We start from the raw sequence: 54,724 nt of genomic DNA on the forward strand, positions 1-54,724 counted from the left end.
CTCTGACTGTTTTTGCCACCCTGCACCTCCAAGTTCCTCAATATTCAGACTGCGTTCGACGATAGGCAGTCTTTGCATATACTTGAATCCGCTCCATGACGACACATGTGACCAGCTTTTACTTTCGATTTAGCCCATCTAGCAAAATGTTTCTTCGAGCAACCAAGTGTTGTTCCCGATGAATACCATTTTCCTTCATCGGTTATAAATCCGATCTGATATTTCACACGTCTTTCGCCTTCAGGACCATCTAGGAAGCGAACAATCTTCCTCAATTGTCCCTTTCCGTTTGAATAGATCGAAAATATGAACATATCCAAGACTTTCAAGCCTTCCCCTCCCATGTCCCTTAATATTCAGACCTTCTCATAATGCAAAATTGCTCACTGCCTCGTCGATCATGTCTTGATTGATGCCAATGTATCGCATCGTAAGTGACGGGTAAGCGTGATTAAAAATGTTTTGGAGCATTGCGACATCTTTCGTCTTCTGGTAGAAATGATACCCGAACGTTTTACGCAATGTATGAGTGCCGATTTCCTCCAGTCCGCATTGATCGGCAGCCCAATTCAATATTCGGTACGCTTGAACCCGGCATATCCCCGTCTCGCCTCTCGTCCGGTATGATGGGAACAAAGTAGCGTCCGCCTTCATGCCCTTGGTGTAATCATCAATGACTCGCTTCAATTCGGAATTGATCGGTACCCACTTCTTCTTGCGCGTCTTTCCTTCAATCAGGCTAATGTGCGTCCGGTTCCGTACATCTTTCACCTTGAGTCGTAATATGTCTCCAATCCGTAGGCCGGTATTGATTCCAAATACAAAGATGAACCAGTCGCGCTTTGATCTCGACAGCAACAGCTGTTTCATCTGCTCAATCTTCTCTGGATCGCGTATCGGCTGTACAAATTGCATGTGCTTCACCTCATTTCGTGATGTTAAGATCTATTCATTCAGATACTTCGCGTCATCGTCGAACTGTGACACTAGCTACTGTTTAATTGTCTTGAAATTCTTACGGAAATAATTAATTGGGAACGTATCTAGTTCGCCATTGTCACTCCGTATAGCTTTGATGTTCCAACCGTCGCTCTCTACGAATTTCACTTTTAGTTTACCGCCAACTAACTGGTAGTCGTATTCCATTTTACACGTCTCCTTCTCTATATGGATCGTTTAGCCAGCTCGTCGAACTACGCATCATTGCATTCTGTGAATCTCTTTAATAGCGGCTATGATTGGGTATATCTGTGCCGGCATTACTGCATTTCCAAGTGCGTGGACTCTGTCACTACGGTCCAACTTTCCGGAAATCCCATCAGCCTTTCTACCAAATTCGGAGGCGGGTACGTTTGACCATGTATTTGTCGCATGTAATCTCGAAAATTGTTGTTCGATCCTCTTCCGCATCTCTCCGCTTCTTCTGGAGTTCTCCCCCCCCTGTAGTCGCTTGCGGTCGGAGTTGGCAACAATGAAAACCCTGTCTCGTCTGTGCATTGCTCCGATAGCTGCAGCTGGAATAATAAATGGTTGCGCGGTGTAGCCGATGTCGTCCAATTCAGATAGCACTTCGTCGAGACCCAGAGTGATGTGTCCAGCAACGTTCTCACCAACAAACCAATTTGGTCTGATCTCTTGTAATAATCGAGCAACTTGCGGCCAGAGGTGGCGGTCATCATTCGCGCCTTCTCTGTTCCCGGCAAGACTAAAAGGCTGGCAAGGGTATCCCCCGTGAATAAGCTCAATTGTTCTTCCTGGGCCAATGACTCCATCTGTCACCAACCTTTCCTTGGTCAATGTCCTTACATCTTCGTAAATCGGTGTATCTGGCCAATGTTTTCGCAAGACCTTCCTCGGAAACTCTGCCCATTCGCAGAATGCAGCCGTGTGTATGCCGGCCCATTCACAAGCGATGTCTATGCCCCCGATTCCACTGAATAGACTCAGCGCCCTCATATTCTGCCATTCAATTCGACGTAGTACGGTTCATCAGGGTATAGCGGATCAATATCCCCGCTAACGTAATCAACCCCAATATCGTCAAGCTTCTTGCATATTTTTTCATAGGTGTTTTGATCGTGGATTGTGACCTGTTCCCCGGACAAAACTTTATCGATCAGTTCAGCGCTCACGCCCTCACTCTCCTTCGCAATATGGATCAACTGTCTACTCCGGCAACTCACCAAACACCATTTTCAACCTTGTTTGTCCGTACTGGTTAGGACGTGTCATGCCATCTTCCCAATTTCGAAGTGTGAACTTGCTAACGCCTAATAGATCTGCTAACGTTTCCCTGCTCCAGTTCATTCTTTTGCGATTCTCTTTTAGCCATTTTGAGTAATCCATTTTAAACCACCTATCTGCCTTGTACAGCTATTTTAATTTCACTTTAGACATTTACTCTATCAAACTATTTAAATCGATCTACGATACGTTGTAGGCGCTCAGAATGGATTTATTTACGCCTAGTTGCTTCTCGATGTGCAGAATCCTATTTTCGATTCGCTCATACCCCGTTGATCTGACTCCTAACCAGTCGAGTCTAGCTTTTAGACGGGAGCGTTCTTCTAGCAGCTCTTCTTGGTTCATGCCACTTCCTCCATTTCGATGGTGATCCCTGCCACTTTCCGTCGCTCTCCCTCTGCGATCCGCAATTCTTTCACGTAGCGGAAGCTATCGTCGGAGAGGATGCCACTCTTCACTAGTCCGTCTTGGATTGCTTTAGCGCTGTATGCGTATCCGTCCGGGTCTCGTCTGCGTTCGTCCTTGAAATGGAATCGATAGGTAACGATGACCGGCTTATCTATCGGCTGAAGCTTCTGTACCTTGACCTCGATCCTGACCAGCTGCTCCCAACGTTTCTTTTCCTTCGCCTGGATCATGTAATGCATTCGTTTTACTTCGTTGAGCGTAGGTGGGATACCAACTATGTTTAGCTTCTGCATGTTATGCGCACCCATCCCCTCCACCGTTGTAGATGTTTTTGATGACCAGCGTATTGTTTTCACGGCGCCTCTCTTCAGGAGACTTGATCGGCTTACGTTTCTTCATATACTGCACCGTTGCCATTTTCTTTGCGGATTCTTTCATTGGGTATCTTCTCCTCTCAAATGGGCGATTAGGGCGGCTTTGCAGATGGCTTCAGGCGCTGTCTTCCCAGTTGCTTCGGTCGTAATCTCTTCCTCCGTTGGTGCGACAGATTCAATTATTTTGCATTGAACCGACTTATTGCCGACAAACCATTCAACAAATTCAATGTTCACGATGTTGAACTTCTCCACTACTTCCCATGCTGCGGATACGTCGGTGGAATACCTGGGAAGGCTACCACTGCTTGGATACGTCCACTTTTTTCCTTCAGGAGTCACCCAACATGCGAATGTTCCATCTTCCTTTTCTCGAAATTTCGTCCAACCTAGCATTAGACGTATAGCATCGTCCAACTCTCTCCCAGGCTCCATATCCCTTATCTGCTGCTCCGTTATCACGCTTATTCCTCCTTGGTATCGATTACTTGAACCCGTTTCCTTCGTATTCCGCAAAGTAGCTGCTTATTTTCTTTCCGCACTTATCGCAAATGAGATACCTTCGTTCACCGTTCAATGCTGCAAAAGTCGATGGTTTATCTTTATACCAACTCGTTTGTTTGTGTCTGCAGAACAGTTGCTTGTTTTTTTTAATCACTCCACCTCTACCTCCATTCCCTCGCGTGTATAGTCTCCGAAAACTCCACTTATTCAAACTTGGTTCGGCCCCCACTTCGTTGGGATTATTCGGTCGAACGTTCGCCTTCGGCCAATTCCGTTCCTTCTGGATCCCCCTCCGCCAAAATCTCGCAGCACTCCAGCACGCACTCGTTGCAAATATTAGCGCTTTTAGATGCAATCATTCTTTCTACGCTGGATTGACTCTTACCGCAAAATGAGCAACTCACTTCTTTGGTTTTATTCAAAAACGCCAATTCGTCGTATTTCATCGCTTTATCAACGATGACATATATCGCATTTACATCCATCACGCCGCTTCCTCCCTCTCCCCAGGATGGTCCATCATGCTACTTCGTCTTGTTCGATGATCTTGTGGAACTCGCTGGCCTTCATCTCGATAAATCCTTCTGGAGCCGTTTCAGGCGCCGGATCAAAAGAGCAATACAGTTTTCCGTTTTGGTCGAAAAGTCTGCTTCTGTATCTTCCACCACCTGCCCGAAAGTAGAAGATAGGAGCCGGCTTACCAGCAATCGTGAACTTTCTCTCTTTGAGGAACTTCTTCCACGCCCGATGGATTTTGCTGTTCCCCTTGAATTTCCACAACCCATCGCTAAAAATATTTTTCAACGAGTCTCCGAACTTTTCTGCATCTGCATCTGTCGGAACGATGTGCAAAGCATCGTTTTCTGCCGCGTAATCCCGAGCCGCAATCCCCTGCTCCTCAAAGAATGTTCGTACCAACTCCCAAGTCGCCTTTCTGTTCTCCAACCACTTGTAATAATCTGTGTGCATTTGGTGTGCTGATGTTACCTCGTAGTATTTTTCCATGTTCATTCCATCTCCCCTGGATGATTTGTGTCGAATCCGAAAGCTTCTTTACCGATCCTCAGCCATTCTTCAAAGTTTGTTTCGTATAATTCATAATCTTCTGAATCCTTCAACCTTGGTCAGCCCTTTCGCTATATGGTTCAACGTATAAGTAGTGATGTAACTCGTCCAGTGTTGACTCTAAATCAAATACCTTCTCTTCTAGAGCCTCTATTTTCCCTTCGATCTCCTTTTCCAGAACCTTTAAGCAAGACTCGCACATTCTGTCTAAAAAGATATGCCCTCCACACTTGCAATCTTCTGTCTCTTTCATGGCTTATGACCAACAATCACTTCGATATCGCTCGGCTCACCAATCGCCTTTGCAGTAAGTTGTAATCCCATGCCCATGGACTGAGTGAGTTCTATGATTAATCCTGATCGCTCTTCTTTGTCAAAGTGGCACACCATGCCGCCTAGAGTGTAGGCGATCTCATGCAGCATTGTGTACAGTTCTTCCATCGTTTTTGCGTCGTTCGTCATGTCTCCAATGCTTTGTGCGATTTTACCGGTCATTTTGCTCATGCACTCTCGTCCTCCCTCAGTCTGAAATTATTCTCCAGTATCCGATTCCCTATCGAAACATGGGATGCAAATCGTGTCGCCTTCCTCGTCAACCTCGTACTTGTCTCCCGGCCATAATGTGCATTCGCAAAATACACAGGTAATCATGAGTTCTCATCTCCTAATCGCCATTATCATAGTCACCGTGCGTATCGTAACCGCACCTCTCGCAGTATCCCGCTTGTTCAATATCGTAGCTGTAATAGCCCGTGCTGACTGTGTATGTCGTCCAATCGTGACCTCTGAACTTGCAGATTTGGAACTTAATCCAACGAATCAGCTTTTTCACACTAGGACCTCCTAGAATCGCTTATTGTTAATCCGGTAATCCACGCCCTCAAACTTGAATGGCTTGGTGTTCATCATCATTCGCGAGAAGTTCCGCTCCCCAACTTTTCTCTCTAAATCTTCTGACGCTAGATTCGTGGTGTAAATCGTGTTTCGCCCCGATCTGCCGTCGATGACCTCGAATAACTTCTCAGCAGCCCAACTTTCTCCATCCTCATCCCTCTTGGAACGTTCTGCGCCTATATCATCCAGCGCCAGAAAGTCCACTTTTGACAGGACGTCTAGCAGGTCTCCCTCTGTAACGTTGGAGGATTTGTTGTACGAGCTCCTGATGATAGTCAGCAGTTTTGGTACCGAGATGAATACGGCGACGAGTCCCTTCTCTCTCAGCGCCTTACAGATCGAATAGGATAGGTGTGACTTGCCCAGTCCGTATAAACCGGCGAAAAGTAGATTTTTAGGATTCGTCATGCTGAATTGCTGGACGTATTCCATCGACAGTTTCAACGCCTCCACCTGATTGCCCGTCGAAGGATCGTAGCTTTCAAACGTTGCGTTCTCTAAATCAGGGTTAACGGTGCTGTACTTCTCAACGTACTGCTTCACCTTCGCTTTCTGCTGCTCTTGCTTCGCCAAACGCGCCTGTTCGTTCTCCCAGCAGATACAACCTCGCTTACTGGAGATTATCTTTCCTTTGTCCGGTCCCCCAAGGATCGGCGTCTGAATCATAATGACTTCATTTCCGCATCCATCGCAGATTTGTTTTCCGGTTATCTCAGAAGCCAAGATCACGCCGGGGTTGAGCTCCCGTAGTATATCCCCCATTGACTGCATTCAGGTTCACTCCTCTCTTTAGTTCGAATACGCCTTGCCAACCGTTTAAAATAGATTGGTTTAAAATGGCGATCTTCTCTTCATCCGTTTTAGTTTTAGCCAGCTTGTCCAGACTCCCTGCAAGTAGATCCTTCGCCTTGTCAGTCAATGGCTTCTTAATCTTCTTCCGAAACTCTTCGAAAGATTTAAGGGTGGAGAGAAGCTCGGTATTCGACGTGTAAGCGGAGAAGGTATTAGGTTCTTTTCTTTCTTTCTTTTCATTCTCTAAATTCTTTACATTCTTGTTTGTGTTCACTTGTTGTTCAGTTGTTGTTCGCTTGTTGTTCACTAGCTGTTCGTCTTGTTGTTCACCGTCTTGATATTCAAGCCAGCCAAGTACCGTTATTAAGCGGTTTTTGTTTCCGTTTTGTTGTTCAATCTGCTGTTCATTTTCGAACGATTTTAGGATGCGTTGAACCTTACTTTCGGATATTTTGAATTTATCCGCAATTACCTTCCGACCGGTTATAAGTTGCCCAGGTTGGAGTGTAATTCTCTCACCGGAGAACATCGCCGGGTATTCTTTATGAGTAGCGCTAAGTAGTAAGTAATTCCATACCGCTAGATGATCGCTGTCTTTGCACACGACTGGATTGTCTAGCGTCTTACGATGGAGCTTGATCCAGCCGGACATAGGCTACACCGCCTTATAGGTCATAAAGGTGGCCTAGGCCAAGCTCTCCTGCTCGCCTTCTAACTGTCCGGTAGACACCTTTTCCCCGTTTTTTTATTTGCTTCTTGACGTTCTCTGAGCTGGTAATGGCTTGAAGGTTAACGGATCTCCTATTATCTAGAGAATTGTCGTTGATATGATCCACTACCAATTCTTCGGGAAATCCCATTAATAACCGTGCAAGCGTAAATTGCTTAGTGTGTCCTGGGATGTTTCCGTTTCTTCTGAAGAAGATTCCACCACCGATGTAATATTTACCTGGCCTTGTTGAGAATGCTCTCCAAGTGCCAATGAACGACTGAGCAACAGGCAAGTCTTTTGTGTCAATGATTGTTTCCAAAACTTGGTCCAAGTAAGGAATGTATATTGTTGCTATGTCTCCCTCGATCTTGAATCTATTTTTCATACTTACACCGCCGTTCGATCCTGGCGTATTTCATACCACCGATTCTGGCACGACTTAGCGGTTCGTTGTAGACGTTCTCCGGCTTCCTTGAATCGTTCCAGCACCTTTTTGCGATCCGGCGCTGTCATGATTTGAGTAAGTATCTGGTCGTCAGTAGACGTCCATTCGTGGTAATACATTTTTGCCATATCGCTCATTCCTTTCTGGTTATGTTTTCTTGTTTCTATTCTATCCTACTTTATCCTACTTTGTCTACTGTAGTAGGATAATAAATATTGTTATCGTATAACATGCTATAATGGCGCTGAGGTGAGATTAATGGTGAAGCAAGTTAACAAGGACAAACGGTCTGTCACACTGGACCCTGAGGTTATAGAGTACGTTGAGGATATGGCCGCTAAAGAAGATCGTAAATTCAGCCAGCAGCTCAACAAGATCGTGAAGGATTACCGCAAGCTGATTGAGGAGAAAGAGGGCTAACACTCAACGCCCTCTGCTCCTACTTCGGGTGTACAGTTGGAGAGTTGCTGGAATTTGTGCCGGATCAGGACTCGCGTACAAAGTGAGCGGTCACTGATCCGGTGCTAGTATCTGTCGGTTCTTCGATATCGAACTTCACCGAGTACCGCGGCGGGATTTCAATGTCCGGAACCTCGTCAAAATGAGGGGATACCGCCTGATATTCCAGTGTGTTCTTGTGATACATAAACTCGCATCTGACAACGATTACTTTGGACATAACCGCCAATACAGCATCTGGAGCATCTAGCACAAACTCCCTAGTAATCTCAAAAGTACCTATTCTTTTTCGTAATGATTCTTTCATTTGTCTGCCTCCTTCGTTATTTGAGGGGATGGGGGACTAGGGGTATTTGTGCTCCCACATATGTTCGTTGCTGATTGTCTGCGCCATTTCTCTTTGGTATTCCTCGTTCTCTTTCTCCAAACGATCATGGCATGTGCGATGGATTTTCACTGAAAAGTTGCCGAATTTCCCATTTTCGGTATAAGCGGTTCGTTGCTCCACGTAGGCTGTTCCGGGTTCTATGCCCTGCTCACAATCCACACAAATGTGTTTTTTTCTAGCTATTCGCTCATACCACCGAGTGACACCTAATGACATCGCCATGCCCTCCTTCGTCTTGGTTTTGCGCGTTAGCGCCCCCGATTCGACCGCAATCGCTTAGCCGTCAGGCGGAGGCCGAACCATAGGTTTGCTCTTAAATGTTTAGGGAAATATCTTATATAATCAGTCCAGTGGATCATGGGGTACTCCTAGTTCAGAGAGGACACGTTTAGCGCTACTACCAGTTGCATAAGGATCACGATCAGCGAACCTTTTCAGTTCTGCTATGGCTTTATCCCTCTCTACCTGGATGCGAGATACCTCCTGTTGCAAATGAGCGAAGTCAAACTCCGAATGACGATAACGAGAATCGAATTCCTCCATCATTTTTAGATGATGTTCTTTCGATTCTTTTTCAGTCAACATCGCTATAACCGTTTTATTGGCTTGATCCAATAGGCCCTGAATTCGGTCCATTTCCTCAAGTAGGAATTCGTTGTCTCTAACCAACTTCATAGTGCTGTCCATGTCTATCGAAATTCTCATTCCCGCCTGATATTGACTTCTCATTTCCTCTATCCGTTTATCCATCCCCTGTTGCTCCCTTGTCATCTAAACCCCTCCTACGGCCTCCGGCTTCGCCTGAGTATTGCTGTCGAGCGATCGCCTTCGGCCTGATTCGTCATATCGTCGTACTGTTCATCAAAAACTATTTTCGTCCATTTCCTCTTTGCTCAATGTACCAACGACCAACAAACCGCCTTCTTCATCCTCTTCGACCTTAACGATGTAATCAGTTGGCTCCAGCACATGGAAAGGAATATTGCGCCAGTTATAAAACAGCAACGCACTGCCAAGGTCATCAGAAAAACAATCTAACCCCTGTTGTTCGCACATATACTCTTCCCATCCGTTGGCTTTACTGGCAATTGCAAACCTCATTTCGCTCACTCCTTTCCTTCACAATATGGATCGAATCCGTTATCGTCGTACTGCGAAACTACTTACAATGCTTTATCGCTATCTAGCGTATTCTCATAGATTCTATCCATCTTATCTTTGAGCCATAGTAGCCCCTCTACTGACATGTACTGCACCATATCAGGGGCGTAGTCACAAAGAAACTGATTATATTCGTTATCGCTTGCAATTCCCCCATCGGAATAGCAATTTTTAAGCATATCTTTGCATTGTTTCGCTAATTTCTGCTTCTTTGTTGTCTTCATTCAGCCCTACTCCTTCCTGCATAGTTTGGATCTACTATCCCTCACCCTTGAGTAAGTGAGGATGGTCCCAACGATTGCCGATTACTTCACCGTGTAGATTCATATGCAAACTGCCATTCGATCCGAATTTAAAGCGAGAAACCCAATCGATGTAATACCTTCCTGGCTCATATTTGACAATTCCATAACCGTTATCTTCCGGTCGATAAAAGTCTCCCTCGAATATCTTTACTCCGTTGTCATCGTCCCGTCCGGTCTATTGCCCTACTGTATCGGGATCGACCGGAATCTTCACTCCGCATGGATCATCAATGTACGACCATGTAGTCACCTTATCTTCAAATGGTTTCGTGAATCTCAACTCAGAATACCAGCCCACTATCCATTGTTCGTTATCAATCCTCTTGCCTCTATACTCTCTCTGTGTCATCTTGGACATCCGTAGACACCTCCTTGCGAGCTAGAGCTTCGTCAACGACCGTTTCGGCACTCATGAATTGCTCCCGGCTCATATGACGTTGTGCCTGTTCTAGCGCCGTCCGTAACCGTTCTATCTCCCTCTGTTGTTGCTCCAAGGTATCGACTAGCAATTGAAGCTCAGGTGTAGGGATTACAAAGTAGCGGGCGTGATGGTGTTTTTCGGGATCAGCTTTCGATAGCTGTCCTTTTCTGTGCGCTATAATCTCCTGTATCTTTTGGTTATCCATGATTATTAGCTCCTCTCAAATATGGGTCGGCCCCCGCTGCGCTGGGTGATTCAGTCGAATTGGAGGCCGTCCGGCCTATGATTAACGTTAGATTTCTTTCACAAATACTTCTCCATTTGGAGCAGTGCGAAAAATGTCCTTTTTAGCAGTCAGTACATAGGCAACTCCAGGAACAACCAGCACGTTCATTTCAGTGATTATGGTGTTCAACTCAAACGTGGCGATTAATTTCCTGTTCGACTTGTGGAAAACAACTAAAACCTGCATTAAGCCGATTCCTCCAATGTCAGTTTAAATTGCTGGAGCCACTCTCTACCGGCTCTCGTATAATCCGCCCAATGATGGCATGTGCTAGAGTCGCTAGAAGGTCCACAGAGGTTCACTATGTCGTATGCGGTACATTTACTCTCTGAGCGCCACCGACGCGTAACATGAGCCTTCTCCAGCGTCCAAACAGCATTCTTATGCTTCCCGCATCTCTCACAGCACTCACCGGACCGTGCATCAACCTCTTTGCGTACCTTATCGGGGATTGCTCCCCGCTGCTTGGCTGTTGGCTTACCGCGCTTAAAGTTGGGCTTAGGGACGCTATAGGCTGGCTGCTTGGATAAGTCCATGGGTAGACCTCCTTAGAGGGCGATTAAGCCCTCTTAACGTGATGGTTGTTTCTGTTCATCCAAGAATCTAATAAGGTCATTGACCTTCGAGATTGGAAGCTCTGTTAGGCTGCTGATATCGAACCCGAGAAACCGTGAAATCTCTTCGTTCCCCTCGAATCCGGCATAATTACGCTTTGCTCTTAACATCTTTACTTGCGCTTCCGTCGCCTTCCGTTCATTCGACCCGCCAGACTGCTGAGATTGCGTTGTTCGCTCTTGCTGTGACTGTGACGATTGTTGGTTCGTCTGGTTCTGTTGGCGGTTGTACGAGCCTTGTGGAACGTGTGAGGACCCATTTCCGTCATCATCATCACCAAGCGATAAAGAGAGAGCCGCGGCATAACTGTAACGCCTTGCGTATGTGATGGCGGATCCGGCTCCCTGCGGGTCTGTCTTGACTGCTTGGAGCGTCAAAGGCTCAGTTTCAATCCACTCGCCTGACTCATGAATGACCATGGTTCGGATGGTAATTTTCTGACCATCTCCCCCAGGAAACTGCATGACCGTTAGCCCGTGCTTGGTGAGAATAGGCTTTGTTGAATCGATCATGTGGTCCAGCGTTGTATAAGCAGATCTAAAATGCGGATTGGTTCCATCCTTTTCGATGGGTCGCACTTCTTCGCTAAACTTCACCAGAGCCATTGCTATCTTTCCGATCGTATCCGATTTGTTGCACATCTTCCGTTACCTCCTCGTACGTTATTCGTATAGGCTGCATATAGAAATCATCAGGGTTATGGGGCTTGTAATATCCATTCATCATCGTTTTAAACAACTCTTCGTCGACTTTTTGGGCCTTACTTATCAGTTTGACCGGTTCGTAGTGCAGATTGACGAGAGTTCCGTCTTTCCGCTTTAAAACGTGTTTATACACCACTTCCATATTGACCACCACCTGTGGTAAACTTGCTTTATAACCTTTTCTCAGTTCCTTAAGGGCGCATCCTACTGCGCCTTTTTTCGTCCCTGCTCGACCCATTTCGAATGACACTTGGCATAAAGGATTTTCATTCGCCTACTGGTGGGTATGGACCCGAGTATCAGGAACGTCCTCTCGTATTTGATCCTCACAGCAGCACCTCTCCAGTCCGCAACATTCCGTCACTTGCACCGTATCCTCTACCTCTTTACCGCAACAGCCGCATACAGGAACTTGATAACGGATCGTATAACCATCGCCTAATGGCTGTTCTTCGCGTATACCTGGTTCGATGGATCGGAGACAACAAGCACTTACCGTGTACATTAGGCTTTCACCTCTCTGTAGAAGATGGTTGTCCACTCGTCTGAAGATTCTTGATGTCCATATACTGCAAAGTGTGTTGATATAATGTCCTCTGCATGAATCTTCGATAGGAATTCATTGACCACTTCGTCCGTCGCATTAACGAAAACTTTCCGTTTAACGATGATCACGCCGCCGCCCCCTCTACTGCTTTATCCAACTCGACTTTCAAATCATGACGGGCTTCTTCTTCATCGATCCGTATTAGCTCGTCCACTGTTTCAGCGATCTTGTAACGCATCGCTCCGGTAACGACCTCTGTATCAATCCCCATCCAGCCCCACATAGAGCGTATTTGCTGGAATGTGACCTCGACCAAACCTTGCTTGCCGCGTCCGAACCACCATTTTTGCGTTGCCATCGCCGGATGCTCGTACCACTTTTCCTCGGAGATGATTTCCTTGTACTCCTCTAAAGTGACTTGAGAGTCTAGCATCATACATTCCACTTGGCTCATTAGGTGACGCCAGTTCATACAATCCTCACCTCACCTTTGCGATTCCATGTGCCTCCTTGATCGGGATAGCGAATAATAGGCTTAGGACCACTTACAGGCTGTATCTTGTTATGCTGCATGTTCCTTCTCCTCCTCAATGGATAAATGGGTGATCATATCGGTGAATAGTGACATCAGGTCGTCATAATTCTCAGGTCCGTACTCCGCAAGCTCTCCATGACGCTTATGTTCGATAAGCTGTGATTTCTCCGACACCACTCGTTGCAACAATGATTGTCGTTTCATGCTCCAGAGCTCCTTTCATAGCTTTGTCGACTTCTTCTGCCATTTGATCAAAGTATGATCGGGCAAGCTTCGTTTTCTCCTCTTCGGTTCGGCAGTTACGGTAGCGTAATAACAGGTAATGATGTGCGAAATATGCTTTTTTCATGCGCCTATAGCATCTTTCCCAGCTCTCTTAACGCTCTGTTCATAGGCAAGCTGGTGTAGACGTTTCATCATGCCTGGAGTGGGCTGAGTCTTTACTTCGGGAAAGTTGATGTTCATGGGTGGAGCCTCCTTATAAGTTGTTATGCACCCTTCTGCTCCTTACTCTGCGGGATAAATACGTCTGCTAATGCGCGGATTTTATTATCAGATAAGAGCACGTTTACTTTCTCTCCTGCCTCTGGTACGGGCTGTATGCCCATATTGCGGAGCTTTTCTGGTAGGTTCATGGGTGGGCCTCCTTATGATATTTTGCCGCCCTCAGTCAGCAGCTTATGAATGTAGGCCATGCCTTTTGGTGTTACCAACGTTTGCGTCTTGTTCTCGATACCACTCGTCAGGTGAGTAATGCTGTATTGTCGAACGTCGAAGTATCCACGATCCAGGTACTCTTGATAAGGCATATTATTAGTACGAAGTACTTTCTTCTCCCGCAGGAAGTCGAATAGTTTGTTGCGACCATAGCCAATCGTTTTCGAAACACGCTCCATAGTGAAATTGTTTTTAGCATTCATCGCCGTGTCATAAAGTGCGACCTTCGGAGCTTGTAAATACAACTGCTCGTCCCTCTCGCGGTTAAGTGCCATTAGCGCCTGACGCTGGCGTTCTTCATCAATCCATTTCTGCGCCCGATCTATCGGATCGTCGATCATGTACGATGGTCGATCAATGCTGTACGTTCCTGTTTTTCGTATGGACGGGATAACTTCACTTGTAATCCACTTTCGAAACGCCCTAGCTTCAGGTTTGCGACTTTCAAGGATCACATCGTATAGTCCGTCTTCGCTGACGATTGTGGTGTCTTGCATGCGTCCTAATGAATCAGGTATGGGGTGATTTGAAATCACATCATCGGACAACCTCCGTTTAATTCCTGCTACTTGATCAATTTCCAACAACTCACAGACATCTTTCAGAATGAACCAAGGCTCTCCGTCCTTATCAATAACACGCAATGCGTTTTGACCAAAGTTGAACAATTGCATTTTTGTTCCACCTTTCAATAAATAATTTAATGAGGTAAACTACTCGCATTAAGCGACGTTTTTGTCATTGTGACGCGTTTTGCGTCCGTTTTGCACAAAAAAATGTGTCCAATCAAATCCTAATTCGTGACCAATTGCTTGAGCTGTAACGGCCTTTGGATTCCTTGTTCCTTGTTCAATATCCGCATAGTAACTTCTGGAAATTCCGCATTTCTCGGCAACTTGTTTTTGCGTTAGGTCTTTATTCTTACGGATGTTTACCAGCCATTCTCTCATAGCGATCTCCTTTCATGACGCGTTTTGCGTCGTTTTGTTATTTTGATTATATGACGCATATCGCGTCATGTCAACTATTATTTTTATTGAATTTACCTATTTTGCGTCAACTTGTTTAAGGATGCATTTCGCGTCGTTATAATAGTCTATTGAAGGAGGTGGAACGAAGTTGTTTAGCGAGAGATTGCGTCAATTGAGGAGTAAAACTGGTTTATCTCAAACAGAAATAGCCCGTCGCTTAGGAATTGCGAGGACCACTTACTCGGGATATGAAAATGGTTCCAGAGAACCTGATCTAAAAACATTAAACAAGCTGTCCGAACATTTTGATGTTGATTTGAATTGGCTAATTGCTGGGGAAAGTAAAGTTTCAAAAGACTTATATGAGGATGTTGAATTAGTTGAGATGTATGTAACTTTAAAAGAGTCCGATCAGAAGTACATATTAGAATTAATGGAGAGATTTAAAAAAGATAAATAACTCATGTATTTTTGTTTATGATTATTTTTATTTCTTTTTTTAAAAATTCTTTGTCTGATTTCGATATCACCATTAGTTTATCAATAAATTCATGCTTGTTCTTTTTTTTCACAGTAATATCCCCCTTGTACAAGTTTCTTGTACTTTCATGATAGCATGACAACTAGATAAAAGGAACATATGTTCTGTTTTTGGAGAATAAAAAAATAAGGTGGCACGGACATGGAACCTGTACCCGTCCGCTGCCGAGTCCCAACATTGCTCAAACGAATAGGTAAAGATCAGCAGTGGCTTGCTGATGTAACCGGTAAGAGCAAATCGCAAATATCGGATTACTGCACTCTGAGGAAGGTAATGAACATAAGAACAGCAGTCCTGATAGCCCATTATCTAACGTGTACACTTGACGATATTTATGTATGGGAATTTCGGCAGTAAATGAAGTAGCATCTGCTGCTTCACGGATCAGGTACAACATTTGTCGTACTGGTGTTTGCTGCAATAAAGCGATTACAACGCCATTGTACGCCATCGCCAACCTGTAGTAAATGAAACTTTATGTCTGTTTTTAAGTTAATTTCATTGTATATGAGAATTTATTCATTTGTCTGTCGAATGCTGTCGACCATTTTATACGTTTGTGTTACGTGAACGTCGTAAAATATCCATTAATCCCTTTTGACGGCGAGCTGCTACATAATAATGGACTCCATCAATGAATACTTCCCCCCTCTTGAAAGCTTTGACTTGCTTGACGTTGATTACATGGTTCTTATCGATCTGATAAAATCCGTACTTCCCCATGATCGCCTGGATCTGTTCGATTGTTGACGGAAAATAATAATTACCGCTTTCAGTTTGCACTACAATTCGACGTGTTTCGTCTTTAAATATACAGAAAATTTCATCCGTATCCATTTCAACCACCTCATTATTTTCGTCAAACACCGGCATTGGCATAACTATCCCTCCTTGCTGTAAATTATGTCCATCTATACGCCGATAACATACATATACCCATTTATAGGAGAGTGTGGCTATGAAAGGCCTTATTAATGAGCAAGTTAAGCCAACAAAAGATGATGAAAAATCAACCGATCCTAATGCCAAGCCAGGAATGTTAAAGGAAGCCTATGTTTTCTTGGGGTATCTATTCGTTTCCTACATTGTTTTTGTAGCATTATCCATCCCAATGGATTACCTGACTGGAAGCGGAACCGGATCCATAAATGTTCTTTATCCTATATTCCCAGCCATAATCGTAGCAGCAGTATTTACTAAGAAAAATTTATACAAAAGATCGAAGAAGTAAAGATCACATCCATTATTCCATAACAGGAGAGTGTCAAATGCGATTCGCATTAATTATCGTTATTTTATTAGTTATGTCTGCATGTTCTCAACCGGCAAATCCGTATGAAGAAAATATGCGTATGGGTAAGGATGCTTTGATTTCCGGTAATTATGAAGAAGCATACCGTTACTTTGAAATTTCTCTAATCGAGCGACCTCAAGATAGTGATGCAAAAATTTTAATTGAACAAGCTAAATCACATATCGACGAAAATGAAATGTTGAAGCACATTAAAGAGTATTGGGTTGATATAGATCCTTTGCTGCAAAAATATAAAGGGATGGCCGAAAAGTACAGGAAATACGATAAATTAGATCTAACCCATCAGAACAAAACAAACCTTGCTTATATAAACGGTATTAGTAATGACCTGAAGTCTGTAGAAGAAAAGTATGATGAAATATCCGGGATAATTAAACTCCACGAAAAACTAAAATCATCAATCTCTACTTTGATAAACTATTTAGAGAAAGATGGTGTATTAGTCAGAGAAGTTTTAAAAGATGCAGCAATTCAAGAATTGGATGATTACAATACTGAATTAATGAAGATGATTCGATAATTATAGCTCCCATCCATTGGGGTCTTTTATATTGCACGTCTAATCTCATCATGGTAAGCTTATAATAAATAAAGGAAGGTGCGACCAACACCTTCCCCTGCATATACATTTTGGGCGGTTAATTCCTCTGAATGTTACATCGGCAGAATAAACCCGCTGGTCGTCAACCTGGGCATGAAAAAAAGACTCTTCTAAACGAAGGGCCTTTTTTTGTGTAAAAAAAGCCCCTCCAGCTATTGGGGGGCTGGAGGGGCTTCGAGGTGCAATCATAAATCATCTCAATACAAGTATATACGTTCTGGTTTATGTTGTAAATAAGAAAAGAGAGGGTTTCCCCTCTCCCCCGCCTAAATCGAGGTTCTTCCTCGATAAGACTTCCCGCATTGGTCACAACGAAAAGTTGCTTTTCCTTTGCGAGTTTGGGATTGAATACGAGATGATGTATGATGGCACCTCATATGACACCTCCTTCTCAGCAGCTAGCTTCGCCATTGCTTCTGCCGCCCCAATCAGCATAACTCAAGCACCTGACTAGGCGAGATTTGGTGTCCCCTATGACATAATAATAGGTATTGGGTAATATTACAATAGTTTCATATAAGAGATAGGCTTTTACTTTTCCCCCACTCACTCCATAATAGAGGGTATCAACTATTCGGGAGGGACAACATGGTTGTGAAAGTAAAGTCAGATCTTCAGTTGCCGGCTGCATCTTATGAAAGGGTGAGTTCCGACGAGCAAGCACGTGAAGGGTTTTCCCTTGAAGTACAGGCAGAGAAGAACATCAAGCACATCAATGATCAAGGTTGGTCCTTATATGATCGATACATTGATGCTGGTAAATCCGCAAAAAACCTTAATCGCCCAGACATGAAACGCCTCCTATCGGATATAGATGCAGGAAATATAAAAGTTGTTGTCGTTCATAAACTGGATCGACTTACCCGTAATGTAGGAGACTTACACGAGCTGCTGTCTGTTTTTGAACGCAAGGAAATTAAGCTTGTATCCATATCCGAGAACATTGACACATCCTCTGCAATGGGCCGTATGTTCGTTTATATGCTCGGCATTTTTGCCCAATGGTATAGAGAGAATCTGAGTGAAGAGGTCATTAAGGGCCAACGTAAGCGCGCTGAGAGCGGCCTACGCAATTCGTCCAAGCGTCCATACGGTTATAATGTGAATAAAGAAGATTTGTCCCTGTACATCAATGAGGAAGAAGCAGTAATTGTTCGGCGCATATTCGATCAATACACGACCGGCTGGGGTAAGATTAAAATATCTCAGGAGTTGAATAACGAGGGGATACCTTCTATGTTGGGCGGTCTGTGGTACGAGAGCGTGATCGGAGATATGGTGATAAACCCGAGTTACATTGGGGCTACTCACTGGAAAGAGAAGTCAGATGATGAGTCAGAGAGAATCATTGTCCATGATACGCATGAAGCCATTGTAACGATGGAAATATGGGAAGAAGCGCAAAAGGTCAGTAAGCGGAGACTCGAAGGTTATTTGAGTAAGTCTTCTTACGATTTTCCATATGCGACGGTTGTTAAATGTGGGGAGTGCGGTCGGTCATATCACGGGAAAATGACCACCGAAAAAGGAGATACTAAACGTCCAAGATATCGGTGTAGTGGGAATAGGCGTGTAGATCCTTGTTATGCGGGTGACATCGGAGAGAAAAAGTTAGATGTTCTGTTTCTTGATTTCTTGGACTCGTTCAAATTTGATTCGATTCAGCCAGATAAAAAGATCAACGAGAAGGATAGCACAAAAGAAATCAAACGCCTGAGTAAGATGATTGATGAAGCAGAGTTAAAGCGTAAGAACTACACCCGGGCTATGGGAAGTGGAAAGTTGGATTACACGTTATATGAGGAGTTAATGGACGAGGAAGCTAGGAAGATGATTCCATGGAGAGAGGAATTGTCCAAACTACAACAGTCAACTTCTGGCCCTAGCGTGCGAACAGCGAAGGACATATCACAAAAAATCGATCACTTGCGTACCAACTGGCCTAATCTAGATCGCGCACAACGTAAATTTGTCATACAGCAGCTGTTCGATGTATTGGTCATTAAGAAAACGGATGGAACGTGGGCTATCACGGGGTACAAACTCGCCTGATTTTAGGGCAGTTTGTAAGTGTTTGTTGTGGCGACGCCGTGCTGCCCCGCGCCGGTCTCCGCGATAATCCGCTTGGCGCCCATACGCTTGGCAAGCAGAATCTGGCCGATCGCGTTGTTGATTTTGTGCGCTCCGGTGTGGTTGAGGTCCTCGCGCTTCAAATAAATTTTCGGTCCGCCCCAAGCTTTGGACAACCGCTCCGCATACGTCAGCGGATTCTCGCGGCCAACGTATTCGCTCAAGTAATAGCGCAGCTCCTCCTTAAATTCCGGATCGTCTTTCAGCTTGTAGAATTGGTCGCTCAGGTAACTCAGCACTTCCTGCAATTCCGGCGGGACGAAACTGCCCCCAAACTCTCCAAAGTATCCCTCTTGCTGCAACTGCTGCTCCATAGGTAAGCGCCTCCATTATTCGAAATAGAATTGGCTGTTCACTCCTACCATTTTACCATAAATTACTGAAGTCAACCCTTTCAGATTTAGCTTTTCAATCTCGGGAAAAACTGTTAGGATAGTGGCTATCTGCATAATCGTCAGTCGCGGTTCGTAACCATCCCGCGTTACCAAAACTAAGGAGGCCTTTTTGTCATGTTCAATTTGTTGTGGGGCGTGCTTTTTATGCTCGTCCACTTTGGCCTTTTCCTGCTGTGCTATCGCATGTTCGGCAAGAAAGGACTATACGCCTGGATTGGCTTTGCCACCGTGATCGCCAATATCCAGGTCGCCAAAACGATAGAGATGTCCATCGGCACGTTCGGCATCGTCATGACGCTGGGCAATACGATCTACACGTCCATCTATATGTCGACGGATCTGCTTAATGAAAAGTACGGCCGTCAATCGGCCAAACAAGCCGTATGGTTCGGCTTCTTTACGCTCATTGCGTCCACGATTCTGATGCAGATGACGCTCGGCTTCGTGCCGCAAGCCGATGACTTCGCGCACGAGCCGATGAAGGCGCTCTTTGGCTTCTTGCCGCAGGTCGCGGCCGGCAGCATGTGCGCCTACTTTGTCAGCCAGTTTCTGGACGTCCGGGTCTTCAGCTACCTAAAGACGAAGTTCCCGGTGCGCAATCAGTTTTGGATCCGGATCAACGGCAGCTCGCTTGTAAGCCAATTCGTCGATTCCCTCGTGTTTTGCACGATCGCTTTTTACAAGGTGCATGCCTTCGACATTTGGATCCAAATCTTTTTGACGACGTATCTGCTGAAGCTGCTCATTTCGTTCTTGGCCACGCCGGTGCTCTATTGGGCAAGAAATATGAAAGTCCGCGAGGAATAAGCCTCGCGGACCTGGGAAGTGTGCAATTTTAATAGCGGCTGCCGCATTTATCGATAAGGCCCCGCATTTCCGTTACCGGTCAGCCATTACTTTTCAATTGTAAACCACATGTCAGTACGCTGGCCCGTTTCAACGACTCTTGTCTTCTTGAGCTTTATCTGCATGCCTTCAAGATGCTCAAAAAGCCGCTGCCCCTCGCCAAGCAAAATAGGCATAATGCCAATTTGCAATTCATCCACAAGACCGGCCTTAAGCAATTGTTGGCCGACGGTCGGGCCGCCCACAACCGTGACATCTTTTTCCCCAGCGGCTTGTTTGGCTTGCTCAATTGCAGCTTCGACATTATCTAAGAACGTAAAACTTATACGGCCGTTTTCTTTTGGCTTTTTCTCTGGAGCTTGCTCAGTAATAACAAAAATGGGTACTTGAAACTCATAACCATCGGCGTAGCCATCAGGATCACTAGCCATTCCAAAGGTTCTGCGCCCCATAACTGCAGCCCCGGTTGTGTCAATCCACTCCCGCATCAGGTCGGTCTGGCCAAGCTCTATCATATCAGGATAGAGCAAGGCGACACTGCCATTCGCGTCATTAATGAATCCATCAAGCGACATCGTCATACCAAAGACTACTTTTGCCATTTTCAAATCCTCCTCGAAGTATATTACTTTCATTGTTTTGTTCAGCTCCGCCATCCGGCGCGAGCACTCCCCTGTCCTGCAATAATTCTATGATTTTCATCCGGTTAGGTCCGAGCCAGGAGAAAGTTTCTTTCGATCTTTCGAGGCTATTCAACATTCTTATTTGCGGTAAAAAATCTTGTGTACCCTTTTTCAAAGCTTGGTTTCCTGGGATTTCCCTGAATATTTTCGATCATATCATACAAGCCATAGATTCGATCGTACATTTGGCTTCTTTCATATAGTTTTGTATCTGCTGAACCATACTCCTCAAATACCGCACGCCTGAATTCAATAGGATAATAAGCCATATACATAAAATCCAATGCGGGGTCTTCTCTTCCCGCTTCGCTAAAATCTATAATTCCAATCCGACCGGTACTCTCATCCCACAGAATATTATCATAGTGGAAATCCCCATGTACAATACATGTCCGGACCGATGCCGAAATTTCGTAATAATTTTTTAGAAAGCCCTTCACTTGCTCCATCTCTGATTGTGGCAGTTTGGACTGTAACAACTTAACCCCTTCAACCATATCATTCCGAACATCTTCTTCAAAACCGGTTTGTAAAACCAGTTTTTGTTCTGATGTCATATGAAGTTCTTTTAAAAAACTTCCTACTAGTCGACCTATTTGTTTTGCACTTTCCAAATGTTTTTCGACATATTGAGGTGTAATTCGAAAACCTGGCACATATTTTTCCACCACAAATGATTGGGTTGGAGAACAATACAGACACTCAGGCAAAACCGCCTCTGTCTGCCTTGCTAAACTCCGAATCAGTTCTTGTCGTACGTTGTAGCGTTCAATCTGCAATCCTTTGCGATAGAAAGCAACTACTGTATTTTTATCCAAAATCAAAACATCTTTTTCGCATCCTGTGGTGATGAACTCAACTTCCTGAAAGGACAGTTCCCCCATCTCCGCTCTCACATGTTCCAACCTTTGCTCCATTAATTGCTTCTCCCAATTATCCAAATCCATCAGCCCCTCATGCGAACGATTGTCTTGCACCACTATCTGCAGCCTCGTTGCACATATACAGGCGTGCAATTATAATTATCCCTGATGAAGGAGATGTAACAGCTTCCTACCTATTACTTCCCAAATGGAGAACCTATGAAAAAGATAGAGGAAACGATATATAAACATTATGGGCTGAATGTGTCGCACCTTACGCCTCAACAAGGCGGCTGGTCCGCGCTAGCTTACAAGATGATTGCGGGCGACCGCACGTACTTCTTGAAAATTTACGAGAAAAGCAGGGCCTCCACTTTGAAATGGACTGCCCTGATAAACGAATATGTCCCTGTCCTGATCTGGCTCCAACAACACAGCAGTCTAAACGGAAAAATCCCCGTTCCCCGCGTAACAAAGGACGGTAATTACCAATGCTCTAACGCCGACGGTATTTTTCTGCTCTATGATTACATTGAGGGAGAAACCATTGGAAACCGGGATTTAACGGACAATCAGGTGGTACAACTAGCGAACATAATTGCAGAGCTTCACTCGTACGACGAGCAATTGCCAATTAAAACGCAGCATCTTAAAGAAGATTTCTCCATTCCTTTTGTCAGTCAATTAAAGCAGCTAATCAATGGGCAATCGATTGCTCCATTAGACGTAAGAGAAGTGATAGACCAGCATTCGGAACAATTAAGTGAACTTATCGATGAAATTGAAAAACGATCAAGGGATTTGCCGCAACGCCCCTTACGAAATGTACTATGCCATACAGACCTCCATAACTGGAATCTGATGATAGCAAAAGAACAGGTTATCTTAATCGATTGGGAAGGATTGCGACTGGCTCCCGTCGAGGCGGATTTCATGTTCCTTGTTGGTCAACCTTATTATGAAACATTTTTAAGCGCCTATCGGAAACGACATCCTGATTTCGCCCTGATTCCCGACGTTCTGCGTTTTTATCAGGTAAGACGCAGACTAGAGGATACTTGGGAATGGCTAGAACAGCTTTTATTCGACCAACAGGAATCCCATGAACGAACGAAGACGCTGTCTAGCCTCACGAAAGAATTGCAAGAAATGGCCGATTAATGCAAATCCTCGCGCTGTCTAAACACCGCACCTGCCGTGCCGAACAGCAGCAGAAACAGCAGCGCGACGATCGCCGGCTCCAGCATGTCCGCCCCCCCTGCCTGCCCCAGCTCAAGCGGATGCACGATTCGATTGACCAGCCACCATGAGGCGATGCCGGCCCCTTCCTCGCCCAGCAGCAACGCGGCTAGCGCGGACAGACTATAGCCGACAAGATTCAGCGCAAGCAGCAGCCCGATAATCAACCCCGCGATCAGACTGCGCGCCGCCAGCGCCACGAACAGCATCATCACGGCAAATGCCCAATGCAGCAAAAATTGCAACAGCAGCAGAAGCGCATATTGCCCCAGCTCGCCAGTCGGCGCATTCTCAAAAAACAGCAGCCTCCCGAGCGCGTTCGCCGCTACCGCCGCGACAAACAACAATAGCGTAAACAGCGCCAGCAGCAGCGCTTTTGCCAGCACGCTCGATACCCTCGCATGACGCATGGAGATATAGTTTTTGTAGAAGCCTGCGCTGCGTTCGCTCCAGGTATAATGAACCGTGAACACAGCCACATACAGCAGCATCCATGAAGGCGGCTGTGCCAGCATATATTGGAAAAACTCGCTGGCGCTCAGCGAGCCCGGTCCAAGGCCGGCACCGGCACTGTAGCTGTCGGCATAACGGCTCATCATAAATATTCCGAACAACTGAAAGGCGAAAAACACGGCCAATAGCAGGGGCAGCATGTTGTTTTTACGAAACCGCCGGAAGTCCATTCGCAATATATTAAGCATTCCGCACACCTCCGCTCCCGGTACGCTCCAGAAAATATTGCTCCAGGCTGACCTGCTGCCTGGCGATGCCATGCACCGTGACCCCGCCCTTCACGAGCGCGGCATGAATCTGGTACAGTTCGGCATGCTCGTCATACACCTGCAACAGCTGGCTATCAAGCAGCTTGTAACGACGAATGCCCAGCTCCGCCTCCAGAATCGGAATCGCCGCTTCCGGCTCGGTTAGCCGAATCTCAATGCGCTGCTCGCATTGCTGCAGCAGCTCGTCGCGCGAGACGATTTCGACCATCCGTCCCTCATGCAAAATGCCGAACCGAGTCGCCATCTTCGACAGCTCCTCCAATATGTGGCTGGCAATCACGATCGTCAGCCCCGTCTTGTTCAGCTCCAGCAGCAGATGCCGGATATCGACAATGCCCTGCGGGTCCAGTCCGTTGATCGGCTCGTCCAAAACCAGTACATCAGGGCTGCCTAGCAGCGCGAGAGCAATACCGAGCCGCTGCTTCATCCCAAGCGAATATTCTTTGACCTTACGCCTGCTGCTGTCGGCCAAGCCGACGCGATCCAGCAGCTCCTCGATCCTGGGTTTGCGCGCCTTCATGCCGTAGGCGTCGGCCAGCAGCTCCATATTGTCGAACCCGCTCAACTGTGCGTACAGGCCGGGGTTCTCCACCAGCAGCCCCATTCGTTCATGCAGACTGCGCTGCTCGCGAGTCGAGCGCTCAAATAGGCGCATACTGCCTCCAGTCGGATAGATCAGCCCGCCGAGCAGCTTTAGAAGCGTCGATTTTCCGGCCCCGTTGCGTCCGATAAGTCCAAAGATTTCCCCTCGATACAGCTGCAAATCGATCGGGTGCAGCACCGTGCGCGAGCGATAAGCCTTGCTTATCTGATTCAGCTCTATGATGCATTCCTGCATTCCCGTCACCTCCCTGCTCTCATTTAACACCGAGAAAGCCAAGTTGACGTCAAGAAAAGGTAAAGAAATCGTAAAGCCCGATCTGTAATAGCAGCTTTTACAGCCTACGGCTCCGCCCGGCTCAGGCGAAAGCCGATTCCCCAGATCGTCTCGATATAGCTTTGCTCGCAATGCGCCTTGATTTTATTGCGGATGTTGCTGATATGCACCGTAATCGTTTTGTCCTCGCCCATATACGGCTCGTCCCAGGCCAGCGTGTACAAATCCTGCTTGGTAAACACCCGGCTCGGATTTTTGAGCAGCAGCTCGAGAATACGATATTCCTGTCGGGTCAGCTGAAGCGGATGCCCCTTTACGGTCGCCTGATACGTTCGGCTGTTCAGTAGCAGCTGTTTATGCCGGTACGCAGGCTCCGCCTCCGAGGCTGACCCAGCACGCTTTAGTTGGGCGTGTATCCTCGCGATCAGCTCCGCCAGCTCAAACGGTTTGGTCACGTAATCGTCGGCGCCTCGTGCAAACAGCTCCAGCTTGTGATCCAGTTGATCCCGCGCCGACAGCACGATGACGGGCACGCTCGAACGCAGCTCCCCGCGCAGGCGACTGATTAGCTCATCGCCGCTCAATCCAGGCAGCATCAGGTCTAGCACGATCAGTTCGTAGCCGGTTTGAGCCAGATAAAGCATCGCCTCGCTGCCGGAATATGCCTGCGTACATCGGAAGCCTTCGCATCGCAAGCCTGCGGCGATAATTTCGCTGATTTGCGCATTATCCTCCACAATCAGAATTCTGCTGTTGGCTCCTCGCTGGTTTTCCGTTCCTCGCAAATCGTCGATTTCTCTCCGGCTCATACCCTCTCCTCCCGCTTCTTCGGCCATCGGATCCGCAGACAAAATTGCTGATCGAGCTGCTCCGCCCGTACCGATCCCTTCATCTTCTGCACAAGCGATTGCACAATCGTCAGCCCCAGCCCCGAGGTCTGTTCGCTGCGCGCCGGGTCCGCCTTATAAAAACGCTGAAACAACCGCTCCGCGTCAATCGTTCGACCAGGGGGGAGCGGATTGGCGAACATAAACTCCCACTCGCTCTCCGTCTCCCGGCAGTGAATGGTTAGTCGGCCTTCGCCATGATGCACGTAGTTGCTCAGCACATTCCCGAATACCCGCTCGATCGCATGCGCCTGTCCGACGACAAGCGCTTGGCTCGGCAGCGCCAGTTCCGGCTCATAGCCGGTAGCGGCGATCGGCTCCAGTTGCATGACCAGGCTGTGCCGCAGCAGCTCCGCGGCGTCGACCGTCGACAACTCCAGCCTGTAGTCCGGGTTCTGCAGCTTCGTATACAGAAACAGCTCTTCGATCAGCTTGGAAATCCCCTTAATCCGGCTGCGGGCCAGCCGCACATAGTCTGCGCGATGCGAAGACTGCTCGGCACGCTCCGGCACTGGCTCAGTTCGCTCCTGCACTGGCTCTGCTCGCTCCGCCAGCTGCAGGTAGCCGTCCAACGCTGCCAGCGGTGTACGAATATCATGCGAGAGGCTCGCGATCGTCTCGTGGATTTCCTCGTTTTTTTGAATAAATCGCTGATTCAGCGCCCGCCGCTCGCGCAACAGTTCATTGCAGCTTTCCACCAGCCGGGACAATTCCCGCGACTGGAGCTGCGTCGTGATCAGCTTGAAGGAGTCGTGCTTGCCGATGAAGTCCAGTTGGCGACCAACATCTCGAATCTGTCTTCTATAATACAGCCCGTACCCGGTTTGCAGCACCAGCAGCAGCGATACGATGAGTAAAGCAGCGAGCATACGGCCACTTCCTTTTCGATTTGGCATCGGCGAAACCTAAGCCTCGGTAACAATATCCTCATCTTACCACAGCCAAGTGCCTCAAAGACGCACTGAATCTCTGCCATTTGACTTGCCGATGCCCGCCGCTAAGAATTGCCTTGCGGCGGAACCAACTCTCTCGCTCCGCAATACACTGGAAGGGTAACCGTGACATTCGCCCGGAAAGGTGTGCTGATCATGAGAGGAACTGCTACTCCCTTCTTCGTGAGGGGTCATACGGCCAGAGGGCCGTGGAATTTGCTGGAATCGTCGCTGATGGGGATTGATTTGCTGTACGTGGCGCGGCCCGCGCCCGCTGCCGCCCAGTCCGCCGCGATGCGGATCATTGCCGAAGAGGCGCTTTCCTCATCCTGCGATGTATGGCTGTTGCATCGGCCCGAGGATCACGAGCTGCTCGACGGCGTCATTATTCCATCCAGGAAAACCGGATTTATCCATGAAGGGGCGCTTCCCCTTCACATGCGACCCTTGCCTGCCGATATTCGCTGCAAGGCGATCCATCTGTCGCAGGTGGCGTCCGGTTCGGAGAGCGGATTGGCATCGGGGGATTTAACCGTGGCGGAGGGCTCCTTACAGGAGAGCGAAGGCAACGCCTACAATTGCTTTGCCCGCGCGTTGGACATTCATGACGACTGGGAAGCGATTTATATCAGCGCCATGAGCTTCGAAGCGGCGAACCGCGTGGCGAACGCATACGTCTCGCGTCTGTTCGGCGAAACGTCCTTGCCCAAGGAGGGCCGCCGAGACGACCGTTTCCTCGGCGCTGCAACGCCTGCCGGGGCGGTCGATTTTGTCCCGGAGCTGACCCGAGGCTTGAAACGCTACCTGATCAAAGGCCGCGCAGGATCCGGCAAGTCGACGCTGCTTAAGCGGCTCGCCGCGGAGGGACTGCGACGCGGCTACGATGTAGAGGTATATCATTGCGGCTTCGATCCGAACAGCATCGATATGGTCATCGTTCGCGAGCTTGGCACAGCCGTGTTCGACAGCACTGCGCCGCATGAATATTTTCCCGACCGCGAAACCGATGAAATTATCGACATGTACGATTTATGCATCGCTCCCGGAACCGATGAATTGCATGCCGATCAACTGGCGCCGATTCAATCCGGCTATGCCTCCGCCATGAAAGAGGCCATCGGGCATTTGGCCGAAGCCAGACGTCTTCGCAATGCCATCGAGCAGCCTGCGGCCGAGGCTGTTAACATGCAAGAGATTGCCGACGCCGCCAGGGGTTGGGCAGCCGAGCTGCTGCGGAACGGAGCCAACGGTCTGCGTACCGCCCCTGATGGCATGGCATAACGGCTGATGCCAGGGACTTAACAATCTTTGTTCCAAGCAAATTTGCCTGCGGGCAATCAAGAAGTCAAGCAGGCCTATGCGCATATGCATAGGCCTGGATGTGTTTTGTCGGCTATGTTACGGTGCCTCGTTTGTTCCATACACCTCAAACTCAAAAATTCTTGCCGCGGAGTTTAGGGTTTGCGTCGGCGTCGTAACGTTTAATTTGATATATCAATTTAAAGCAACTTGATCAGCGCTTCCAGCTCATCAACCCATACTTTTGCGAGTTCAAACTCATTATTTTTTAAAGCCACTTCAATTTTCATTTCAACCGATCTTTTATTTTGTTCCTTTTCTAGATAGTCCTTGTCAAAATGGCTGGCATAAATCATCTGTCTAAATTTTCGAATGCTCATCTTTCTGATCGTCTTGTCTTCAATGATTAACACATAATCCATGCCATTAACCACGGAATAGAAATCATGAGAAATCATCAGAATCGCGCCTTTATAGTCTGCAATAGCTTTTTCCAGCGCGATCTGTGAATAGATGTCCAAATGGCTTGTCGGTTCATCAAGAAGCAATACGTTTGCTTTGCTGGCAGCAGCTTTGGCCAATTGAAGCATATTTTTTTCTCCGCCGGATAAAGAGGTTATCCTTTGATTAACGATTTCCCCTTCAAAGCCATAGCTTGCAATAAACGATCTAACTTCATCATACGTTTTAAACCCGGCATCGATGAATTCTTCTAGTATGGTATTAGATTCCTTTAGCACTTCGCCTTGATTTTGCGATAAGTAAGCCACTTTAGCGTCAGCATTGATTTCAATAGACTCATGATTATTTTTAAAGATATCCCGGAGTAAAGTCGTTTTCCCGGTTCCGTTTGAGCCAATAATGGCTACTTTATCCGCAGATTTGATCTCAAAGCTCACATTGTCTAAAAGCAACTCTTCAAAGGCAGCTCTATAATGATCGACAAGTACGACAGTGGTATCTTCTATTACAGTATCCATGTCAAAACTAATATTGGGTTGCTTAATATCAACAAATGGTGCTTTAATTCTTCGCGCTTCCAATCTTTCTTGGAACTTGACTCTTGCTTTTAATGCTTTGCCTCTAGAAGCCTCTGAATTATAAGTTGCGATTACTCTAAGATTAGCGATTATGTTCTCGTTTCTCTCCAATTCCTCATCCTCGGCGATTTTGAGCTCCTGCAACTCAACCTTAGTCTGAAGCAAGGAGAAGTTATAATCTATATATCGCCCTTCGAACTCTTGGATCTCCGTGTTTTCGAGGTGTATGATTTTGTTGAAGCAATGATTCAATAGATAGCGGTTGTGCGTAACCACCAGCAACATGCCTTTGTGGGAATTAATAAGATTCTTAAGTCCATTAAGGTTTTCAAAGTCTAGAAATACATCCGGCTCGTCCATAATCATTAAGTCTGGACGGCTAAGCATTTCCTTCATCACTTGAATCAGCTTGAATTCCCCGCCGCTCAGGTCGGAAACCTTAAGATCCTTAAGCTTCATGAGGTTTGCCAGATTAAGCTTCTTACTAATATTGCTTTCAAAATCCTCCCCACCGATGGAATCTAATGCATCTAAAGCGAATTGATATTTTTCTAATAACGGCTCAATATCCGATGATGTTTCCATCTCCGTACAGATTGCGGTTATTTCGTTTTGTATCTTAAAATATTCTTCCCCTATATATTCATAAACGGTTGTTTCTTTCGTTTTGTCGAATTGCGGGAATTGACTTACATGCCCAATCCTGCAAGTCGGGTCTATTTCCAGCTTGCCCTCGAACAGGTATCTTTCCGGATCCATCAGTATGTCTATCAATGTGCTTTTCCCGTTGCCGCTTGTTCCAATAAAAGCGCAATGCTGCCCCTCTTCAAGCGTAAAGGAAATGTTTTTATATAGTTCCTTTTGCGGAAATGAGAAGGATAAGTGATCAACTTTTATCATCGTGTTTCCTCTCTTTATAACTGAAATAGAGACTATTATTAGATGTATTGCAAATTATAGTTTCGAGTTTACCGTTGTAAGAGTAACACTGATTATAACCAACTTCAATCTATTTGTTGTATCTCATACCTAGAGGGAAAAGTTTCATGCTACTCCCCGCATACAGGCGAACCTTCAAAGTCGAACCACGATAAAATGCAATACATTGTTTACATTTTGTTAAACTTCATTTACAATCATTTCAAATCAGCAACCGGAAAGGATCTCTTGCATGCTTGTTAACAACGTACGTGAACTAAGGGCGCGCTTTAGATGGTCGCAGCAAGACCTGGCGGATGCCATCGGAGCCACTCGCCAGACCATTGGGTTAATCGAAAAAGGCGATTACTCCCCTTCGATTACGCTCGCGCTTAAAATCGCCGCAGCTTTTCAACTGCCCGTGGAGAAAGTTTTTTATTTAAAGGAGGAGGGATAAGATGTTCGCACAGGTTATGCGTTCGCCGTTACTATCAACCCTATTGTTTCTTAGTACGCTAGGTTTGTTTTATCTTCTGAAGTTAATGCTGTCGGGGGAACTCTCGACTACGACGGGAAGAATTTATTGCGCCCTCTTCGCTGTCCCTCTAGGCGTGCTGTGGGTGACGCTTGTAAGAGTTTATAATCGCAAAAATCCGAAAGACCGCATTAATGTCTGGGCCACAGTTCCGTTTGAAATTCGGGGCGTGGATGAGGGACAGCAATGGATCACGTTCAAAGCTTGCCGAAACGTCTATATTTACTACAGCTCTTGTTTGCCCATAGCCGTGGGAACGGTCATATTGCTCCCTTCCAATGCTGTTTATACACTCATCACTTTCGGGTTGCTGGGATTGGGCCAGTTCCTCGTCTATAGTCTAACCATGTGGAAGTATAGCCGCGTCTGATTCCTGTTCAGAAATCAACCTATTTCTACCGAGGGGAGCTCAAATTCCGATGAATCTAGCCGTCAAGTGGGTACGAGAATTCAAAGAACGCGATAACCAGCATAGGCTGAAAGGCTACCGGGACAGAGCGGAGCTCATTCGAAAACGGAAATTGGAAGCGTGGGACGATGGGCAGCTTCAAACGGAATCCCTCCGGCTGCAAAAAGAAGCAAGCTCGGGTACGCCTTTGGACGAGCTGCTTGTCGATGCCTATGCGCTAGTCTGCGAGGCCGCGAAGAGAGCGCTCGGATTACAGCCCTTCGATGTCCAGCTCATGGCTGCCATCGCTCTGCACGAGGGATATGTGATCGAGCAGCATACCGGCGAAGGCAAAACGCTCTCTGCCGTTTTGCCTGCCTATCTGCACGCGCTATCCGGCGAAGGCGTTCATGTGCTGACCTTTAACGATTATTTGGCGAAACGGGACGCGGATTGGATGGGCCCGATCTATCGGTTCCTTGGGTTAACGGCAAGCGCGGTTCAAGCGGGCATGCCTTTGTCAGAGAAACGGATGGCGTACGCCGCGGATATTACGTATGTGACGGCCAAAGAGGCGGGGTTTGATTATTTGCGCGACACGATCGCTCTGGATGAAGTCGATACCGTGCATCGTCCGTTCCACTACGTCATCGTCGATGAAGCGGACTCCCTTCTTCTCGACGAAGCGCGGGTGCCGCTCGTCATCGCCGGCGAGCCGGGTTCTTCCGGCGACGATGGTTCCCGTTTCGCGGCAGTCGCCAGGCAGCTCCGTCAAGAGGATCATTACGATTTCGACGAGTACAAGCGAAACGTTTATTTAAGCGAGGCGGGTGCGGCGAAAGCAGAGTCGCTGCTGGGATGCGGCAATTTGTACGAGAGCCATAATAGCTATTTGTTAATGGCGTTAAATTGCGCGCTGCATGCGGAATTGTTATTGCAGAGAGACGTCGATTACATCGTCCGGGACAGTAAAATCGAGCTGATCGACGAATATACCGGCCGCGTGGCGGAGAACAGGCATTTGCCGGACGGGCTGCAAACCGCGCTTTCGGCCAAAGAAGGGCTGCGGTCGAAAGCCGGCGGGAACATTCTCGGCACGATCACCCTTCAACACTTTCTTAGCCTTTATCCGAAGATTTGCGGAATGACGGCTACCGCGCATGTTTCCGCAATGGAATTCGGAGATATTTATGCGCTGGAGGTCGTGCCGATCCCTCCGAATCGTCCCAACATTCGGATCGATTATCCGCACCGGATTTATTCCCATAAGGAGGCCAAGCTTAAGGCGCTTGTACAAGAAATCTCGTCCGTCCATGCAACGGGGCGGCCGATTCTCATTGGAACGTCTAGCGTCGAGGAGTCTGAGATGCTGGCGGAGGCGCTAGCGGCGGCCAACGTACCTTGCCATGTTCTGAATGCGAAAAACGACGCAAAAGAAGCCGAGCTCATCGCCAAGGCGGGAGAACTCGGCGCCGTGACGGTGTCCACCAACATGGCGGGACGCGGCGTCGACATTCGGCTTGGGGGCGGAAACCCCGCGCAAGGGGAAGTCGTCGCCAAGCTAGGCGGGTTGTACGTGATCGGTACGCATATGCACCAAAGCGTGCGGATCGACAACCAACTGCGCGGGCGATCCGGCCGCCAAGGCGACCCGGGGGCTTCCGTTTTTTTCGTAAGCTTGGAAGACGAGATATTGCTTAAGTTCGGCATGGATAAAGAATTGCGCGGTCTCAGACAGGATGAAGCTCTAAGCGAATCCGTGCTCCCCAGCAAGATTTCGCATATTCAGCGCGTGATCATGGGCCAAAACTTCCATATCCGCCAGGAGCTAAACAGTTATTCGGATATGGTAGAGGATCAAAGACGTATGTTATACGCGGAGCGGCTCGATATTTTGAATGGCAAGGCGTCGATGAGCGCTTCGGAGCAGCGGGTACGGCTTTATTTTATCGACAAGTTCTGGGCCGAGCATCTGGCATACGTTTCTTACATTCGCGAAAGCATCCACTTGACGAGCCTTACTAACCGCAATCCAATCGACGAATTCCATGAGCAGATCATCCAGGCATTTGCGGAAATTCCGGCTAAAATCAATAAGGAGTCAGCGGATATGCTCATAAAGCTGGGAGGCTCCAACGATCCGGCGATGTGGGAAAAGTTCGGGCTAAAGACCCCTGCTTCCACTTGGACTTATATCATCAACGATCAATATTTGGAGTTCCTGCAGAATCGCGGTGCATGGAACCCGGGGACGATAATCGCTTATTGGATGCGCAGGATGTTGCGACCGGTATTCGGGTGGTCGAGGTTTTGATCCCGTGCAGCGAGACACGCTCACCCATTCATTCCGCGCCCATGCCGCCTCTAAATCGGATATGCTTATTCCCCAATAGAATGCTAACGACAAGTTTTAGGGCCATCCTTCCGGGATGGCCCTTTGTACAAAAGTATATCTATCGAACCTTCTTAACAGGGATCCAAAGCTTATTATTGTCCCACTATAGCAGCCGCGACTTCGACCAATCGCTCTCGCGGGAGCTTATCCATCGCCGAATCGAACAACTGATAATATACGTGCAGCTCTCCTTCGCCTTCCGCCCAAGCCATCCTTTGCATATCGCTGTCTTTCCCCTTCAGATAGAATGCCTCTATTTCGCCGATCGTCACTTTTTCCTTAACCAGTTTATCCAATTCGCTTGAATAAATCTGCCGCTCAGGTATGTTGTACCAGGCGCTCAACGTCAATTGATGCCCGCTGTCATCGCGATATACCGCGCTATACCCGACGGTTTTGCCAAGCGGCACCTTGCGCAAGCTGACACTTTCATCCCCGTCCGGGTCCCCCCAGTTCAAGTCGGGCGCCAGCTTGTTCAAATCATGCATAAGCGTTCCCTGATGGAAAATAAAGCCGTCTCCCAGCTCGCGCAACGGCTTATGCGTGCCGGTTTCGGCTGCAAATTGCTCAAATTCCAATTCGCCATAATCCCGCTCATGCGCGAGCCCGATATATCGATTTTGATCCCTCAAATAAAAAACTCCCGCTTCTCCTTCATGCAGCATATCCCGCAATTCCGGACCGATAGGTTCTATCGATACATCATTTGGTGAAACGCTGATCATTTCCAAAGAAACCGCCCCGTCCGGGGCAAACAGCTTCCACGATACCGCAGCATATCCAAAGCCGCATGCAAAAATAACAGCCGCCGCGATAAACGAAACGTACAATGCCTTGCCGCTCTTTCGTTTGATCGGATACCGGTCCGACTCCAGTCTTTGCCCGCTCCCGCTCTTGCTGCGAATCGCCTCCATCACGCGATCGGTCACATCAATCCGGGGCAATCGCTCTTCCAATGCGCTCAGATTCTCTTGCCATTGCATATTTTGTTGCTTCTCCATCTACATCCCCCTCCAATTCCATCCATATTCGCTTGAGCTTTAATTTGGCACGCTCCACTTTTTTGCGCAGCGCGGCAGGCGATTGGGGAAACGATTGTCCAATCTCTTCATACGATTTTCCCTCTATTACTCTAAGCACGATAAGCGACCGCTCGACAACCGTAAGCCGCCCTAGCGCAAGCTCGCTTTGCAACGCAACTTCCTTCCGTCTCGCCTCTGCATACCCGTCGTCCGCACCTTCATGGCCAAGCGGTTTGAGCAACTTCGACAGCAGCGCCGTTCTTCGCCGCTTACGCAGCACATTCAAGCAATGATGATAGGCGATCTTATATAGCCACGCTGCAAAAGATTGGTTGTACACAAACTGAGACAGCTTCTCGTAACCTTTAATGAATACCTCTTGCACCGCATCCTCCGCTTCCTCCCGCTGCATCAGCAGATGATAGCAGTAGATGTACAATCGCTGCTGGTACTTTTCAATGAGTGCCTCGTATCGTTCAGTCGCCCCTTCCCGTACGGCGCGAATGAGCCCTTCGTCGGAAGCCGCTTCTCGTTCCCGTTCCGCCTCAAGCCCCATCGCATTCCCTCCTTTCAGCATTTATGTCTGTATAACACCCGACAACGCCGTTTGTGACGCAGGTTCGGCTTGAAGCTGCCGTCCGGGTAGCCGCTGACCCAACCAGCCCACTTGATCATAGCCTCCGACCAATTTCCGGACAAATCAGACAGCACAGGTTATATGCAGTTGGGGCGTTCAGCCTGCAACAAAATAGGTGTAGCTTCGACGCAATTTGACATGCTACAATGAAATTATTCCAGTAATTACATAGTATTTGCAACACAACCAACCAAATTTGTAAGTGAAGGAGTAAATTATGAAGAGAATAGCAACAATCGCATTGTCAGCGTTGCTTACAATGGGCGCATTTTCCGGCTTGGCCAGCGCGGCCACAGAGTTGACTGCACAACAGAAGTTTGATGCATTGAAAGCAAAAGGGATTTTTGACGGTATGGATAGCACCGGCACATCGGCGCTCGATCAGAATATGACGCGTGCCCAATTCGCCAAAGTCGCAGCATTATTAACCGGTCTGAAAGTCGACAGTAACCCTGTCACTAGCACTTTCAATGATGTAAGTGCCGACAACTGGGCAACGGGATATATTGAAGCCGCCAAGAAAGCCGGCCTGATAGAAGGCGTAGGAGGCGGCAACTTTAACCCTAGCGGCAATGTTACCCAGGAACAGCTCGCCGCCGTGATGGTCCGTGCACTAGGGATTCAGACAGATACTAACGCTGTTGTGGGAGGCGTGTCGGATTGGGCGAAGGGATATGTGGCAGCTGCGGTTAATGCCGGACTCATTGCAGGTGTTACAGATTTCACTGCACCAGCCAAACGCGAAGCTCTGGTTGTCAGCTCCTATGCCACGGACGAACTGCAAACGGATATCAAAGCCGTTGAGAATGAAAACAAGCCAGCGATCGGCAAGCTGTTGGCGCTCGGAACCTTCTCCGCTAATGGAGATCAATTCGGTCCTCAGAATTCAATGACGAAGGAAGACGTGCTGCAAGCGCTCGACTCGATGACGAATGGCAAATTTGATGCCGCAAGTTTACAACTGAACGCGCCACCGACCTTCGCGGAAGTACTGCGCGCTTATCTGCTAGCGCTCGGCTATCCCGCTGATTCGTTGCAGGATGCGGACAGGCTGATCGACAAAGCCATCGACTCCGGAATCGTTAGTAAAGACAGCCCGCTTCTAAAGATTCAGCAACTTAACTTGCCGCTTACCCGCCAATGGGGCTCCTATCTGACCGCGGGCACACTGTTCGACGCCACAACGGTGACCGTCGACTCGAACGGCAACGTTAAGCAAAATGCCGACAAGCATCTAAGCGAGACAATGAAGCTGCCTGACGCGCCGATCCAGGTCAAGCTGTCCGACGTGCAGGATGTTCCGACTTACGACAAGCTCAGCCTAATCGACCCGAGCATCGAGGAGCGTGTGACGACTGTGCCGACGACTGTGCCGACAACTCCTGTTTACACAGATACGACAGCGCCAACGATTACAGGGGCAACGATTACACTCTCCGGGTCTCCTACGACTTCGAAGACGGTGACGATATCGGGCGGCAACAGCGGAACGATCGAACTGGACGTTACAGACAAACTGATTGGCGGCACGATTAGTGTCAGCGAAGCAAGTACGTTGACGATTACCAAGATTGGCGACATTGACCTGACCAGCCTTTCGTCATTGCTGACGCAACCGTTGTCGGCGGGCTCGAATCTGCTTAATCTTATCACCTTCCTTGATGACACAATCGACCCGCAGGATGACGGCATCTCTGCCTCGTTTCTCGCGAACCAGGCTACTTCCAACGGACTCGTAGTCAATGGTAACCTACGCGACAGTGCAGGCAATGTACAGCAGATCATACTGACGTTCTCATTCCCTACCTAATCTTTATTCCATATAAACAGGCTGACTCTCAGGTTGTACTATAACCCGGGAGCCAGCCTGTTTTCTATTGGTGCGGTTCGTCTTTCCAGGCGATGCACTCTAGCCGGCTCAGCCCCGCACGCTAAGCAGGACCTACTCAATTAGATCACATCGATGCTTATATACCTCATGGTTATGTCTCTAAGAATCTACTAATCTATATCTTGTAAGCGATTACGAATTTTAGGGAGGGTAGACTCACTCATAACCTTAAGCCGCGCTTCTGAGATTTGCATGGAACGTAATTCAGTCAAATAGCAATGCCGCAAAATGATTTTCCATTATGTAGAGGAGGTATTTTTATGACAAGCGTCACCCGCATAGGAGAACGGGCTAAAAAATTTCTCTTGATCGGACTGGGTCTGGCGGTCGTGCTGCAAGCGCTCGTGTGGGCTCCTGCAACAACGCATGCTGCCGTCAAACCGCTCCCGGATCCGAACACCCCCCTAATCTTTGACGATTTCGACAACAACGGCGAGTTTAAGCAAGCTTGGCAGAACTGGTATAACCAATCCGGAGGAACAGGCACCTTCTCGAAGGTGACGGTCGACACGTTTAAAGTCGGCAAATTCGCGCAAACTCCGACCTCCAGCGCTTCGCTGGCCAAGTTCGAGCCCTGGCATCAGACAGTCGACCTGTCTGGCTACCGTTACTTGAATTTTAGAATGAAGAACCCCGGCTATCCCAACGCCCGCATTCGCATCGTCATCAACGACGGCTACAAGAACTACGACATGACGGGCGGTTTCGCTGCGATTCCGACGACTTGGACCGATACGCAGATCGACCTGGACGCGCTCAGCCCCAAGATCAATAAGAAGAGGATCCGCTTCGAAGTTTGGCTCAAGCAAACGGCTACCGGCTACGGAGAAATCCTGATGGATCACATTACGGGTACGACAGACAATACTGGCAGCTCGCCAACGCTGTCGGTCGCGCCGCTTACGTCCAACTCGGGCACGATCAACAATCAGAATACAACCTATACCTTCAAGGCGACTTATACGGATGCCGATAACAACAAGCCAATCGCGATGCAGGTTGTTTTCGGAGACAAAGCTTATAACATGCGCGAGGCCGATTTCACGGACACGAACTACGCCGACGGCAAGGACTACATCTACTTGTCGAAGCTGCCAGTCGGCACGACATCCTATTACTTCCGAGCGGCCGACGGTTCTTCCCCTGCCGCAACCACGACGCCTCAAAGCTCGCCGACCGTTGCGCAATCGTCGAACATCGTCGATGTCCTCGTGAGCCAAGTCGGCTACGGAGCGAACGATTATAAGAACGCCATCATAACCTCCACGACCTTCCTGTCCGACACCAGCTACCAGATCCTTGACGGCTCGAATACTTCGCTCCACTCCGGGCACATGACGTACAAAGGGATGACATGGGGCAAATATGTCTACGTCATCGAATTCCCTAACATTAAGACGATCGGCGATAACTACACCATAAAGACGAACGGCATTTCCTCATTCCCGTTCCCGATCACGGACAACGTATGGGACGACTACAAGGATGAAATGACCGCCTTTTATCGGATCCAACGCGCCAGCGTGGCGACATCCGATGCCTATCCTCCGGGGTACAGCACCATCCCGCCGTCGGATAAAGTGTTCCACCCTGCAGGACATCTCGATGACGCCATCAGCCTTGACGGCACGACAAGCTACAACCTGACAGGCGGGCATTATGACGCAGGCGACTACGGCAAGTACGGGGCCAATCAATGGGTAGGCGCGGAAATCGTCTTGGCTTATCTCCGGAACGTCGACTCGCCCAGCGTCAAATTCGATAACGACAATAACGATATTCCCGACCTCATCGACGAAGCGATGTTTGCCAGCGATTATCTGGTGAAGTTTTCCAACTTGTTCGACGGCGCAATGTACAACATTTCCCATCATGGCGCCTTTGTGCATCCGAACAAAGAAACCGATGGCATTCCGGGCAATTCGGACGACCGGAAGCTTCGTACCGACGTACTCAGCGTCGAAGGATCGGGCAAAGGCGCGGCAACGCTCGCGGCGACAGCGCGCGCGATCCGTACGGCAATCGCCGAAGGAGATGTGCCGACGTCTCTCATCACGGATCTCACCGCTTCCGCCAACGAATATGAAGCGGCAGCCATTACGATGTACGACTTCATGGCCGCCAATCTGACCACCACTCCACAGCACGGGGATCCCAACAAATCAAAAATTTTCGCGGATGTCGAGATGTACCTGCTTACGAACGATGTAGCTTACAAGAATGCGGCAACGGCTGCCGCGAGCGCCCTCACGTTCGACGATTTGAGCTCGACGGCGTATTGGAGCATGCGGCCGATTGCGCTCGCCGAATTCTATCCGGTAGCCGATACGGCGACGCAAGCGCATATTAAGAACCTGCTTGATCAGCAGTTCCACTACGTCTTGTCGCTAATGGACGATACGCCGTACGGCGTCATGAACCAATTCAGCAACTTCGGCGTAAACGAGCCGCTTATGTCCTATATCGGGGATATGATGCGGTACTACGAGCTCTTCGGCGATCCCGACACGCTCCGCGTCATTCAGAGAGCGATGTACTGGGTTTACGGGCAGAATCCATGGAATATTAGCTGGGTGTCCGGCATCGGATCGGATTATGTCGACTTCCTGCATACCCGCCTGGATGAAGAAGCCGGCAACTCCGCAGGCCAAGGCGTTGTTATCCCCGGCGCAATGGTAAGCGGAGCGAATATCAAAAATACGAAGGATTTTTATAGCATCAGTCCTTGGTACGAAGACAGGTACCAAGGCGCGGACAATATGAACCAATGGCGTTACAACGAGTACAGCATCAACATCCAGGCAGGCATGCTGTACACGGTTATGGGACTAAGCACGATTAACAATGCCGCAACCTCTCCATCGAATCTGCCTGAGCTACAAGTGTTAAGCCCGATTATCGGGGATTACGTACGCGGCGATGTCACGGTATTCACCAGCACCAACGCCGGTACGCCCGAAGTGAGAACAGGCGGTGCTTATGTGCCGATGACGTTAGACGGCGCTGCCTATAAGTACACATTCGACACCAGCGCACTCAATCCGCTCTCCAATCACATTATGAGGATTCGAGGAAACGATACCTCGGGCAACTATTCGTTCAGCCATATGCACTATACGGTTGCCCGGCCGCTTCCGGATCCGTCGCATCCGCTGCTATTCGATAATTTCGACGGCAAAGGGGTATGGGGCTCGATCGGACACCACTGGGTGAACTGGTGGAACCAGAACGGCGGCAACAACGAAGGCACGTTCTCCAAAGTTCTGGATACACCTGGCAATAACGTCGGCAAGTTTACGCAGAATCCGTCCCAGACTAGCTCGGAGGCCAGGTTCCAGCACTGGAACGAATCGTTTAACGTGGACGGCTACCGTTACGTTAACATGAAGGTGAAGAATCCGAACCATCCGAATCTGCGCTTGAAGGTATCCATATCGGACGGCACGAACAGCTACTCCTTGACGGGCGGCTGGATCAGCGTCCCTACCACCTGGACCGACTTACAGTTCGACACGAGCGCGGCTCCGGCTAACATGAACAGGAAAAAAGCTGTCCTCACGATTTGGCTGAAGCAGACGGTCAAGGGCTACGGCGAAATGTTCATGGACGATTTCCAATTCACGAATACGGCCAGCGGAACCGCGCCGACGTTAACCGCAGGCAGCGTAAGCGCTACAACCGGCAACAGCCAGACGAACTTCACGTTTAATGTCACGTATACGGATGCCGATAACCAAGCGCCTTATGTCGTGGAGGCCGTTATCGACGGCGTCGTACGTCAGATGGTCGAGGTTAACGCGAGCGACACGAACTACGCGGACGGCAAAGCGTACAGACTCGTCACGAGACTGTCGAAGGGCAACCATTCTTACTACTTCACGACGACGGATAAGACGTCCGACGCGGTCAGCACGACCGTGGCGACCGGCCCATCCGTCAGCTGACGGCAATTGAATTCAAGCACGTCTCTCAGAAAAAGGTACAGCCCTTCAAGAAAATTGAAGAGGCTGTACCTTTTTTTGAAATTTTATTGACCTCTACACTAGTGTCAAACTTTAGAATAAGGTCGAACACAAATGAGGGAGGTATTTCCACTATGAGGAATGAGCGAAATGAGAAAGAAGAAGGTACTCTTTTCCCTTCTGACAGAGATTCATCGCTCCGATCCGGTCATCTAATGATAGCAGCCCCTGTTATTCATCGGATACGCCAAGCGCTTTATTCCGTTCTTTAAACCTCTCGTTATGCGACGATACGTAGGCCATTCTCGGCGCCTCGGGATCCATGTACCGTTTGGCACTGTTAAGCGCTAAGGCCGCATCCGTAAACGCCCCTGCAATCAGGTTGAGCTTGCTTTCGTAATTGGCGAAGTCGCCAGCCCCGAAGATGCCCGGCAAGTTCGTCTCAAGTTTCGGGCTGACGAATATGTTCCAGTCGTCCATATCCAGTCCCCAATTCTTGATGCCTGTAAAATCGGATTTCAGCCCATGGTTGACGATAACCTCGTCTATTTCCAGCTCGCGCGAGTCCCCTGATTCGATATGGGTGATCGTCACCCGTTCAATCGTCTTTCCGTTGCCGCTGTACAACTGCGTGACTTCATATGGCGTAAGCACATCGGCAGAAGACTCCTTCATTCGAACAATGTTTTTCTCATGTCCGCCGAAGCGGTCGCGCCTATGCACGACTGTAACCTGGGCAGCGATGGGAACCAGCTCGTTCGCCCAATCGACAGCGGAGTTTCCCCCACCCGAAATAAGCACTCGTTTCCCCCTAAAAGGCTCCAGTTCCTGCACCGTATAGTGCAGATTGGACACCTCATAGCGCTCGGCCCCTTCCAGCTCCAGCTTCGCCATTCGCAGAATGCCGCGGCCGATAGCCAGAATGACCGTGCGCGTCCAGTGCTTCTCCCCCGTTGCAGCCTCCAGAATGTACGTCGAATCCGCTTGTTTCTCCAATCCGATGATGTGCTGGCCGAATATGATTGTCGGGTCGAACGTCTTCGCTTGCTCCGATAATCGAGCGATTAACTTCTCGCATAGGATCGGCTCCACCCCTCCAACATCCCAAATCATTTTCTCGGGATAAATAAGCATCCGCCCACCCAGCTCATCTTTCGCTTCTATTAGCTTCGTCTTTAAATCTCGCATTCCACTATAAAAAGCAGTATACATTCCCGCAGGACCACCGCCGATAATCGTCACATCGTATAATTCAAGCTGCTCAGTCAATCGAAGTCCTCCTCCAGCCGGCTTATGTAACGTCCATGCTGTGATAATCATTATCAACATAATTTTAGCTTCGGCAACGTGACAATAACAATGGACAAAATCGACGATCACTTTATACAAAACCAAATCAAGCTAACGATCGCAGGATATCATCGATTTTTTTGCCGTTGGAAATAATGCCGTTATTCATCCAAGTCAGAAAATCAACCTCGTAAACGCGGTTGTTTCGTACGGCGGGCAGATCGCGCCACTCTGGCTGCTCCAGCAGCTCCCTCTCCTTTCCTTCTGCCTGGCTATGCCACTTATCGAAAGTAATGAACAGATGATCCGCGGTTAATGTACGCAGGTCCTCTACAGAGAGATTGAACATGCCCGGTCTATTCGCTTTTGAAGCTACGCCTACTGCGGAGTGGGAGCGCAAGCCAACATCGCCGTAGAGAACGGTCGAAACAAAGCCTTGCCCTTCTTCCGTATATTGAATGATGTGATCCGCCGAGATACGCAAAAAAGCGACCGTTTCATCTTTCAAAACCCGACTCAGCTTATGACTCGCGCTCCGTGCTTTGAAATCATACTTTGCGATCGCATCGTCGGCCAACTCCGTCCTGCCGAAATAGTCGGCGACGGTACGCAGCAGCGTACGCCAATTATCGGTCTGCTCGCGAAGGATGTACGTGTTGGATATGCGTCGGCACTGAGAATATTGCTGTTGCTCGTAACGATCCATAAGCAATATCAGATCCGGCTTATAGCCGGATAGCGCGTCAAAGTTGCCGCCGTTCTCGTCGAACGTCGGAATATGGTTTAAGCCCAGATAGTCTTGTTTACCCCATTTCGCATGCCAATACTGGGCGATAGGCTGCATATCAAGCGCGACTATAAAATCCTCCAAATACGGCGCCACTACTCTAAGCTGTCCCTTGCGGCTGCGACGGTATTGTCCGGGCGACATGCCTACCGTCTGCTTGAAACGACGATTGAAATAATATTCATTGTTGAAGCCTGCATTCAGCGCAATATCGAGCAGCTTGTCGTCGGCGCTTGCCAGCCACTTCTTGGCTTGATTAATCCGTACTTCATTCAAGTACTGGAGCGGTACTTGACCCGTAGCCTCTTTAAACAGGCGGGTATACTTCCAGCGGTCAATGCCCGCGAGGGAGGCCAGCTCCTCCACGGTCAAAAGCTCACGGTAATACTGATGAATATGCCGGATGCTTTGATCTATTCCATGCCGCTCGCCATCCGTTCCCTTTTCCTCGGCAGCAGGCGCATTTTGGCGGAATAGAAAGAGCAGCAGCTCTTGAAATCTCACGAATCGTTGGAACAGCTCGAGCTCGTCGCTCGCTCCGCGGAGTAAATACAACTCGTCAAGCAGCTCCATCGTTTTCGCGAAGGGCGCGCAGGCAAGCTCATGCTTATCCGGCAGCAAGCTCGAAGCTGCTTCGCCGCCGCTCGTTTCGAAGCACACTCGGTAATAGCTGCAGCCCGAAACCTCTTGATCAACAGATATAGATCTTCCAGGCCCCTGCAAATAACATTTCCCTTGCCCCGTCCCGCTCATTATAACGAGCAGTTCAAAGCTTTCCTTATCGTTTCTATCGCTGCCGTCCGAATCACTCATTTCCGCTTGCTCGCCCGCAACGATTAAACGGATCGATCGCAGCACATAGTGGACTAAAGGAGCAGTCCCAGCTTGTTTGCGCCGTTCAATATCCATCGTGACTATCAACCGCCCTCTAATTGATATTCATTCTCATTATATATAGTTTAAAACAAAAAGAGCCGTCCATCAACCTCCGTTGAAGAGCGGCTCTTTCCCCAAATCACGCTTATTTCCTGCTAGGAAGCCAGCAATCGAAGCAGATCATCCATCTTCAACCCGTTGGCCGTAATGGCTCCAGTCTGCCAATACGATCTCTCTACGGGATAGACTTGACCGTTCTTAAATGCGGGAACGGTTTGCCATAACGGATCCGCCTTCATTTCCTCAAACGCTTGGGCGGTACTCTCGTCCTCCCACGTACCGTTGGACGGAAGCAAAATAATATGGTCCGCGTCAAGCTCCGGAATGACCTCCTTCGACAAGACGATATTGCCCTCCGTCATCGCTTCGGCGAACCCCGGCGCCTTCAGCCCAAGATCCTCATACAAGATTTGTCCGACAAACGTGTTATGAATGCCGAAAATATTAATCGATTTGTCTACGACGTTCATCCGCAGAACAACAAGCTTCTCATCGCCGATCGCCGCGTTCAGCTTTGCCTTTACATCGGCAATACGGGCTTCGTAATCGGCAAGAACCTGCTCCGCCTTGTCGCTGAGACCAAGCAATTCGGCGATTAGGGTCAATGTTTTGCGCGAATCCGCAAGAACGTCGTCCGGCAAGCGGAACGTCGGCGCAACCTTGGAATAGAGCTCGTATTGTGCTGCATCGACCTCTCCGGCGCCGATGATCAAGTCCGGCTCGGACACCATCAAGGCTTCGATGCTGCCGGTCACGTCGAATAACGGCACTTCCAGCTTCAAATAATCCTGCTTGCCCCACATCGGGTTATAATATTGCACAATAGGCGTTACCCCAAGCGCAACCAAATAATCTTCACGATAAAGAGCCGAGATTCGCTTCGGATTTGTCGGAATCTCTACCTCTCCGAAGCCATCGGTTACGACGCGTGTTTCCGCCTGAGGCGGAGCTTCGCTTGGCGCTGCCGTTACCTGTGCAGGTTGGTCGGCAGTCGCTGTGGGCACAGCTTGATTGCCTGCCGAGCCGCAGCCTGTCACCGTAATCATTGCTGCCGTTATAAGCGATATCCATCCTGTTTTCATAAATCCCGATCTTGCCATGATTAAATTCACTCCCATAAGTATTAGGTTTTGTAGCAAAACATTTCATTTATATATAATGATAATCATTATCATTATTCTAGAGTAGATTGTACCCCAGATTGGATGGCATGCTCAATACACATTCTCTACGACCGGCTTTATACAAACTCGTCACTTCCTTTGCGTTGCCACGGATTCCGAATTACTGCGGGTTACAGGCGGTGCGGCTTTCCCAAAAGAAATGACTGTCATCAGCAAGCCGCATTTGTCGGTCACGATGTATACTTTTTCTGAAGCCAATTGCTGACTCTTTGTTGGCTACTCAGCAAAAAAATACACCGCCGTGGCATATACCACTTTGCGGTGTATTTTTAAATCTACGTACTAATATGCTTTTCCTTGACCTTACTCTTCCCCCACTGCAACCGGATTCTCATCCATCACAGAAATAGACTGCATTCCTTGCAACGGGGCGGTCTATTTTTGTTGGTTAATCACAGCAATGATAGCAACAACCAGCGAAATGTTTGCAGCTGCTACCTTCTGTATCACGAGAGTTTAACCTATGAACTTGTAATATATATTCGTTGCGTGTAATTCGCCATTTGCCGATTTCGCATAACACGGAATCCTTCCGGCCTGAATATATCCAAGTGACGCATATAAATCATTAGAAGGATCCCCGTCTCTTGTGTCGAGAACCAGTAAAGATCGCTCCTCCCGTTTCGCACATACTTCGACCTTCTGCATCAGTGAACGCCCGATACCCATACGCCGATAACGAGGATGTGTCATTAGTTTTGCGATTTCAGCTCGATGGCTGCCATTCGGCTTTGTGCATATATGAAGCTGCACGCTTCCTACAATTCTGTTGTTCATTTCAGCGATAAAAATAAGTACATCAGGCTTAATTAAGTTTTCCCAGTATTCCGTAGCCTCCGCGCGGCCTAACGGCGGTAAAAAACCAAGCGATGCACCATCTTCTACGACTTCCATCAAGAGTTCCGAAAGTTCTTTGACATATTCCGCAATTGATGTTATTTGTTTCACTTTCAGTTCATTATCCATATTTCCCCTCACTTTATCAGAGTTGATACTGGCAACGTACGACAAAACCAATACTGTATAAAAAGATCATAAATGTAAGAGTATTATTTGTATAACGAATTTTTCGTGTTGTAATAATCAAATTTTTGAATCATTGAGGTGGAACATGGAGTTATCGCAATTAGAAGCCTTTCTAGCTGTATGCCGCGTGTTGAATTTCACAAAGGCCTCCGATCATCTGCATATTTCCCAATCCGCTGTAACCGCGAGAATCAAAGCGTTAGAAAATTCCATAGGCAAAGTCTTGTTTTTACGAGACAATCGCAATGTAACATTAACTCAAGCCGGCATCGCTTTTCTTCCTTACGCCGAAAGGATGCTCCACTTATTTGAAGAAAGTAAGCTACTGTGGGACCCGGATATATTCCGGCACTGCAAACGGATCATTCTACAATTATGCTCACGATGCTTCTGCAAGGATCAGTCTTTGGATTTTTACCGCAGTCTGTTGCCCAACCCTTTCTCGATGCCCAAAAGCTCTTTAGGGTTCAGTTGGATATTCAGACTCCAACAATCCGATTATATGCATGCTACTTAATGGAAAATGGCGGACACGCCAATGTGAGGCAAGGTCTAAACATGCTTGGTGTAAAGCCACTCTAGTCTGCGGCAAGGCAACCGATCATTCAACAACCACCTGATCCGACTGCCGGGCTGTGGTTGGCTCCGGACTTCTTGCAACTGTTTTCTTCCCTTTATTGTTTTCAAGCTGTTGAACGAGAACGCCAAAAACGGGCTACGACAGGTATCTTGCTCCTAACCTGCCACAACCCCCAAACCCGCGTCCGACGCGACCTTATGCCTTGCCCTCTTCACCCGTCGCATTCGGATTCTCCCTATAAGAGATCCAGTCGCTCCAGCTTCTTACTCCCCCACGAACCCCTATTCTTGAATAGTTCCAACGCCGACAAATTGGGGTTCGGGGCAGCGCGTCGGGAATGCCTCGGATGATATGCCAACGCCCATGTACAACGACCTCCTTTGGCTACGCTTGGGAGGATTTGTGGTGTTAGAAGCCCGTGGAGGACGGGGCTTGAGCGGCAATCCGGTTTGAGCCGGGGGAAGTCATCCACCCGTGGCTGGGTCAAGCCGAACGGATCGCCAACAAAAGGCCAAGTGAAGTAAGGTAGCACCCAGAGGTAGATGGGGGAGCCGCCGCTGTTGTTTGCAGGCTGTTGGCAGTTGTTTGCAGCCAAATCCCAATAACTTTATTTCGTATGATTGTTTGGACTTAACTTCCAGAACTACTTAATCCCATGTACAGAGTAGGATCTTCTGGGAGGTTCTACTAGGGACTTGCTTCAGCGCTTGTTGCCTTTCCAAAGACGTCCTTGATAGCGGCAATGACCGCGTCCGGGCGCTCCAACTGCATGACGTGGCTGGAGTCTGCGAGAACTTGGTGCGTGCTGTTGGAGGACCAACTGGCTTCCTCGGCCTGCATGCTTGCCCAAGCTGCTTCCGCACGATTGAACTGTTCGCGCGTGAGGCCGCTTGCGGTCTGTTCGGCTTCGCTGAATGCACTCCAAGGTTTTCCTCTGGAAAGCACGGCGAGGGGCAGGTTATCGAGGGTGCGAAATGTGCCGGCCTCGCTTAGCGACTCTTCGAATACGGCTGCCTCTGCGAATGCGGCTTTGAGCGATGTCGGTTGATAGGCTGTGATTGCTTTTGCCGTCTGGGACGGCAACTCCGGGATTTCAGCATCGGGAAGCACGAGCCTCGGCAAACCGGTCCACGCGGTTGCGGCGAGGGCGCGAAACACGAATGGAATCGGATCGCTCGCTGGCTCGCCGGTAGCCTGAGAGAGGCGCGCGGTCTGCTCAGGATGTGAGGCGTCGACCAGAACCATCCCGGCGACCTCTTTTCGGTAGTACTTGGTGAAAGTCATGACGTACGGGCCACCCATGGACGCACCGACCAAAACATAAGGCGGTTGTTCATTTGCAGCACGCAGGACCTTATGAAGATCTTCGGCAATGGCGCGACTGTTTCGCCGACCTTTGGCCGGATCGCTCCACATAATGCCGGCCCGGTCATAGGAGCAAACCCGCGTGAACCGGGCGACCTGTTCCTGCACGGGTTGCCATAGCGGAGACCCGCTTGTATCGGCACCCGCCTCGAGCACGACGAGAGGCGTGCCTTGACCCTTGCAATTCAGATGGATCTGTCGACCGCCAATGTCCACAAGCCTTCCAGGGGCCGGGAAATCCTTAGCAACCCGGCTGCGAGCTGCCTGTTCATAAAAGCCGCCGATCGAGACTAGAGCGACTGCAAGGATAGAGGTGGTGATGGCCACGCGCTTTACCCAACGACTAAAAGATAGACGCATAATCTTCCTCCTACTGTAAAAGTAATGTTTTCTCCTGCTTTCTCGTGAATTCTTTCATCCCTACACACTCGCGCCAGTCCAGCCGAAATGAAGTAGACTATGTTCGAGGTGAAGGAGCCGGTTACCTAATTCATGCAAGCTCTCTCCTTTCATTCATCTAGGGATACTATAAGCGTCGCATTTGAATTGAAAATGAACTGAGTGTTACAAAAAACAATCGGAGGCCGGCGACCTCCGATTGTGATGAAATCAGGTGAGATGTGGCTATGTGGTTGTTACAGGCCCTTCCTGAGCGGAAGCTTCACCGTGAAAACCGAACCTCCGCCCGGCTCTCCATCCGCCCGGATTTCCCCTTTGTGCATATCCACGATTTGTTTGACGATGGACAGACCCAGTCCGCTTCCGCTAATGGCGCGGTCACGAGCCTTGTCCGCTTTGTGGAACGGCTTAAAAATATCCATCCGCTGATCCTCCGGTATTCCGATTCCGGTGTCCGTTATGCGGACGACCGCCGACCGACCGTCGGCATAGGCGCGAATGCAAACCCTCCCGCGAACAGGAGTGAATTTAATGCCGTTGCCCAGCAAATTCGTCCATACCTGGCTAAGTTGATCTTTGTCCGCATGGACGGTTACCGGCTCCAGGTCTAATTCGACGGCGATCTCTTTACCCGACCATTGCGGCTCAAGAGCGATGACGACGTTACGTAGCTGTTCGTCAAGCTGGAAAGCCGCCGATTGGACGGGATGACGATCGTGCTGCAAGGAAGAAAGCCGCAGTAGGTTTTGGCTGATCCTGGACAACCTATCGCTTTCTTCCTCGATAATCGTCAGGTAATGCATCCGGCTTTCCTCGCTCATGCGCTTCTGCTTCAACGCCTTGGCGAAACCGGAGATGGACGTCAGCGGCGACTGGATCTCGTGCGATACGTTCGCCACGAATTCCTGCCTCATCCGGTCCAGCTTGGCAAGTTCCTGTGCCATCTCGTTAAAGCTCGCGTTAAGCTGTCCGATCTCATCCTTGCGGTTCGTCCGGAGCTGCACGTCAAAATTGCCTTGAGCCATTCGCCCGGCCGCATCTCTCAACTGAAGAAGCGGCTTCACAATGAATCGCGCGGCGACCAGAATGAGGGAACTTCCGATCAGAAAGACGGTCAACAGCTCCGTGTTGACTTCTTTGTTCGACTGCATCCACAATTCATTGCTCTTCAACATGACGAATAAGGCATAGGACTTGCCGTCAACCGAGAATGGGAGTCCGACCATCGGATACCGGCCTTCGTTCACGATGTCTCTGGTCACGCCGCCGGCTAGCACGTGACGAATCCGTTCCGCATCGGGAACGACAGGCTCCGACCTGTCTTCCAGCAACGGCTTGCCTGAGGCGTCGAATAGTTGAATCGCATAAATCGATATGCTGGAAACGTTGTTCATGAAGGGAATCAATTCCGTTCCGGCGGACGAACGGTAGGTCTGAATAATTTGCTTGCCATTCGACAACAAGCTGTTCTCCAGCGTTTGCTCAAACGGTTTCTGGAACAGCAGCGTAGACGCGATGGAAGCGATGATGAGGCTGGCAACGATGACGCCGATGAAAAGGAGGACGATACGGGTATAGAGCGAATTAATCCCGGTACACCTCCAGGCGGTAGCCGAGACCGCGCAGCGTTACAATGCGGAAATCAGACTCGTGTTCGGCGAAGCGATCGCGAAGCCGCTTGATGTGAACGTCCACGGTCCGCTCGTCTCCTTCATAATCCATCCCCCAAATTTCCCCGATCAGATGATCCCGGGTGAACAACTGCCCCGGATAACTCCCGAGCTTATAGAGCAGTTCGAATTCTTTCATCGGCAGGGTGACCTCCAGACCTCCCTTGTTCACAACCTGGTAGCTTTTGCGATCCAACTGCAGATCGCCAAGCTGGACCGTTTGGGAACAGGCGATCCGGTAACGTTTCAACAGCGCCTTGACCCGCAGCGTAAGCTCCATTGGGTCGAACGGCTTCGCGAGATAATCGTCGGTACCCAGCTTGAAGCCTTTGATCCGGTCGGCCGGCTCACCTTTTGCGGTAATCATGAGAATCGGCATGTCTCCAAGCTCGCGGAGCTTGGCGCATAAATCCCAACCGTCCATTCCCGGCATCATGATATCCAGGACGACCAGATCCGGCGAATGATTCTCGGAGTATTCCAGCGCTTCAGCGCCGTTTCCCTTCTCCACTACTTCGATCCCTTCATCTTCGAGGTAGAGCCGTACCAGTTCGCGAATGTGTGCATCATCGTCCACAACCAGCACTTTGGTCATTCGCCTTCCCCCTTTCCGCCTGTTCCGTTACATTTTACGACATTTGTTTTAACTCAATATGAACAAAAACCTCCGGCGCGACGGCAATCTCCACTGACTTCGCACCCGCAATGTTGCTAGCATATAACATAGACTAGTAGAACGTCCCAGAAGTTCCTATCCTACATATGGGATTAAGTAGTTCTGGAAGTTATGACGAATCCAAATTGTTGACAAAACAAATCTACCATTTCGGTGAGTGTACAACAACTTGACCCGACCGCCCTGGCCCTAGGGTACTAGCAACTGCTTTCCACGGCTTCTTGTTTGCAAGCTGTTGAACGAGAACGCCTAAGAGGGCCGCAACAGCCTGCCCTTCGGCAACCTGTCACAGCCCTCAAACCCGCGTCCCACGCGGCCTCTCGGCTCTTATTCTTCTCCCGTCGCGATCGGATTCCCCTCATAGCTAATCCAATCGCTCCAGCTTCTTATCCCCCCACGAACCCCTATGCTTGAATAGTTCCAAGCCGGAAAAATGGGGGTTCCGATCAGCGCGGCGGGAATGCCTCGGAGGATATGCTAATGCGCATGTGCAACGACCTCCCTTGGCTACGCTTGGGAGCAATTCAGGAGCAAGAAGCCCGTAGACGACGGGGTTGGCGAAACAGTATGGTTTGAACCAAGGCAAAGTATACTCCTGTGGCTGAACCAAGCCGGACGAAGCGCCAACAAAAGGCCAAGTGAAGCAAGGTAGCACCCGGAGGGATGGATGGGCTGGGTTGTGGTTACAAACTCATTGTTTGCAGGCTGTTGACGATTGTTTGCAGGAATGTCTCCTGGACATGGGTGATCATTGATAATTAAATATGCCGTTCTTAAACGCTTCTTCATCATTGTTCTCAATACCAAATAAAGCTTCTTGAAGCGCAAATGTGCCCCTGTAAAACCTCATTCGCGATTCAGCACTTTGAAGACCAGGGTAGAATTTGTACATCTGTTTCAAAAAATCTTCTCCGTATCCGCTTATTATGGCGGCAGCATCCACAGCAGGATCACCTACATGCGATCCGCCAAAATCAATTACGCCTGCAACTTTCGGAAGGTGATAATCGATCAATATATTTCCCACACCGAAGTCACCATGCACAAATGCTGGTTTATATTGAAAGTTCATTGTATCATTCAAAAAATCCTCGAAATGCTTCCTTATGAATACTTGACTCTCATTGCTCATATAACGAAACAGTTTCTCTTGAATACGTATGTACATGTCCTCCCAATACTTATATTGATTTTTTTGATAGTGGTGATCGACGAACTCTTCTTGTAAAGGAATACTATGCAATTCAAATAAAAATTGTGCCAGCTGGTTGGCTATCACATCTAAATCGTCATGGCCCATAGAGTGAAAAGCTTGCATGTCGAAAGTTTTTCCCGGTATCTTACGATAGCCTACAAATATCTCTCCCACGGTCTGCGATTCGAGGCTCTCATAAATAGGATTTGGTATATCAAGAGTAATGTACTTGTATATGTACTTTAATAACCGCGTTTCTTCATGTAACTCTTTAATGCCTTGTTGATATTTGGGGAAACGGAATATGAGTTCATTATTGACCTCAATGACCGTGTTGTTTTGACCGTTTTCATTGAGAATGACCGAATCGATTCGTAGGTTTGGGGATACTTCCAGAATTTTTTGAGCATAGTTCTTCAGCATAAATAGCCTCCATATGAATGGTATTCCAAACAGCGACAAACCAGGAAACATTGACCTGTACCTTGTTCGCTCGGGGTGTTTGCAAGCTGTTGACAGAAAAGCCCAAGGAGGGCTGCAACAGGTCACTAACCGGCAACCTGTCACATCCCCCAAACCCGCGTTCGACGCGGCCTCTCAGCCCTTACTCTTCTCCTGTCGCCACCGGGTTCCCCTCATAACTAATCCAATCGCTCCAGCTCCCCGCATACAACCGAACCTTATTAAAGCCCGCTTCCTGCAAGGCAATCACATTCGGCGTAGCCGTGACACCGGAGCCGCAGTAGACGATCAGCTCGCGGTCGCGGTCCAGGTCGGCGAAACGGTCGGCTTGCGCGTCTGCGTCCTTCCAGGCGCCAGACTCTCCGAGGCCGTCCTTCCAAAAGCGATTAATCGCGCCCGGGATATGGCCGGCGACCTTGTCCAGCGGTTCTACCTCGCCGCGATAGCGGGGCGCTTCGCGCGAGTCGATCAGCGTGACGCGTTCGTCGCCGAGCAACTCCCTCACCTCTGCCATCTCGACCAGCATCGTGTGCTGAACGGTAGCGAGATACTTGGACGGAATAAGCACTCTCTGCTCCGCCGATATCGGGAAGCCCGCGTTGGTCCATGCCGTAAAGCCTTCGTCCAACACGAAAACTTGCTCGTGGCCGAGATACTTCAGCAGCCACCATAAGCGTGACGCCATGGCCCCGCCCTGGTCGTCATAAACGACGACGCGCGATTCGTTGCTGATGCCGACGCGGCTTAGCGCGACGGTCAGATCGAAGATGTCCGGCAGCGGATGACGACCGCCATGGCCGTCCTCGTCAAGCGGAGCGGACAGATCCTTCTCCAGATCCAGATAGACGGCTCCCGGAATATGCGATGCTTCATATAATTCGCGGCCGGCGTCCGGTTTGCCCATCAGGAACCGGCAGTCGACGATAACGATGTCCGACTCGTACAAACGCGCCAGCAGCCATTTCAGTGATACGATATTGTTCATTGCTTCATTCCGCCTTCCAGCTTCTATCATTCATGCGTCCTATTATACCGGAAACAAGCCCGAAGGAGAAAGCGGCAACTTCACATTCTCTTTTGCCAAGATTATGCTATGATCAGTGTATATATCAGCTGGGGTACGATGCATAACCAATGCCAATGACGAACGATACGATCTGAGGTGACGCATGGAACCATCGACTATTATCGGCGCCCTCGCGCGAATGACGACGATTCCCGAGGAAGAGGAGCGGCATTTCCTCGAGCAGTTATTCTGGAAACCCGTCAAAAAAGGGCAATTCCTCCTTCATGCCGGAGACTTCTGCGAAAGCATCTACTATTGCGAAGAAGGACTTTTCCGCATGTTTTACGAGAACGAGGACGGCTCCGAGCACATCAAAAGCTTCGTGACGAACGGAAAGCTATTCACGGATTACCGCGCGTTGCTAACGGCCGAACCGGCCTTCCTGTCGATTCAAGCGCTGGAGGATTCCCGCATCGCCTTTTTTACGAAAGCCGCGATGGAGACGCTATACGAACGCCATGCCTGCTGGGAACGCTTCGGCAGGAAGCTCGCGGAGGAGCTGTTTATCGCCAAGTCGCGCAAAGAGCGGGAGCTTGTCGAACTAACCGCCGAGGAACGATACCGCTTGTTCCAGAAACAGTACCCGGATCTGGAAAGCCGCATTCCCCAATATCAGATCGCCGCCTTTCTCGCCATCAATCCCGTATCGCTCAGTCGTATTCGCGGCAAACGATAACAAGCCCACCGTCATGGAACAGGGAACAGGAAACACGAAACAAGAGACACATGAAACACGAAATAAGCTGCATCGGCGGTTCCCTTTGTACTAACCCGCGGATGCAGCTTATTTGTATAATGGCTGTTGCAGACAGAACTCCAGCCCTTATTCCTTAATACTCGTCTTTAGCACCTCGTCCACGACCAGAAGGTTGCTGATTGGACCGTTGCCGGGCACCAGATATCTAATGCTGAGAAAAACGTAAAACGTTTCTCACTCCCATCGCGTCAACACGATCGGGCCGCCCTTCGTAATCGCGACGGTATGCTCGAACTGCGCCGCCCAAGCACCGTCGATCGTTCGGGCCGCCCAGCCGTTGCGGGCGTAGAACACGTCGGGCTTGCCGGACGTAATGATCGGTTCGATCGTAATAACCATGCCTTCCTCCAGCTTGACTCCTTGTCCCGGAGGGCCTTGATAGGCGACCTCGGGGTATTCGTGTATATCCCGTCCAATGCCATGACCGAAGAACATCGGTATGACATGGCAGCCCTCCCGCACCGCGCGCTTTTGGACCGCGTGACCGATATCGCCGATGTAATTGCCGGGAAGCGCCTGCTTGATGCCGTCTTGCATCGCTTGCTTGGCTACGCGAAGCAGCCGCTCCGTGGCGGCCGTGGATTTGCCGACGATGTACGTCCAGGC

67 protein-coding genes and 3 pseudogenes (2 of these 70 only partly in view) are annotated in these 54,724 nt (G+C 48.9%); 17 read left to right on the forward strand and 53 right to left on the reverse strand.

Features of this window, described 5'->3' with window-relative positions:
* The 17 genes from B1748_RS23595 to B1748_RS23660 all read right to left on the reverse strand — a co-directional run.
* A protein-coding gene (locus B1748_RS23595; protein WP_087570408.1) for a hypothetical protein crosses the window boundary here: on the reverse strand, positions 1-19 show its beginning. The gene continues 209 nt to the left of window position 1, outside the view; 19 of the gene's 228 nt are visible here — the first part of the coding sequence; it begins with the start codon at positions 17-19; its stop codon lies beyond the left edge, outside the window.
* A 347-nt stretch (positions 20-366) separates the two neighbouring features.
* The gene (locus B1748_RS23600; protein WP_087570409.1) at positions 367-915 is read right to left on the reverse strand and encodes a site-specific integrase; all 549 of its coding nucleotides are present in this window, start codon (positions 913-915) and stop codon (positions 367-369) included.
* A 285-nt stretch (positions 916-1,200) separates the two neighbouring features.
* Positions 1,201-1,956: a DNA cytosine methyltransferase gene (locus tag B1748_RS23605; RefSeq protein WP_087570410.1), complete on the reverse strand. Its 756-nt coding sequence runs from the start codon at positions 1,954-1,956 to the stop codon at positions 1,201-1,203.
* Entirely contained in the window at positions 1,953-2,132 is a 180-nt protein-coding gene (locus tag B1748_RS23610; RefSeq protein ID WP_143810368.1) for a hypothetical protein, read from the reverse strand. The genes B1748_RS23605 and B1748_RS23610 overlap by 4 nt, the downstream gene beginning before the upstream one ends.
* A gap of 34 nt (positions 2,133-2,166) precedes the next feature.
* Entirely contained in the window at positions 2,167-2,346 is a 180-nt protein-coding gene (locus tag B1748_RS23615) for a helix-turn-helix domain-containing protein (protein ID WP_087570412.1), read from the reverse strand.
* A 78-nt stretch (positions 2,347-2,424) separates the two neighbouring features.
* Positions 2,425-2,589, reverse strand: coding sequence for a hypothetical protein (locus B1748_RS37000; RefSeq protein ID WP_179215780.1), 165 nt, complete (start codon positions 2,587-2,589; stop codon positions 2,425-2,427).
* Complete coding sequence (locus tag B1748_RS23620) at positions 2,586-2,945, reverse strand: RusA family crossover junction endodeoxyribonuclease (RefSeq protein ID WP_087570413.1); 360 nt, start codon at positions 2,943-2,945, stop codon at positions 2,586-2,588. Before B1748_RS23620 ends, B1748_RS37000 begins: the two co-directional genes overlap by 4 nt.
* 1 nt (position 2,946) lies before the next feature.
* The gene (locus tag B1748_RS37005) at positions 2,947-3,090 is read right to left on the reverse strand and encodes a hypothetical protein (protein ID WP_179215782.1); all 144 of its coding nucleotides are present in this window, start codon (positions 3,088-3,090) and stop codon (positions 2,947-2,949) included.
* Positions 3,087-3,488, reverse strand: a complete 402-nt coding sequence (locus B1748_RS23625) for a BC1872 family protein (protein ID WP_087570414.1) — start codon at positions 3,486-3,488, stop codon at positions 3,087-3,089. Before B1748_RS23625 ends, B1748_RS37005 begins: the two co-directional genes overlap by 4 nt.
* Positions 3,489-3,769: 281 nt before the next feature.
* Positions 3,770-4,015, reverse strand: coding sequence for a ClpX C4-type zinc finger protein (locus B1748_RS23630; RefSeq protein WP_087570415.1), 246 nt, complete (start codon positions 4,013-4,015; stop codon positions 3,770-3,772).
* Between the two features lie 34 nt (positions 4,016-4,049).
* The gene (locus tag B1748_RS23635) at positions 4,050-4,535 is read right to left on the reverse strand and encodes a hypothetical protein (RefSeq protein ID WP_087570416.1); all 486 of its coding nucleotides are present in this window, start codon (positions 4,533-4,535) and stop codon (positions 4,050-4,052) included.
* A 309-nt stretch (positions 4,536-4,844) separates the two neighbouring features.
* Positions 4,845-5,099 carry a hypothetical protein gene (locus tag B1748_RS23640; protein ID WP_087570417.1) on the reverse strand — a complete coding sequence of 85 codons (255 nt, stop codon included), beginning with the start codon at positions 5,097-5,099 and terminating at the stop codon, positions 4,845-4,847.
* Positions 5,100-5,259: 160 nt separating this feature from the next.
* Positions 5,260-5,427, reverse strand: coding sequence for a hypothetical protein (locus B1748_RS37010; protein ID WP_179215764.1), 168 nt, complete (start codon positions 5,425-5,427; stop codon positions 5,260-5,262).
* An 11-nt stretch (positions 5,428-5,438) separates the two neighbouring features.
* Positions 5,439-6,260, reverse strand: coding sequence for an ATP-binding protein (locus B1748_RS23645; protein ID WP_256975889.1), 822 nt, complete (start codon positions 6,258-6,260; stop codon positions 5,439-5,441).
* Positions 6,202-6,933 (reverse strand): hypothetical protein, encoded by a 732-nt coding sequence (locus B1748_RS23650; RefSeq protein ID WP_179215784.1) that lies wholly within the window; start codon positions 6,931-6,933, stop codon positions 6,202-6,204. Before B1748_RS23650 ends, B1748_RS23645 begins: the two co-directional genes overlap by 59 nt.
* Positions 6,934-6,946: 13 nt before the next feature.
* A complete protein-coding gene (locus B1748_RS23655) occupies positions 6,947-7,378 on the reverse strand; it encodes an HNH endonuclease (RefSeq protein WP_087570418.1) in 432 nt (143 codons plus the stop codon).
* Between the two features lie 2 nt (positions 7,379-7,380).
* Positions 7,381-7,566, reverse strand: coding sequence for a hypothetical protein (locus B1748_RS23660; RefSeq protein WP_087570419.1), 186 nt, complete (start codon positions 7,564-7,566; stop codon positions 7,381-7,383).
* A 130-nt stretch (positions 7,567-7,696) separates the two neighbouring features.
* Between B1748_RS23660 and B1748_RS37015 the strand changes: the two genes are divergently transcribed.
* Positions 7,697-7,858, forward strand: coding sequence for a hypothetical protein (locus B1748_RS37015; RefSeq protein WP_179215785.1), 162 nt, complete (start codon positions 7,697-7,699; stop codon positions 7,856-7,858).
* A gap of 5 nt (positions 7,859-7,863) precedes the next feature.
* Positions 7,864-7,944: pseudogene (locus B1748_RS38110) on the forward strand (helix-turn-helix domain-containing protein); the annotation flags it as partial.
* On the opposite strand, the gene B1748_RS23670 reads toward B1748_RS38110, so the two are convergent.
* The 15 genes and pseudogenes from B1748_RS23670 to B1748_RS23740 form a co-directional block, all read right to left on the reverse strand.
* Positions 7,923-8,204 carry a hypothetical protein gene (locus B1748_RS23670; protein WP_087570420.1) on the reverse strand — a complete coding sequence of 94 codons (282 nt, stop codon included), beginning with the start codon at positions 8,202-8,204 and terminating at the stop codon, positions 7,923-7,925. The pseudogene B1748_RS38110 and the gene B1748_RS23670 overlap by 22 nt on opposite strands.
* A 36-nt stretch (positions 8,205-8,240) precedes the next feature.
* Complete coding sequence (locus B1748_RS23675; protein WP_087570421.1) at positions 8,241-8,501, reverse strand: hypothetical protein; 261 nt, start codon at positions 8,499-8,501, stop codon at positions 8,241-8,243.
* A 126-nt stretch (positions 8,502-8,627) separates the two neighbouring features.
* Positions 8,628-9,056 carry a hypothetical protein gene (locus tag B1748_RS23680; protein WP_087570422.1) on the reverse strand — a complete coding sequence of 143 codons (429 nt, stop codon included), beginning with the start codon at positions 9,054-9,056 and terminating at the stop codon, positions 8,628-8,630.
* Positions 9,057-9,146: 90 nt separating this feature from the next.
* Positions 9,147-9,386: a hypothetical protein gene (locus B1748_RS23685; protein WP_087570423.1), complete on the reverse strand. Its 240-nt coding sequence runs from the start codon at positions 9,384-9,386 to the stop codon at positions 9,147-9,149.
* 62 nt (positions 9,387-9,448) lie between these two features.
* A complete protein-coding gene (locus B1748_RS23690; protein WP_087570424.1) occupies positions 9,449-9,670 on the reverse strand; it encodes a hypothetical protein in 222 nt (73 codons plus the stop codon).
* A gap of 34 nt (positions 9,671-9,704) precedes the next feature.
* A pseudogene (locus tag B1748_RS38115) lies at positions 9,705-9,914 on the reverse strand (YopX family protein); the annotation flags it as partial.
* 166 nt (positions 9,915-10,080) lie between these two features.
* The gene (locus B1748_RS23705; RefSeq protein WP_087570426.1) at positions 10,081-10,377 is read right to left on the reverse strand and encodes a hypothetical protein; all 297 of its coding nucleotides are present in this window, start codon (positions 10,375-10,377) and stop codon (positions 10,081-10,083) included.
* Between the two features lie 87 nt (positions 10,378-10,464).
* Positions 10,465-10,644, reverse strand: a complete 180-nt coding sequence (locus tag B1748_RS23710) for a hypothetical protein (RefSeq protein ID WP_087570427.1) — start codon at positions 10,642-10,644, stop codon at positions 10,465-10,467.
* A gap of 383 nt (positions 10,645-11,027) precedes the next feature.
* Complete coding sequence (locus tag B1748_RS23720) at positions 11,028-11,714, reverse strand: ERF family protein (protein WP_256975890.1); 687 nt, start codon at positions 11,712-11,714, stop codon at positions 11,028-11,030.
* Positions 11,659-12,015 (reverse strand): hypothetical protein, encoded by a 357-nt coding sequence (locus B1748_RS23725; RefSeq protein WP_143810370.1) that lies wholly within the window; start codon positions 12,013-12,015, stop codon positions 11,659-11,661. The genes B1748_RS23720 and B1748_RS23725 overlap by 56 nt, the downstream gene beginning before the upstream one ends.
* Positions 12,016-12,448: 433 nt before the next feature.
* On the reverse strand, positions 12,449-12,796 hold the full coding sequence (locus tag B1748_RS23730) for a hypothetical protein (RefSeq protein ID WP_087570430.1): 348 nt from the start codon (positions 12,794-12,796) through the stop codon (positions 12,449-12,451).
* Positions 12,797-12,886: 90 nt separating this feature from the next.
* On the reverse strand, positions 12,887-13,063 hold the full coding sequence (locus B1748_RS37020; protein WP_179215786.1) for a hypothetical protein: 177 nt from the start codon (positions 13,061-13,063) through the stop codon (positions 12,887-12,889).
* A 284-nt stretch (positions 13,064-13,347) separates the two neighbouring features.
* Complete coding sequence (locus B1748_RS37025; RefSeq protein ID WP_179215787.1) at positions 13,348-13,494, reverse strand: hypothetical protein; 147 nt, start codon at positions 13,492-13,494, stop codon at positions 13,348-13,350.
* Positions 13,495-13,506: 12 nt separating this feature from the next.
* The gene (locus tag B1748_RS23735) at positions 13,507-14,250 is read right to left on the reverse strand and encodes a phage antirepressor KilAC domain-containing protein (RefSeq protein WP_087570431.1); all 744 of its coding nucleotides are present in this window, start codon (positions 14,248-14,250) and stop codon (positions 13,507-13,509) included.
* Between the two features lie 48 nt (positions 14,251-14,298).
* Positions 14,299-14,526, reverse strand: coding sequence for a helix-turn-helix transcriptional regulator (locus B1748_RS23740; protein ID WP_087570432.1), 228 nt, complete (start codon positions 14,524-14,526; stop codon positions 14,299-14,301).
* Positions 14,527-14,695: 169 nt separating this feature from the next.
* Between B1748_RS23740 and B1748_RS23745 the strand changes: the two genes are divergently transcribed.
* Together B1748_RS23745 and B1748_RS38120 are read left to right on the forward strand one after the other, a co-directional pair.
* A complete protein-coding gene (locus tag B1748_RS23745) occupies positions 14,696-15,007 on the forward strand; it encodes a helix-turn-helix domain-containing protein (protein WP_179215788.1) in 312 nt (103 codons plus the stop codon).
* Between the two features lie 222 nt (positions 15,008-15,229).
* Positions 15,230-15,445 carry a helix-turn-helix domain-containing protein gene (locus tag B1748_RS38120; RefSeq protein ID WP_143810371.1) on the forward strand — a complete coding sequence of 72 codons (216 nt, stop codon included), beginning with the start codon at positions 15,230-15,232 and terminating at the stop codon, positions 15,443-15,445.
* A 192-nt stretch (positions 15,446-15,637) separates the two neighbouring features.
* Here the strand turns inward: B1748_RS38120 and B1748_RS23750 are convergent, their stop codons facing one another.
* Positions 15,638-15,967, reverse strand: a complete 330-nt coding sequence (locus tag B1748_RS23750; RefSeq protein WP_087570434.1) for a LytTR family DNA-binding domain-containing protein — start codon at positions 15,965-15,967, stop codon at positions 15,638-15,640.
* A gap of 79 nt (positions 15,968-16,046) precedes the next feature.
* On the opposite strand from B1748_RS23750, the gene B1748_RS23755 reads away from it, so the two are divergent.
* The 3 genes from B1748_RS23755 to B1748_RS23765 all read left to right on the forward strand — a co-directional run bounded on the left by B1748_RS23755 (position 16,047) and on the right by B1748_RS23765 (position 19,056).
* Complete coding sequence (locus B1748_RS23755; protein ID WP_087570435.1) at positions 16,047-16,319, forward strand: hypothetical protein; 273 nt, start codon at positions 16,047-16,049, stop codon at positions 16,317-16,319.
* Positions 16,320-16,356: 37 nt separating this feature from the next.
* The gene (locus B1748_RS23760) at positions 16,357-16,923 is read left to right on the forward strand and encodes an outer membrane protein assembly factor BamD (RefSeq protein ID WP_087570436.1); all 567 of its coding nucleotides are present in this window, start codon (positions 16,357-16,359) and stop codon (positions 16,921-16,923) included.
* Positions 16,924-17,592: 669 nt separating this feature from the next.
* Positions 17,593-19,056: a recombinase family protein gene (locus tag B1748_RS23765; protein WP_087570437.1), complete on the forward strand. Its 1,464-nt coding sequence runs from the start codon at positions 17,593-17,595 to the stop codon at positions 19,054-19,056.
* A gap of 26 nt (positions 19,057-19,082) precedes the next feature.
* Here B1748_RS23765 and B1748_RS23770 read toward each other — a convergent pair.
* Positions 19,083-19,448: pseudogene (locus B1748_RS23770) on the reverse strand (pyridoxal-phosphate dependent enzyme); the annotation flags it as partial.
* 195 nt (positions 19,449-19,643) lie between these two features.
* On the opposite strand from B1748_RS23770, the gene B1748_RS23775 reads away from it, so the two are divergent.
* Complete coding sequence (locus B1748_RS23775) at positions 19,644-20,336, forward strand: queuosine precursor transporter (RefSeq protein ID WP_087570438.1); 693 nt, start codon at positions 19,644-19,646, stop codon at positions 20,334-20,336.
* 86 nt (positions 20,337-20,422) lie between these two features.
* Here the strand turns inward: B1748_RS23775 and B1748_RS23780 are convergent, their stop codons facing one another.
* Complete coding sequence (locus B1748_RS23780; protein ID WP_218781654.1) at positions 20,423-21,031, reverse strand: dihydrofolate reductase family protein; 609 nt, start codon at positions 21,029-21,031, stop codon at positions 20,423-20,425.
* A gap of 92 nt (positions 21,032-21,123) precedes the next feature.
* On the reverse strand, positions 21,124-21,975 hold the full coding sequence (locus B1748_RS23785) for a phosphotransferase family protein (RefSeq protein WP_179215789.1): 852 nt from the start codon (positions 21,973-21,975) through the stop codon (positions 21,124-21,126).
* Between the two features lie 165 nt (positions 21,976-22,140).
* Here B1748_RS23785 and B1748_RS23790 point away from each other — a divergent pair, with 165 nt between their 5' ends.
* Positions 22,141-23,082: an aminoglycoside phosphotransferase family protein gene (locus tag B1748_RS23790; protein WP_087570440.1), complete on the forward strand. Its 942-nt coding sequence runs from the start codon at positions 22,141-22,143 to the stop codon at positions 23,080-23,082.
* Here the strand turns inward: B1748_RS23790 and B1748_RS23795 are convergent.
* From B1748_RS23795 to B1748_RS23810, 4 genes are all read right to left on the reverse strand, one after another.
* Positions 23,079-23,861 carry an ABC transporter permease gene (locus B1748_RS23795; RefSeq protein ID WP_087570441.1) on the reverse strand — a complete coding sequence of 261 codons (783 nt, stop codon included), beginning with the start codon at positions 23,859-23,861 and terminating at the stop codon, positions 23,079-23,081. The two genes, B1748_RS23790 and B1748_RS23795, sit on opposite strands and share 4 nt — an antisense overlap.
* Complete coding sequence (locus B1748_RS23800; protein ID WP_087570442.1) at positions 23,854-24,780, reverse strand: ABC transporter ATP-binding protein; 927 nt, start codon at positions 24,778-24,780, stop codon at positions 23,854-23,856. Before B1748_RS23800 ends, B1748_RS23795 begins: the two co-directional genes overlap by 8 nt.
* A 104-nt stretch (positions 24,781-24,884) precedes the next feature.
* The gene (locus B1748_RS23805) at positions 24,885-25,628 is read right to left on the reverse strand and encodes a response regulator transcription factor (protein ID WP_087570443.1); all 744 of its coding nucleotides are present in this window, start codon (positions 25,626-25,628) and stop codon (positions 24,885-24,887) included.
* Entirely contained in the window at positions 25,625-26,575 is a 951-nt protein-coding gene (locus B1748_RS23810; protein ID WP_179215790.1) for a sensor histidine kinase, read from the reverse strand. Before B1748_RS23810 ends, B1748_RS23805 begins: the two co-directional genes overlap by 4 nt.
* Positions 26,576-26,794: 219 nt before the next feature.
* On the opposite strand from B1748_RS23810, the gene B1748_RS23815 reads away from it, so the two are divergent.
* The gene (locus B1748_RS23815; RefSeq protein WP_143810373.1) at positions 26,795-27,919 is read left to right on the forward strand and encodes a hypothetical protein; all 1,125 of its coding nucleotides are present in this window, start codon (positions 26,795-26,797) and stop codon (positions 27,917-27,919) included.
* Between the two features lie 218 nt (positions 27,920-28,137).
* Here B1748_RS23815 and B1748_RS23820 read toward each other — a convergent pair whose 3' ends face one another.
* Complete coding sequence (locus B1748_RS23820) at positions 28,138-29,877, reverse strand: ABC-F family ATP-binding cassette domain-containing protein (protein WP_087570446.1); 1,740 nt, start codon at positions 29,875-29,877, stop codon at positions 28,138-28,140.
* Between the two features lie 271 nt (positions 29,878-30,148).
* Here B1748_RS23820 and B1748_RS23825 point away from each other — a divergent pair, with 271 nt between their 5' ends.
* Genes B1748_RS23825 through B1748_RS23835 form a run of 3 tightly spaced genes read left to right on the forward strand, consistent with a single transcriptional unit; the run spans position 30,149 to position 33,132 of the window.
* On the forward strand, positions 30,149-30,352 hold the full coding sequence (locus tag B1748_RS23825) for a helix-turn-helix transcriptional regulator (RefSeq protein ID WP_087570447.1): 204 nt from the start codon (positions 30,149-30,151) through the stop codon (positions 30,350-30,352).
* Position 30,353: 1 nt separating this feature from the next.
* A complete protein-coding gene (locus B1748_RS23830; RefSeq protein WP_087570448.1) occupies positions 30,354-30,800 on the forward strand; it encodes a hypothetical protein in 447 nt (148 codons plus the stop codon).
* A 49-nt stretch (positions 30,801-30,849) separates the two neighbouring features.
* Complete coding sequence (locus B1748_RS23835; protein ID WP_087570449.1) at positions 30,850-33,132, forward strand: preprotein translocase subunit SecA; 2,283 nt, start codon at positions 30,850-30,852, stop codon at positions 33,130-33,132.
* A gap of 173 nt (positions 33,133-33,305) precedes the next feature.
* Here B1748_RS23835 and B1748_RS23840 read toward each other — a convergent pair whose 3' ends face one another.
* A complete protein-coding gene (locus B1748_RS23840; protein ID WP_087570450.1) occupies positions 33,306-34,214 on the reverse strand; it encodes a hypothetical protein in 909 nt (302 codons plus the stop codon).
* Complete coding sequence (locus B1748_RS23845) at positions 34,144-34,791, reverse strand: RNA polymerase sigma factor (protein ID WP_179215791.1); 648 nt, start codon at positions 34,789-34,791, stop codon at positions 34,144-34,146. The genes B1748_RS23840 and B1748_RS23845 overlap by 71 nt, the downstream gene beginning before the upstream one ends.
* Positions 34,792-35,089: 298 nt before the next feature.
* On the opposite strand from B1748_RS23845, the gene B1748_RS23850 reads away from it, so the two are divergent.
* Entirely contained in the window at positions 35,090-36,682 is a 1,593-nt protein-coding gene (locus B1748_RS23850) for an S-layer homology domain-containing protein (RefSeq protein ID WP_087570452.1), read from the forward strand.
* A gap of 341 nt (positions 36,683-37,023) precedes the next feature.
* The gene (locus tag B1748_RS23855) at positions 37,024-40,707 is read left to right on the forward strand and encodes a glycoside hydrolase family 9 protein (RefSeq protein WP_179215792.1); all 3,684 of its coding nucleotides are present in this window, start codon (positions 37,024-37,026) and stop codon (positions 40,705-40,707) included.
* A gap of 249 nt (positions 40,708-40,956) precedes the next feature.
* On the opposite strand, the gene B1748_RS23860 is transcribed toward B1748_RS23855, so the two are convergent.
* The 4 genes from B1748_RS23860 to B1748_RS23875 all read right to left on the reverse strand — a co-directional run bounded on the left by B1748_RS23860 (position 40,957) and on the right by B1748_RS23875 (position 45,888).
* Positions 40,957-41,994, reverse strand: a complete 1,038-nt coding sequence (locus B1748_RS23860; protein ID WP_087570454.1) for an NAD(P)/FAD-dependent oxidoreductase — start codon at positions 41,992-41,994, stop codon at positions 40,957-40,959.
* A 127-nt stretch (positions 41,995-42,121) separates the two neighbouring features.
* A complete protein-coding gene (locus tag B1748_RS23865; protein WP_087570455.1) occupies positions 42,122-43,711 on the reverse strand; it encodes an AraC family transcriptional regulator in 1,590 nt (529 codons plus the stop codon).
* A gap of 122 nt (positions 43,712-43,833) precedes the next feature.
* Positions 43,834-44,838, reverse strand: a complete 1,005-nt coding sequence (locus tag B1748_RS23870; RefSeq protein WP_087570456.1) for an ABC transporter substrate-binding protein — start codon at positions 44,836-44,838, stop codon at positions 43,834-43,836.
* A 540-nt stretch (positions 44,839-45,378) separates the two neighbouring features.
* Positions 45,379-45,888: a GNAT family N-acetyltransferase gene (locus tag B1748_RS23875; protein WP_087570457.1), complete on the reverse strand. Its 510-nt coding sequence runs from the start codon at positions 45,886-45,888 to the stop codon at positions 45,379-45,381.
* Positions 45,889-46,033: 145 nt separating this feature from the next.
* Here B1748_RS23875 and B1748_RS23880 point away from each other — a divergent pair, with 145 nt between their 5' ends.
* Positions 46,034-46,465, forward strand: a complete 432-nt coding sequence (locus B1748_RS23880; protein WP_256975891.1) for a LysR family transcriptional regulator — start codon at positions 46,034-46,036, stop codon at positions 46,463-46,465.
* A 750-nt stretch (positions 46,466-47,215) separates the two neighbouring features.
* Here B1748_RS23880 and B1748_RS23885 read toward each other — a convergent pair.
* The 5 genes from B1748_RS23885 to B1748_RS23905 all read right to left on the reverse strand — a co-directional run bounded on the left by B1748_RS23885 (position 47,216) and on the right by B1748_RS23905 (position 53,280).
* Positions 47,216-48,253 carry an alpha/beta fold hydrolase gene (locus B1748_RS23885; protein ID WP_087570458.1) on the reverse strand — a complete coding sequence of 346 codons (1,038 nt, stop codon included), beginning with the start codon at positions 48,251-48,253 and terminating at the stop codon, positions 47,216-47,218.
* Positions 48,254-48,528: 275 nt separating this feature from the next.
* On the reverse strand, positions 48,529-49,752 hold the full coding sequence (locus B1748_RS23890; protein ID WP_256975892.1) for a sensor histidine kinase: 1,224 nt from the start codon (positions 49,750-49,752) through the stop codon (positions 48,529-48,531).
* A gap of 124 nt (positions 49,753-49,876) precedes the next feature.
* The gene (locus B1748_RS23895) at positions 49,877-50,557 is read right to left on the reverse strand and encodes a response regulator transcription factor (protein ID WP_087570460.1); all 681 of its coding nucleotides are present in this window, start codon (positions 50,555-50,557) and stop codon (positions 49,877-49,879) included.
* A gap of 829 nt (positions 50,558-51,386) precedes the next feature.
* The gene (locus B1748_RS23900) at positions 51,387-52,256 is read right to left on the reverse strand and encodes a phosphotransferase family protein (RefSeq protein WP_179215793.1); all 870 of its coding nucleotides are present in this window, start codon (positions 52,254-52,256) and stop codon (positions 51,387-51,389) included.
* A gap of 181 nt (positions 52,257-52,437) precedes the next feature.
* Entirely contained in the window at positions 52,438-53,280 is an 843-nt protein-coding gene (locus B1748_RS23905) for a sulfurtransferase (protein ID WP_087570462.1), read from the reverse strand.
* Between the two features lie 184 nt (positions 53,281-53,464).
* Between B1748_RS23905 and B1748_RS23910 the strand changes: the two genes are divergently transcribed.
* Complete coding sequence (locus B1748_RS23910; RefSeq protein ID WP_087570463.1) at positions 53,465-54,037, forward strand: Crp/Fnr family transcriptional regulator; 573 nt, start codon at positions 53,465-53,467, stop codon at positions 54,035-54,037.
* Positions 54,038-54,292: 255 nt separating this feature from the next.
* On the opposite strand, the gene map is transcribed toward B1748_RS23910, so the two are convergent.
* Positions 54,293-54,724, reverse strand: the 3' portion of a protein-coding gene (gene map / locus B1748_RS23915; protein WP_087570464.1) for a type I methionyl aminopeptidase. It continues 321 nt past the right edge of the window; only the last 432 of its 753 coding nucleotides appear in the window; its start codon lies beyond the right edge, outside the window; it ends in the stop codon at positions 54,293-54,295.

The organism is Paenibacillus sp. MY03 (assembly GCF_002165585.1).
GTDB lineage: Bacteria > Bacillota > Bacilli > Paenibacillales > Paenibacillaceae > Pristimantibacillus > Pristimantibacillus agaridevorans.

Excerpts from the sequence above, each read along its gene's own strand:
- B1748_RS37005 (WP_179215782.1), bottom strand. The coding sequence starts at position 3,090 with ATGAAAGAATCCGCAAAGAAAATGGCAACGGTGCAGTATATGAAGAAA.
- B1748_RS23635 (WP_087570416.1), bottom strand. The coding sequence starts at position 4,535 with ATGGAAAAATACTACGAGGTAACATCAGCACACCAAATGCACACAGAT.
- B1748_RS23725 (WP_143810370.1), bottom strand. The coding sequence starts at position 12,015 with ATGGGTCGAGCAGGGACGAAAAAAGGCGCAGTAGGATGCGCCCTTAAG.
- B1748_RS37000 (WP_179215780.1), bottom strand. The coding sequence starts at position 2,589 with ATGAACCAAGAAGAGCTGCTAGAAGAACGCTCCCGTCTAAAAGCTAGA.
- B1748_RS23680 (WP_087570422.1), bottom strand. The coding sequence starts at position 9,056 with ATGACAAGGGAGCAACAGGGGATGGATAAACGGATAGAGGAAATGAGA.
- B1748_RS23730 (WP_087570430.1), bottom strand. The coding sequence starts at position 12,796 with ATGAACTGGCGTCACCTAATGAGCCAAGTGGAATGTATGATGCTAGAC.
- B1748_RS23670 (WP_087570420.1), bottom strand. The coding sequence starts at position 8,204 with ATGAAAGAATCATTACGAAAAAGAATAGGTACTTTTGAGATTACTAGG.
- B1748_RS23830 (WP_087570448.1), top strand. The coding sequence starts at position 30,354 with ATGTTCGCACAGGTTATGCGTTCGCCGTTACTATCAACCCTATTGTTT.
- B1748_RS23620 (WP_087570413.1), bottom strand. The coding sequence starts at position 2,945 with ATGCAGAAGCTAAACATAGTTGGTATCCCACCTACGCTCAACGAAGTA.
- B1748_RS23815 (WP_143810373.1), top strand. The coding sequence starts at position 26,795 with ATGAGAGGAACTGCTACTCCCTTCTTCGTGAGGGGTCATACGGCCAGA.
- B1748_RS23690 (WP_087570424.1), bottom strand. The coding sequence starts at position 9,670 with ATGAAGACAACAAAGAAGCAGAAATTAGCGAAACAATGCAAAGATATG.
- B1748_RS23780 (WP_218781654.1), bottom strand. The coding sequence starts at position 21,031 with ATGGCGGAGCTGAACAAAACAATGAAAGTAATATACTTCGAGGAGGAT.
- B1748_RS38120 (WP_143810371.1), top strand. The coding sequence starts at position 15,230 with ATGGAACCTGTACCCGTCCGCTGCCGAGTCCCAACATTGCTCAAACGA.
- B1748_RS23650 (WP_179215784.1), bottom strand. The coding sequence starts at position 6,933 with ATGTCCGGCTGGATCAAGCTCCATCGTAAGACGCTAGACAATCCAGTC.
- B1748_RS23900 (WP_179215793.1), bottom strand. The coding sequence starts at position 52,256 with ATGCTGAAGAACTATGCTCAAAAAATTCTGGAAGTATCCCCAAACCTA.
- B1748_RS23735 (WP_087570431.1), bottom strand. The coding sequence starts at position 14,250 with ATGCAATTGTTCAACTTTGGTCAAAACGCATTGCGTGTTATTGATAAG.
- B1748_RS23910 (WP_087570463.1), top strand. The coding sequence starts at position 53,465 with ATGGAACCATCGACTATTATCGGCGCCCTCGCGCGAATGACGACGATT.
- B1748_RS23785 (WP_179215789.1), bottom strand. The coding sequence starts at position 21,975 with ATGGAGCAAAGGTTGGAACATGTGAGAGCGGAGATGGGGGAACTGTCC.
- B1748_RS23645 (WP_256975889.1), bottom strand. The coding sequence starts at position 6,260 with ATGCAGTCAATGGGGGATATACTACGGGAGCTCAACCCCGGCGTGATC.
- B1748_RS23875 (WP_087570457.1), bottom strand. The coding sequence starts at position 45,888 with ATGGATAATGAACTGAAAGTGAAACAAATAACATCAATTGCGGAATAT.
- B1748_RS23865 (WP_087570455.1), bottom strand. The coding sequence starts at position 43,711 with ATGGATATTGAACGGCGCAAACAAGCTGGGACTGCTCCTTTAGTCCAC.
- B1748_RS23705 (WP_087570426.1), bottom strand. The coding sequence starts at position 10,377 with ATGGATAACCAAAAGATACAGGAGATTATAGCGCACAGAAAAGGACAG.
- B1748_RS23840 (WP_087570450.1), bottom strand. The coding sequence starts at position 34,214 with ATGGAGAAGCAACAAAATATGCAATGGCAAGAGAATCTGAGCGCATTG.
- B1748_RS23710 (WP_087570427.1), bottom strand. The coding sequence starts at position 10,644 with ATGCAGGTTTTAGTTGTTTTCCACAAGTCGAACAGGAAATTAATCGCC.
- B1748_RS23850 (WP_087570452.1), top strand. The coding sequence starts at position 35,090 with ATGAAGAGAATAGCAACAATCGCATTGTCAGCGTTGCTTACAATGGGC.
- B1748_RS37025 (WP_179215787.1), bottom strand. The coding sequence starts at position 13,494 with ATGAACCTACCAGAAAAGCTCCGCAATATGGGCATACAGCCCGTACCA.
- B1748_RS23675 (WP_087570421.1), bottom strand. The coding sequence starts at position 8,501 with ATGTCATTAGGTGTCACTCGGTGGTATGAGCGAATAGCTAGAAAAAAA.
- B1748_RS23885 (WP_087570458.1), bottom strand. The coding sequence starts at position 48,253 with ATGCGTCTATCTTTTAGTCGTTGGGTAAAGCGCGTGGCCATCACCACC.
- B1748_RS23870 (WP_087570456.1), bottom strand. The coding sequence starts at position 44,838 with ATGGCAAGATCGGGATTTATGAAAACAGGATGGATATCGCTTATAACG.
- B1748_RS23810 (WP_179215790.1), bottom strand. The coding sequence starts at position 26,575 with ATGCTCGCTGCTTTACTCATCGTATCGCTGCTGCTGGTGCTGCAAACC.
- B1748_RS23720 (WP_256975890.1), bottom strand. The coding sequence starts at position 11,714 with ATGTGCAACAAATCGGATACGATCGGAAAGATAGCAATGGCTCTGGTG.
- B1748_RS37015 (WP_179215785.1), top strand. The coding sequence starts at position 7,697 with ATGGTGAAGCAAGTTAACAAGGACAAACGGTCTGTCACACTGGACCCT.
- B1748_RS23835 (WP_087570449.1), top strand. The coding sequence starts at position 30,850 with ATGAATCTAGCCGTCAAGTGGGTACGAGAATTCAAAGAACGCGATAAC.
- B1748_RS23795 (WP_087570441.1), bottom strand. The coding sequence starts at position 23,861 with ATGCTTAATATATTGCGAATGGACTTCCGGCGGTTTCGTAAAAACAAC.
- B1748_RS23660 (WP_087570419.1), bottom strand. The coding sequence starts at position 7,566 with ATGGCAAAAATGTATTACCACGAATGGACGTCTACTGACGACCAGATA.
- B1748_RS23630 (WP_087570415.1), bottom strand. The coding sequence starts at position 4,015 with ATGGATGTAAATGCGATATATGTCATCGTTGATAAAGCGATGAAATAC.
- B1748_RS23805 (WP_087570443.1), bottom strand. The coding sequence starts at position 25,628 with ATGAGCCGGAGAGAAATCGACGATTTGCGAGGAACGGAAAACCAGCGA.
- B1748_RS23825 (WP_087570447.1), top strand. The coding sequence starts at position 30,149 with ATGCTTGTTAACAACGTACGTGAACTAAGGGCGCGCTTTAGATGGTCG.
- B1748_RS23755 (WP_087570435.1), top strand. The coding sequence starts at position 16,047 with ATGAAAGGCCTTATTAATGAGCAAGTTAAGCCAACAAAAGATGATGAA.
- B1748_RS23855 (WP_179215792.1), top strand. The coding sequence starts at position 37,024 with ATGACAAGCGTCACCCGCATAGGAGAACGGGCTAAAAAATTTCTCTTG.
- B1748_RS23600 (WP_087570409.1), bottom strand. The coding sequence starts at position 915 with ATGCAATTTGTACAGCCGATACGCGATCCAGAGAAGATTGAGCAGATG.
- B1748_RS23790 (WP_087570440.1), top strand. The coding sequence starts at position 22,141 with ATGAAAAAGATAGAGGAAACGATATATAAACATTATGGGCTGAATGTG.
- B1748_RS23800 (WP_087570442.1), bottom strand. The coding sequence starts at position 24,780 with ATGCAGGAATGCATCATAGAGCTGAATCAGATAAGCAAGGCTTATCGC.
- B1748_RS23740 (WP_087570432.1), bottom strand. The coding sequence starts at position 14,526 with ATGAGAGAATGGCTGGTAAACATCCGTAAGAATAAAGACCTAACGCAA.
- B1748_RS23880 (WP_256975891.1), top strand. The coding sequence starts at position 46,034 with ATGGAGTTATCGCAATTAGAAGCCTTTCTAGCTGTATGCCGCGTGTTG.
- B1748_RS23845 (WP_179215791.1), bottom strand. The coding sequence starts at position 34,791 with ATGGGGCTTGAGGCGGAACGGGAACGAGAAGCGGCTTCCGACGAAGGG.
- B1748_RS23685 (WP_087570423.1), bottom strand. The coding sequence starts at position 9,386 with ATGAGGTTTGCAATTGCCAGTAAAGCCAACGGATGGGAAGAGTATATG.
- B1748_RS23750 (WP_087570434.1), bottom strand. The coding sequence starts at position 15,967 with ATGCCAATGCCGGTGTTTGACGAAAATAATGAGGTGGTTGAAATGGAT.
- B1748_RS23820 (WP_087570446.1), bottom strand. The coding sequence starts at position 29,877 with ATGATAAAAGTTGATCACTTATCCTTCTCATTTCCGCAAAAGGAACTA.
- B1748_RS23765 (WP_087570437.1), top strand. The coding sequence starts at position 17,593 with ATGGTTGTGAAAGTAAAGTCAGATCTTCAGTTGCCGGCTGCATCTTAT.
- B1748_RS37020 (WP_179215786.1), bottom strand. The coding sequence starts at position 13,063 with ATGAAACGACAATCATTGTTGCAACGAGTGGTGTCGGAGAAATCACAG.
- B1748_RS23905 (WP_087570462.1), bottom strand. The coding sequence starts at position 53,280 with ATGAACAATATCGTATCACTGAAATGGCTGCTGGCGCGTTTGTACGAG.
- B1748_RS23605 (WP_087570410.1), bottom strand. The coding sequence starts at position 1,956 with ATGAGGGCGCTGAGTCTATTCAGTGGAATCGGGGGCATAGACATCGCT.
- B1748_RS23775 (WP_087570438.1), top strand. The coding sequence starts at position 19,644 with ATGTTCAATTTGTTGTGGGGCGTGCTTTTTATGCTCGTCCACTTTGGC.
- B1748_RS23615 (WP_087570412.1), bottom strand. The coding sequence starts at position 2,346 with ATGGATTACTCAAAATGGCTAAAAGAGAATCGCAAAAGAATGAACTGG.
- B1748_RS23640 (WP_087570417.1), bottom strand. The coding sequence starts at position 5,099 with ATGAGCAAAATGACCGGTAAAATCGCACAAAGCATTGGAGACATGACG.
- B1748_RS23655 (WP_087570418.1), bottom strand. The coding sequence starts at position 7,378 with ATGAAAAATAGATTCAAGATCGAGGGAGACATAGCAACAATATACATT.
- B1748_RS23895 (WP_087570460.1), bottom strand. The coding sequence starts at position 50,557 with ATGACCAAAGTGCTGGTTGTGGACGATGATGCACACATTCGCGAACTG.
- B1748_RS23760 (WP_087570436.1), top strand. The coding sequence starts at position 16,357 with ATGCGATTCGCATTAATTATCGTTATTTTATTAGTTATGTCTGCATGT.